The organism is Litoreibacter meonggei, from assembly GCF_003663885.1.
GTDB lineage: Bacteria > Pseudomonadota > Alphaproteobacteria > Rhodobacterales > Rhodobacteraceae > Litoreibacter > Litoreibacter meonggei.
In genome coordinates this window covers 1-57249 of the sequence record NZ_RCCE01000001.1, presented here as the reverse complement: position 1 = coordinate 57249, position 57249 = coordinate 1, and the positions used below count along the sequence as shown (strand labels likewise).

General features: G+C 57.7%; 51 protein-coding genes and 1 tRNA gene (1 of these 52 only partly in view). 27 read left to right on the top strand and 25 right to left on the bottom strand.

Going from position 1 to position 57249, the window contains the following annotated elements:
• The 3 genes in view from cysS to BCF46_RS00250 are tightly spaced (each overlapping or abutting the next) and all read left to right on the top strand, a layout consistent with a single transcriptional unit that may run on beyond the window.
• A protein-coding gene (cysS, locus tag BCF46_RS00260; RefSeq protein ID WP_121022197.1) for a cysteine--tRNA ligase crosses the window boundary here: on the top strand, positions 1-207 show its final stretch. The gene continues 1206 nt to the left of window position 1, outside the view; the window shows 207 of its 1413 coding nt (coding positions 1207-1413); the start codon falls outside the window, past its left edge; it ends in the stop codon at positions 205-207.
• Positions 204-1823, top strand: coding sequence for a citramalate synthase (cimA, locus tag BCF46_RS00255; protein ID WP_121020576.1), 1620 nt, complete (start codon positions 204-206; stop codon positions 1821-1823). Before cysS ends, cimA begins: the two co-directional genes overlap by 4 nt.
• Positions 1813-2565 (top strand): squalene/phytoene synthase family protein, encoded by a 753-nt coding sequence (locus tag BCF46_RS00250; RefSeq protein ID WP_121020574.1) that lies wholly within the window; start codon positions 1813-1815, stop codon positions 2563-2565. The genes cimA and BCF46_RS00250 overlap by 11 nt, the downstream gene beginning before the upstream one ends.
• On the opposite strand, the gene BCF46_RS00245 is transcribed toward BCF46_RS00250, so the two are convergent.
• From BCF46_RS00245 to cobA, 3 genes are read right to left on the bottom strand one after another with little or no spacing between them, the layout of a single operon-like run.
• Positions 2558-3799, bottom strand: a complete 1242-nt coding sequence (locus BCF46_RS00245; protein WP_121020572.1) for an MFS transporter — start codon at positions 3797-3799, stop codon at positions 2558-2560. The two genes, BCF46_RS00250 and BCF46_RS00245, sit on opposite strands and share 8 nt — an antisense overlap.
• Before the next feature lie 15 nt (positions 3800-3814).
• Entirely contained in the window at positions 3815-5098 is a 1284-nt protein-coding gene (locus BCF46_RS00240; protein WP_121020570.1) for a cobyrinic acid a,c-diamide synthase CobB, read from the bottom strand.
• The gene (cobA, locus tag BCF46_RS00235) at positions 5095-5946 is read right to left on the bottom strand and encodes a uroporphyrinogen-III C-methyltransferase (protein WP_121020568.1); all 852 of its coding nucleotides are present in this window, start codon (positions 5944-5946) and stop codon (positions 5095-5097) included. Before cobA ends, BCF46_RS00240 begins: the two co-directional genes overlap by 4 nt.
• Before the next feature lie 97 nt (positions 5947-6043).
• Between cobA and BCF46_RS00230 the strand changes: the two genes are divergently transcribed.
• The 4 genes from BCF46_RS00230 to BCF46_RS00215 are packed head-to-tail and all read left to right on the top strand — an operon-like array spanning position 6044 to position 9093.
• Positions 6044-7087 (top strand): cobalt-precorrin-5B (C(1))-methyltransferase, encoded by a 1044-nt coding sequence (locus BCF46_RS00230; protein WP_121020566.1) that lies wholly within the window; start codon positions 6044-6046, stop codon positions 7085-7087.
• The gene (locus tag BCF46_RS00225) at positions 7084-7821 is read left to right on the top strand and encodes a cobalt-precorrin-6A reductase (protein WP_121020564.1); all 738 of its coding nucleotides are present in this window, start codon (positions 7084-7086) and stop codon (positions 7819-7821) included. The genes BCF46_RS00230 and BCF46_RS00225 overlap by 4 nt, the downstream gene beginning before the upstream one ends.
• Positions 7802-8425: a DNA-3-methyladenine glycosylase family protein gene (locus BCF46_RS00220; RefSeq protein WP_245989667.1), complete on the top strand. Its 624-nt coding sequence runs from the start codon at positions 7802-7804 to the stop codon at positions 8423-8425. The genes BCF46_RS00225 and BCF46_RS00220 overlap by 20 nt, the downstream gene beginning before the upstream one ends.
• Positions 8422-9093, top strand: coding sequence for an alpha/beta hydrolase (locus BCF46_RS00215; protein ID WP_121020560.1), 672 nt, complete (start codon positions 8422-8424; stop codon positions 9091-9093). Before BCF46_RS00220 ends, BCF46_RS00215 begins: the two co-directional genes overlap by 4 nt.
• Here BCF46_RS00215 and BCF46_RS00210 read toward each other — a convergent pair.
• Entirely contained in the window at positions 9059-9574 is a 516-nt protein-coding gene (locus BCF46_RS00210; protein ID WP_211332752.1) for a hypothetical protein, read from the bottom strand. The genes BCF46_RS00215 and BCF46_RS00210 overlap by 35 nt on opposite strands.
• Before the next feature lie 230 nt (positions 9575-9804).
• On the opposite strand from BCF46_RS00210, the gene BCF46_RS00205 reads away from it, so the two are divergent.
• Positions 9805-10389, top strand: coding sequence for an HNH endonuclease (locus tag BCF46_RS00205; RefSeq protein ID WP_121020558.1), 585 nt, complete (start codon positions 9805-9807; stop codon positions 10387-10389).
• Between the two features lie 25 nt (positions 10390-10414).
• On the opposite strand, the gene BCF46_RS00200 is transcribed toward BCF46_RS00205, so the two are convergent.
• On the bottom strand, positions 10415-11374 hold the full coding sequence (locus BCF46_RS00200; protein ID WP_121020556.1) for a radical SAM protein: 960 nt from the start codon (positions 11372-11374) through the stop codon (positions 10415-10417).
• A 190-nt stretch (positions 11375-11564) separates the two neighbouring features.
• On the opposite strand from BCF46_RS00200, the gene zwf reads away from it, so the two are divergent.
• Genes zwf through pgi form a run of 3 tightly spaced genes read left to right on the top strand, consistent with a single transcriptional unit; the run spans position 11565 to position 15264 of the window.
• Positions 11565-13016, top strand: a complete 1452-nt coding sequence (gene zwf, locus BCF46_RS00195; RefSeq protein WP_121020554.1) for a glucose-6-phosphate dehydrogenase — start codon at positions 11565-11567, stop codon at positions 13014-13016.
• Positions 13016-13663: a 6-phosphogluconolactonase gene (gene pgl, locus BCF46_RS00190; protein WP_121020552.1), complete on the top strand. Its 648-nt coding sequence runs from the start codon at positions 13016-13018 to the stop codon at positions 13661-13663. Before zwf ends, pgl begins: the two co-directional genes overlap by 1 nt.
• A complete protein-coding gene (gene pgi / locus BCF46_RS00185; RefSeq protein ID WP_121020550.1) occupies positions 13663-15264 on the top strand; it encodes a glucose-6-phosphate isomerase in 1602 nt (533 codons plus the stop codon). Before pgl ends, pgi begins: the two co-directional genes overlap by 1 nt.
• On the opposite strand, the gene BCF46_RS00180 is transcribed toward pgi, so the two are convergent.
• From BCF46_RS00180 to BCF46_RS00150, 7 genes are all read right to left on the bottom strand, one after another.
• Entirely contained in the window at positions 15261-15734 is a 474-nt protein-coding gene (locus BCF46_RS00180; RefSeq protein ID WP_121020548.1) for an acyl-CoA thioesterase, read from the bottom strand. The genes pgi and BCF46_RS00180 overlap by 4 nt on opposite strands.
• Before the next feature lie 6 nt (positions 15735-15740).
• A tRNA-Gly gene (locus BCF46_RS00175) sits at positions 15741-15814 on the bottom strand.
• Between the two features lie 34 nt (positions 15815-15848).
• Positions 15849-17882, bottom strand: coding sequence for an ASKHA domain-containing protein (locus BCF46_RS00170; RefSeq protein ID WP_121020546.1), 2034 nt, complete (start codon positions 17880-17882; stop codon positions 15849-15851).
• Between the two features lie 126 nt (positions 17883-18008).
• Positions 18009-19151, bottom strand: coding sequence for a sterol desaturase family protein (locus BCF46_RS00165; RefSeq protein ID WP_245989666.1), 1143 nt, complete (start codon positions 19149-19151; stop codon positions 18009-18011).
• Positions 19152-19247: 96 nt separating this feature from the next.
• Positions 19248-20330 carry a methyltetrahydrofolate cobalamin methyltransferase gene (locus BCF46_RS00160; RefSeq protein WP_121020542.1) on the bottom strand — a complete coding sequence of 361 codons (1083 nt, stop codon included), beginning with the start codon at positions 20328-20330 and terminating at the stop codon, positions 19248-19250.
• A 13-nt stretch (positions 20331-20343) separates the two neighbouring features.
• A complete protein-coding gene (locus tag BCF46_RS00155; RefSeq protein ID WP_121020540.1) occupies positions 20344-21267 on the bottom strand; it encodes a methylenetetrahydrofolate reductase in 924 nt (307 codons plus the stop codon).
• Between the two features lie 31 nt (positions 21268-21298).
• Positions 21299-21598 carry a virulence factor gene (locus BCF46_RS00150; RefSeq protein WP_073138617.1) on the bottom strand — a complete coding sequence of 100 codons (300 nt, stop codon included), beginning with the start codon at positions 21596-21598 and terminating at the stop codon, positions 21299-21301.
• Positions 21599-21862: 264 nt separating this feature from the next.
• Here BCF46_RS00150 and BCF46_RS00145 point away from each other — a divergent pair, with 264 nt between their 5' ends.
• Together BCF46_RS00145 and BCF46_RS00140 are read left to right on the top strand one after the other, a co-directional pair.
• A complete protein-coding gene (locus tag BCF46_RS00145) occupies positions 21863-23005 on the top strand; it encodes a Ppx/GppA phosphatase family protein (RefSeq protein WP_121020538.1) in 1143 nt (380 codons plus the stop codon).
• A 73-nt stretch (positions 23006-23078) separates the two neighbouring features.
• Entirely contained in the window at positions 23079-23819 is a 741-nt protein-coding gene (locus BCF46_RS00140; RefSeq protein WP_121020536.1) for an RlmE family RNA methyltransferase, read from the top strand.
• On the opposite strand, the gene BCF46_RS00135 is transcribed toward BCF46_RS00140, so the two are convergent.
• Positions 23816-24271, bottom strand: a complete 456-nt coding sequence (locus tag BCF46_RS00135; protein WP_121022193.1) for a YaiI/YqxD family protein — start codon at positions 24269-24271, stop codon at positions 23816-23818. The genes BCF46_RS00140 and BCF46_RS00135 overlap by 4 nt on opposite strands.
• A 113-nt stretch (positions 24272-24384) precedes the next feature.
• Here BCF46_RS00135 and guaB point away from each other — a divergent pair, with 113 nt between their 5' ends.
• From guaB to BCF46_RS00120, 3 genes are all read left to right on the top strand, one after another.
• Entirely contained in the window at positions 24385-25833 is a 1449-nt protein-coding gene (gene guaB / locus BCF46_RS00130) for an IMP dehydrogenase (RefSeq protein WP_121020534.1), read from the top strand.
• Positions 25834-27006 carry an RsmB/NOP family class I SAM-dependent RNA methyltransferase gene (locus BCF46_RS00125; protein WP_121020532.1) on the top strand — a complete coding sequence of 391 codons (1173 nt, stop codon included), beginning with the start codon at positions 25834-25836 and terminating at the stop codon, positions 27004-27006. It begins immediately after the preceding gene.
• Between the two features lie 183 nt (positions 27007-27189).
• A complete protein-coding gene (locus tag BCF46_RS00120) occupies positions 27190-29397 on the top strand; it encodes a hybrid sensor histidine kinase/response regulator (RefSeq protein ID WP_245989665.1) in 2208 nt (735 codons plus the stop codon).
• Between the two features lie 14 nt (positions 29398-29411).
• On the opposite strand, the gene BCF46_RS00115 is transcribed toward BCF46_RS00120, so the two are convergent.
• Positions 29412-30026: a sulfotransferase family 2 domain-containing protein gene (locus BCF46_RS00115; RefSeq protein WP_121020528.1), complete on the bottom strand. Its 615-nt coding sequence runs from the start codon at positions 30024-30026 to the stop codon at positions 29412-29414.
• Between the two features lie 179 nt (positions 30027-30205).
• Between BCF46_RS00115 and recA the strand changes: the two genes are divergently transcribed.
• The 3 genes from recA (at position 30206) to BCF46_RS00100 (ending at position 34415) form a co-directional block, all read left to right on the top strand.
• Positions 30206-31318, top strand: coding sequence for a recombinase RecA (gene recA / locus BCF46_RS00110; RefSeq protein WP_121020526.1), 1113 nt, complete (start codon positions 30206-30208; stop codon positions 31316-31318).
• Between the two features lie 156 nt (positions 31319-31474).
• Positions 31475-34123 carry an alanine--tRNA ligase gene (gene alaS, locus BCF46_RS00105; RefSeq protein ID WP_121020524.1) on the top strand — a complete coding sequence of 883 codons (2649 nt, stop codon included), beginning with the start codon at positions 31475-31477 and terminating at the stop codon, positions 34121-34123.
• A 1-nt stretch (position 34124) separates the two neighbouring features.
• The gene (locus tag BCF46_RS00100; protein ID WP_073138574.1) at positions 34125-34415 is read left to right on the top strand and encodes a DUF1330 domain-containing protein; all 291 of its coding nucleotides are present in this window, start codon (positions 34125-34127) and stop codon (positions 34413-34415) included.
• Positions 34416-34487: 72 nt separating this feature from the next.
• Here BCF46_RS00100 and BCF46_RS00095 read toward each other — a convergent pair whose 3' ends face one another.
• On the bottom strand, positions 34488-36896 hold the full coding sequence (locus BCF46_RS00095) for a GcvT family protein (RefSeq protein ID WP_121020522.1): 2409 nt from the start codon (positions 36894-36896) through the stop codon (positions 34488-34490).
• 100 nt (positions 36897-36996) lie between these two features.
• Between BCF46_RS00095 and BCF46_RS00090 the strand changes: the two genes are divergently transcribed.
• Together BCF46_RS00090 and BCF46_RS00085 are read left to right on the top strand one after the other, a co-directional pair.
• Positions 36997-38328, top strand: coding sequence for a DUF2254 domain-containing protein (locus BCF46_RS00090; RefSeq protein ID WP_121020520.1), 1332 nt, complete (start codon positions 36997-36999; stop codon positions 38326-38328).
• 112 nt (positions 38329-38440) lie between these two features.
• Positions 38441-40852, top strand: coding sequence for a GcvT family protein (locus BCF46_RS00085; RefSeq protein ID WP_121020518.1), 2412 nt, complete (start codon positions 38441-38443; stop codon positions 40850-40852).
• Between the two features lie 105 nt (positions 40853-40957).
• Here BCF46_RS00085 and BCF46_RS00080 read toward each other — a convergent pair whose 3' ends face one another.
• The 6 genes from BCF46_RS00080 to BCF46_RS00055 form a co-directional block, all read right to left on the bottom strand.
• Complete coding sequence (locus BCF46_RS00080) at positions 40958-42262, bottom strand: branched-chain amino acid ABC transporter permease (protein ID WP_121020515.1); 1305 nt, start codon at positions 42260-42262, stop codon at positions 40958-40960.
• Positions 42259-43269, bottom strand: a complete 1011-nt coding sequence (locus BCF46_RS00075; RefSeq protein ID WP_121020514.1) for a branched-chain amino acid ABC transporter permease — start codon at positions 43267-43269, stop codon at positions 42259-42261. Before BCF46_RS00075 ends, BCF46_RS00080 begins: the two co-directional genes overlap by 4 nt.
• Positions 43269-43631 (bottom strand): hypothetical protein, encoded by a 363-nt coding sequence (locus BCF46_RS00070; protein ID WP_121020511.1) that lies wholly within the window; start codon positions 43629-43631, stop codon positions 43269-43271. The genes BCF46_RS00075 and BCF46_RS00070 overlap by 1 nt, the downstream gene beginning before the upstream one ends.
• Position 43632: 1 nt before the next feature.
• Positions 43633-44469, bottom strand: coding sequence for an ABC transporter ATP-binding protein (locus BCF46_RS00065; RefSeq protein ID WP_121020509.1), 837 nt, complete (start codon positions 44467-44469; stop codon positions 43633-43635).
• On the bottom strand, positions 44466-45245 hold the full coding sequence (locus BCF46_RS00060; protein WP_121020507.1) for an ABC transporter ATP-binding protein: 780 nt from the start codon (positions 45243-45245) through the stop codon (positions 44466-44468). Before BCF46_RS00060 ends, BCF46_RS00065 begins: the two co-directional genes overlap by 4 nt.
• Positions 45246-45314: 69 nt before the next feature.
• On the bottom strand, positions 45315-46508 hold the full coding sequence (locus tag BCF46_RS00055; RefSeq protein WP_121020505.1) for an ABC transporter substrate-binding protein: 1194 nt from the start codon (positions 46506-46508) through the stop codon (positions 45315-45317).
• Between the two features lie 196 nt (positions 46509-46704).
• Here BCF46_RS00055 and BCF46_RS00050 point away from each other — a divergent pair, with 196 nt between their 5' ends.
• On the top strand, positions 46705-47793 hold the full coding sequence (locus tag BCF46_RS00050; protein ID WP_211332751.1) for a PQQ-dependent sugar dehydrogenase: 1089 nt from the start codon (positions 46705-46707) through the stop codon (positions 47791-47793).
• Positions 47794-47875: 82 nt separating this feature from the next.
• Here the strand turns inward: BCF46_RS00050 and BCF46_RS00045 are convergent, their stop codons facing one another.
• The 3 genes from BCF46_RS00045 to BCF46_RS00035 are packed head-to-tail and all read right to left on the bottom strand — an operon-like array spanning position 47876 to position 50973.
• Positions 47876-49276: a TRAP transporter large permease gene (locus tag BCF46_RS00045; protein ID WP_121020504.1), complete on the bottom strand. Its 1401-nt coding sequence runs from the start codon at positions 49274-49276 to the stop codon at positions 47876-47878.
• Complete coding sequence (locus BCF46_RS00040; RefSeq protein ID WP_121020502.1) at positions 49276-49905, bottom strand: TRAP transporter small permease subunit; 630 nt, start codon at positions 49903-49905, stop codon at positions 49276-49278. Before BCF46_RS00040 ends, BCF46_RS00045 begins: the two co-directional genes overlap by 1 nt.
• Positions 49906-49959: 54 nt before the next feature.
• Positions 49960-50973, bottom strand: coding sequence for a C4-dicarboxylate TRAP transporter substrate-binding protein (locus BCF46_RS00035; protein WP_121020500.1), 1014 nt, complete (start codon positions 50971-50973; stop codon positions 49960-49962).
• Positions 50974-51075: 102 nt separating this feature from the next.
• On the opposite strand from BCF46_RS00035, the gene BCF46_RS00030 reads away from it, so the two are divergent.
• Both BCF46_RS00030 and gloB read left to right on the top strand, forming a co-directional pair.
• Entirely contained in the window at positions 51076-51840 is a 765-nt protein-coding gene (locus BCF46_RS00030) for an HpcH/HpaI aldolase family protein (RefSeq protein WP_121020498.1), read from the top strand.
• An 18-nt stretch (positions 51841-51858) separates the two neighbouring features.
• On the top strand, positions 51859-52614 hold the full coding sequence (gloB, locus tag BCF46_RS00025; RefSeq protein WP_121020496.1) for a hydroxyacylglutathione hydrolase: 756 nt from the start codon (positions 51859-51861) through the stop codon (positions 52612-52614).
• A gap of 212 nt (positions 52615-52826) precedes the next feature.
• Here gloB and BCF46_RS00020 read toward each other — a convergent pair whose 3' ends face one another.
• Complete coding sequence (locus tag BCF46_RS00020) at positions 52827-54062, bottom strand: urate hydroxylase PuuD (RefSeq protein ID WP_121020494.1); 1236 nt, start codon at positions 54060-54062, stop codon at positions 52827-52829.
• Positions 54063-54161: 99 nt separating this feature from the next.
• On the opposite strand from BCF46_RS00020, the gene BCF46_RS00015 reads away from it, so the two are divergent.
• The 3 genes from BCF46_RS00015 (at position 54162) to BCF46_RS00005 (ending at position 57115) form a co-directional block, all read left to right on the top strand.
• On the top strand, positions 54162-55094 hold the full coding sequence (locus tag BCF46_RS00015; protein ID WP_121022189.1) for a LysR family transcriptional regulator: 933 nt from the start codon (positions 54162-54164) through the stop codon (positions 55092-55094).
• A 126-nt stretch (positions 55095-55220) separates the two neighbouring features.
• Positions 55221-56633: an allantoinase PuuE gene (puuE, locus tag BCF46_RS00010; protein WP_121020492.1), complete on the top strand. Its 1413-nt coding sequence runs from the start codon at positions 55221-55223 to the stop codon at positions 56631-56633.
• Complete coding sequence (locus BCF46_RS00005; RefSeq protein ID WP_121020490.1) at positions 56630-57115, top strand: ureidoglycolate lyase; 486 nt, start codon at positions 56630-56632, stop codon at positions 57113-57115. Before puuE ends, BCF46_RS00005 begins: the two co-directional genes overlap by 4 nt.
• Positions 57116-57249: the final 134 nt, after the last annotated feature.

The window sequence follows — 57249 nt, the reverse complement described above, 5'->3', positions numbered from 1 at the left end:
AGGGAGACAATTGAAGCGATTTTCACTCATTGGAATGGTTTGAAAAAAGAGAAAAACTTTGAAGCCGCTGATTTGATACGCAAGCAGGCGACAGAAATGGGCCTCGATCTTCAAAAGTGGCTAGTTAGTATCAACGGAGAGGATGCGGTGAATCCATTGATACTTTCCACGGATAAGTTGCGTGATTTGCGGGAATCCCTCAAATGAGCTCTCGCGAGCGCCTCACCCTGTTCGACACCACCTTGCGTGACGGACAGCAGACGCAAGGGGTGCAGTTCTCGACCCCTGAAAAGATCGAGATCGCCAAGATGCTCGACCAGCTTGGCGTCGACTATATCGAAGGCGGCTGGCCCGGTGCTAACCCGACCGACAGTGAGTTTTTCTCGAACGCGCCGAAGACGAAGGCCACCATGACCGCGTTCGGCATGACCAAACGCGCGGGCCGCTCGGCGGAGAATGACGACGTTCTGGCCGCCGTTCTGAACGCCAATACCCCCGCCGTGTGCCTTGTCGGCAAGACCCATGACTTCCACGTCAAAACGGCGCTTGGCATCACCCTCGACGAAAACCTTGAAAACATTGAGAAAAGTTTTCAGCATATCATCAGCCAATCCCGCGAAGCGCTGTTCGACGCCGAGCATTTCTTCGACGGCTACAAGTCCAATCCCGATTACGCCCTGTCCTGCATCCACGCCGCTTTTAATGCGGGTGCGCTGGTTGTTCTGTGCGACACCAACGGCGGCACACTTCCTGCGGAAATTACTGAAATCGTTGGGAAAGTCATCGCCAGCGGTATCCCCGGCGACCGTCTTGGTATCCACACCCACAACGACACAGACAACGCCGTCGCAGGCTCCTTGGCCGCCGTCGATGCAGGCGCGCGGCACATCCAAGGCACCCTGAACGGGTTGGGGGAGCGGTGTGGCAATGCCAACCTGACCTCCCTGATCCCGACCTTGCTGCTGAAAGAGCCTTACAAGTCCCGCTATGCAATTGGTGTCAAAGCAGAAAACTTGAACCTGTTGACCTTGGCGTCCCGCAAGTTGGACGACATCCTGAACCGCGTTCCCAACAAACACGCGCCCTATGTGGGCGCCTCGGCGTTTGCGCATAAAGCAGGTCTTCACGCCTCGGCAATCCTAAAGGATCCAGCGACTTACGAGCATATCGACCCAGATTTGGTCGGTAATTCCCGCATCATCCCGATGAGCAATCAGGCGGGGCAGTCCAACTTGCGCAAACGTCTGGCGGAGATGGGATTGAAAGACATTGATACCAGTGCTTTGCCGCGCATTCTTGATGTAATTAAGCAGCGCGAGGATGACGGCTATTCCTACGACACCGCCCAAGCCTCGTTCGAGCTTCTGGCCCGCCGTGAGCTTGGCCTTCTGCCAAAGTTCTTCGAGGTGAAGCGTTACAAGGTCACCGTGGAGCGTCGGAAGAACAAATATGACAAGATGATCAGCCTGTCCGAGGCCGTTGTCGTGGTAAAAGTGGGCAAAGACAAGATGTTGTCGGTGTCGGAGAGCATGGACGAGACCGGCTCCGACCGCGGTCCTGTGAACGCCTTGTCCAAGGCGCTGGCCAAGGATTTGGGGCCGTATAGCGCCATGATCGATGACATGCGCTTGGTCGATTTCAAGGTCCGCATCACCCAAGGCGGCACAGAGGCCGTGACCCGCGTCATTATCGACAGCGCCGACAGCAAGGGCCGCCGCTGGTCGACAGTTGGCGTGTCGCCCAACATCGTGGACGCCTCGTTCGAGGCGCTTTTGGACGCGATCAACTGGAAGCTGGTGCAAGAGGGCGCGCATGTCTCTTGAGGCGTGCCGCGCCTTGGTGGAGCGCGCGGACCCCGACAGGTTTGCAGCCGCCCAACTGGGTACTGAGGCGGCGCAAAAGGTGCTCTGGCCGCTCTATGCGATGAATGTCGAGGTCAGCCGCGCGCCATGGGTGACCCAGGAGCCGATGATCGCCGAAATGCGCCTGCAATGGTGGCGCGACGCGTTGGAAGAGATCGCCGAGGGCAAGCCGGTACGCGGGCATGAGGTCACCACTGCGCTGGCTGCATCTTTAGGGGCCGCCGAGGCAGCGCAGCTTGATCGATTGGTCCAGGCGCGCCGTTGGGACATCTACAAAGAAGCTTTTGAAGATGAGGTTGATTTGCTGACCTATCTGGACGACACCGCTGGTGGTCTGATGTGGGCAGCTGCCTGCACCCTTGGCGGGCCCGTCGATGCCAAAGATGATGTTATCGCGTATGGGCGTGCTGTAGGCTTGGCCCGTTTTCTGCAGGCCGCGCCGGAGCTGGAAGCCCGAGGGCGACGTCCTTTAGTTGACGGCCGGCCGCAGGCCATCGCTGACCTGTGTATGCGCGTGCTGGCGGCTATGCCGTCACACGCTGCATTGAAGCGAAAATTGGGGCCTTACGCCGCATCGGCGCTTACCGAAGGCTGGCAGACGCGCGCGTTGTTGAAGCAAGTCATCGCTAACCCCACGCGTGTGGCGGACGGGGCTTTGGGCCTAAGCGAGTTTGGAAAGCGTTGGCGTTTGTTGCTCAGCTAGAGGCCTGTTTGGGCCGTAGGGCCAGCCAGATCAGCGCCCCACCCGCGAGGGTCAGGAACGGCACCATCGCAATATTCACAGCATTCCAGCCCTCGATGGGCGATCCACCGGAGCAGTTCATCAATCCGCCAGAGGCCAGAGAGGCCAGCGTGACACAACCGAAAACGATGGAGTCATTGAGGCCTTGAACCACGCCGCGTTCGGCAACTGTGTGCGAGGAAGCCAGCATTGTGGTGGCCCCGATGAACCCGAAATTCCAGCCGATGCCCAGCAAGATCAGGGCCGCGAAGAAGTTGCCTAGCGTCACACCAGTCAACGCAACGACGCCAGCAAGCCCCAGAATGGCGAGGCCGGTTGCCATGATACGTTCGACGCCGAAGCGGTTGATCAGGTGGCCGGTGAAGAAGGACGGGATAAACATCGCCAAAACATGTGCGGACACGATATCGTTGGCATTGGCGGAGGTGTATCCACAGCCCATAACGGCCAAGGGGGTCGAGGTCATTACGAGGTTCATCAACGCGTAGGAGACCATACCGCAGATGACTGCAACAGCAACGCGCGGTGTTTTTAGCAACTCCATCTTGGTGCGAACGGCTTCAGTGGTTTTTGCCTTGGCCGCGGCCATGGCTGCGGCATTTGGCAGGTCCAGCAGAAAGAACAGAAACAAGCCTGCCAAGTTTAGCACTACGATTGCGACATAGCTCCCAAGGAAGGGAATAACGCTGAAATCAAACATCAGCTTGTTGAGTTGTGGCCCGACGATTGCAGACAAGAGTCCACCTGCCATGACATAGGAAATCGCTTTGGCACGGAACTGCTCGGAGGCGCCGTCGGCAGCTGCGAAGCGGTAAAACCCCTGCGCGGACATGTAGATGCCGCTAATGTAGCTGCCCAATAGCAGCAACAGGAAGGAGCCGAAATAGAGGCCGAACCCTGCCACTGCCGCACCCAGAGCCCCTGCGAGCGCACCGATGACAAACCCCGTGCGCCGCCCGCGACGTTGCATCAGCGGGCTGATCCAAGGGGCGGTGGTCATGGAGCCGAACACGATCATCGAAATCGGTAGCGTGGCAAGGCAGGGGTTCGGGGTCAGCGTGTTCCCGACCAATCCGCCCACCACGAACAGCATCGGCATCTGGCTGCCAAGAATGGCTTGTGCTGCGACCAGCACCGCCACGTTGCGGCGGGTGCGAGGATCGGATCGGGCGGGGGCTGTAGCTGCGTCGTTCATGCGCTATCGCTACGCCTAGTTAACGGGGGTGTCCAGATGGTCAATGATGTGCGCGAAGGAACCGCAGACCTGCCCCTTGCGCAGGCCCATCGGGGGCAGCGCGGTGCCTTCAGCATCAGTGGCCTTGAACAACGGCTCGCCCTCGGCTTTTAGCGTGGTGGCATAGTGAAATTCATGGCCTTTGAACGTGCCTTCGAACGGGTGTGCTTTGGCGGACAGGTTTCGATAGCCTAGATGCAGTTTCCGTTCCGCAAAACTGGTCTGCAGGTCGAGCAATCCGGCCATCTCATGAGGGGTGCCGTCGGCGTCGATCAGGGTTTCGCCAAGAACCATGTATCCACCACATTCTCCATATATATCAATCGTTTCCGCGGCACTTCTCAAGCTATCCATAAAAATGGAATTACCCGCGATACGGGCTGCGTGCAGTTCGGGATAACCACCGGGTAAGAACACAAGATCGCACGGGGGGACAGGCTCGTTTTTCAATGGAGAGAAGGTGCTGATCGGTGAGCCGCCCGCTTTCCAGTCGTCAAGTAAATGGGGGTAGGCGAAGGCAAATGCCTCGTCTTGCGCAACAGAGATGCGCGCGTAAGGGAGTGTTACTCCTGATTGCCTTTGGGTGCGCGCGACGACGCTTGAGGGCAGAGCATCCAGATCGACATGCGCCTCGACCAGATCGGCCACCTGATCCAGCCATGTGTCCAGATCGGGCCGCTCGGACGCCTGAACCAACCCCAGATGCCGCGAGGGGTGGGCCAGATCGGCGCGCCGTGGCAGGGCCCCCAGAACCGGTAGATGGTCAGGAAAGTGACGTCGCAACATTGCCTCGTGGCGTGGGCTGGCCACTTTGTTCAAAATGACACCCGCCACATGCACGCCCTTGCGGTGGCGCGTAAACCCTTCGGCAATTGCAGCCGCGCTTTGCCCCATGCCGGAGCCATCAATCACCAGTACAACCGGAATCCCCAGAATTTCGGCGACATCCGCAGCGGAGCCTTTGCCGTCCGGCAGTGCGCCATCGAACAGACCCATGGCGCCTTCGACCACCAGAAACCCGTCACCAGCCCCTTGCGCCAACCCGCGGATGCGTGGCGCACTCATCGCCCAGGCATCAAGGTTGGGGCAAGGCTGTCCACAGGCGGCCTCGTGAAAGCGGGGGTCGATGTAGTCAGGGCCGGACTTCGCGCCACGCACCACGCCACGGCGCGACAAAGCGCGCAGAAGTCCCAGTGTCACGGTGGTTTTTCCAGAGCCGGACGAAGGCGCGGCGATGAGCAGCCCGTGACCGGGGATCATGCGCTTTCGGCCGGGCGGCCTCGGCCAAGTGGGTCCAGATTGCGGGGGGCAACACCGGCGATTTGCCCCTGCCAGTCCAGTACCTGCCGCATGGCAACGGCGCGCCCGACGCAGATAATTGCTGGCGGCTCGGCACCGGAGGCTTCGATGTCTGCGACGCAGGTGCCAAGCGTTGTTTCCAACACTTGCTGATGCACGGTCGTGGCGGTGATGACAATCGCGACAGGCTCGGTTGCGGGGCGGCCTGCGTCCAACAGTTGCGCGGTGATATGGGCGATGTGCTTCATGCCCATGTAGATCACGATGACCTGCGAGCCTTTGGAAATCGCCTGCCAATCAAGGCTGCCCGTGGCGTTGCCCGATTGATCGTGACCGGTCACGAAGGTAACAGACTGGTTAACATCGCGGTGGGTGACGGGGATGCCGGCATAGGCCAGCCCGCCGATGCCCGCACTGATGCCGGGTATGATGCGGATAGGGACGCCGTGTTGCACTAACGTCTGGGCTTCTTCGCCGCCGCGCCCGAACACGAACGGATCGCCGCCTTTGAGGCGCAAAACGCGTTTGCCTTCTCGCGCCAGATCGACCAGCCGCAAGGAAATGTCGCGCTGCTTGGCGGAGGGTTTGCCACCGCGTTTGCCCGCATAAATATGCTCGGCCTGCGGGGCCCAGTCCAGAATGGCCTCTTGCACTAGCGCGTCGTATATCACCACATCCGACTGCCGGAGTGCGTTCAGCGCGTGCAGGGTTAGCAGGCCGGGATCACCGGGGCCTGCGCCGCATAGCCAGACCCAGCCTTTTTCAAGCACGGGCCATTGGCCTTGGGGAAGGGGCATCGAGTCGCTCATGGTCCCTTTATGACCTGTAAGCTGCCCGTGCAAAAGCGAAAGAGCGACGCCGCAATCGCCATTGGCGGCGCGGTGGCGTGACGTTAAGGTCGCGCTTATGAGTGAGGACACCCTTCCCAAATTGCGCCGCGGCTGGACGACCGGCGCTTGTGCCACGGCTGCCACAAAAGCAGGCCTGCAGATATTGTGGGGTGGGGACGTGCCGTCAGCGGTGACCATTACTTTGCCAAAGGGGGAAACACCGGTGTTTGCACTGGCCTCGGTGGCACAGGGCGATGGCTGGGCCGAAGTGGGCATCGAGAAGGATGCAGGCGACGATCCTGACGTGACGCATGGGGCGATTATCAAGGCGCGGGTTGCCGTGTCAGACGGTGGCGTCGTGTTCCGTGCCGGTGAAGGCGTGGGGACAGTCACCAAACCTGGGCTGCCCATCGGCGTTGGGGAACCTGCGATCAACCCTGTTCCACGCGCGATGATGGACGAAATTGTTGCCGAGATGGCCAGCGAATATGGAAAAAGTCCTGATATTGAGATCACCGTTTCGGTTGAGAACGGGGCGGAGATCGCCAAGAAAACCTGGAACCCGCGTTTGGGTATTGAAGGTGGGTTGTCGATTTTGGGGACGACTGGCGTGGTGCGCCCGTTTTCGTGTTCTGCGTGGATCGCCTCGATACATCGCGGGATAGACGTTGCACGGGCGGTAGGGATAACCCATGTGGCGGGCTGCACTGGGTCAACCTCGGAGCGCGTGGTGCAGCAGATGCTGGGCTTGCCGGATCACGCGATGCTCGACATGGGGGATTTCGCTGGCGGGGTGCTTAAATACTTGTCCCGACATCCTGTAGACCGGATCACAATTGGCGGTGGAATTGGAAAAATAACCAAGCTGGCGCAAGGTGCGCGGGACTTACATTCCAAGCGGTCTCAAGTCGACTTTATCGCTTTGAACGAATGGGTTGAACTGGATATCGCATCCTGCAACACCGCACTGGAAGCCGTCACCATCGCACCAGAATTGGCGGCGCGTGTCGCTGTGGAAGCGTTACAACAAGTGAAGCTCATCTTGAAGGACGCACCGGTAGAGCCGAGCATCGTGATCATTGATCGTGCGGGCACCGTGTTGGCGACGGCGGGGCTATGAATATACTTTTGCTGGCCGGCACAAGCGAGGCACGGGATTTGGCGCAGGCTTTGGTTGCGCGTGGCCACGCCGTTACCGCCTCATTGGCTGGTGCGACCCGCGCGCCGCGCAATCTTGGCTGCGACACGCGCATAGGCGGGTTTGGCGGAGAGCAGGGCTTTCGTGACTGGCTGGCGAGCCATCCCGTCGATTTGGTGATCGACGCGACCCATCCGTTTGCAACTAGAATTTCCGAACGCACGGCGCGGATTTGCGATGATGAACAGATTGTAAACCTGCAAGTTCTGCGTGAGCCTTGGAGTCCAAGCGGCGAAGATAATTGGGTTTTTATTGACCACCCAAATCAGGCGCCTGACATTATCGCCGCGGGATCAACTGTATTCCTCGCGACAGGACGTCAGACTTTGGAGCAGTTCGAGGGTTTGTCGTCGTGCTATCTGATTTGCCGTCAGATTGATCCGCCGGATGGTCCTTTTCCGTTCGAGAACGGCAAGTTTTTGGTCGGACGGCCCCCTTTTTCCATAGAAGACGAGGTTCAGCTGTTTACCGAACTGGGTGTCGACTGGCTTGTGGTGAAAAACGCAGGCGGGCAGATGTCACGCTCCAAGCTGGATGCGGCGCGGCAGATGCGAATGCCGGTTCTGATGATTAACCGAATGCCCCCACCGGATGGGCCAATGGTCACGACGGTTGAAGCAGCACTGGAGTGGCTTGATGCGCATTATCAAGGGTGACCCTTGCGTGTCCGAGGGGGCCGCATGGCTGGCCGCGCGCGAGCCGCGCTTTGCGCTGGCATTGACGCAAGTCGGACCCTTGCCGCTACGATTGAAGCCGGAGGGGTTTTCGGAGTTGTTGTCTGCAATCATGGGGCAGCAGGTCTCTATCGCCTCGGCTGCGGCGATTAACGGTCGATTGCGCGATGCCGGGCTGGTGGATGAAGCCTCGGTTTTGGCCGCTACGGAAGATGATCTGCGGGCTTGCGGTCTTTCGCGGCAAAAAATCCGCTATGCTCACGCATTGGCGAGCTCTGGCATCGACTTCGATGCGCTGCGGGCAAAAAACACGCCAGAAGTCATCAAGACATTGACTGCTGTGCCGGGCGTCGGATCGTGGACCGCGGAGATATATGCGATGTTTTCCCTTGGCCATGCGGACGTGTTCGCATCCGGTGATTTGGCGTTGCAAGAAGCGGCTCGCATTTTGTTTGAATTACCAGACAGGCCGAAGGAAAAAGAGATGCGCCAGATGGCGTTGGACTGGTCCCCGTGGCAAAGCGTTGCCGCCCGCATCTTGTGGGCCTATTACCGGGTGGCAAAAGATCGAGAAGGGATCACATGACACGTGTTTTGGAAAGCAGCCGCAAGGCATCGAAATCGGGCGAAGACAGCTCGTTGGTGATCTTCTTGCACGGTTATGGTGCGGATGGTGCGGATTTGCTGGGGTTGGCTGACCCTTTGGCGGAGCATTTACCGGATACGGTTTTCGTTGCGCCAAACGCGCCCGAGCAATGTACAGGCAACCCTATGGGGTTTCAGTGGTTTCCCATTCCATGGATTGATGGCTCATCCGAGGAAGAATCGGAGCGTGGGATGATTCAGGCGGTTGATGATTTGAACGCCTATATCGACGCCACGATGGAAGAAGAGGGCGTGTCCGAGGCGGAAACTATTCTGGTCGGATTTTCGCAAGGGACCATGATGGCCTTGCACATTGCTCCGCGCCGTGCGGATCAGTTCGCGGGTGTCGTTGCGTTTTCGGGGCGATTGTTACGACCTGAATTGCTGGCCGATGAGGCCAAGTCGAAGCCGCCCGTGGTGTTGATCCATGGGGATCAGGACGATGTTGTGCCGCCAATTTCAATGCCGGAAGCAGGAGATGCGCTGCAAGAAGCTGGCTTCCCTGTATATGGTCACGTCATGAAGGGCACCGGTCACGGGATCGCGCCGGATGGCCTTGGGGTTGCGTTGTCGTTTATCGGGCAACAGCTTGGGCTGGACCTTGGCTAACGCGCCTAACTGCGCCTTTGAGTAGCGCGTAGGAATACAATTGGTGTATTGGTAACAAGGCGTTGAACAGGAAACCTAATTTGCCAGTTTTTTGATCGGCAGTGACGGCGGAGCCGAAATACAACCGAGTGCCACCGCTCGCTTCGCGCGTCATGAACCACGACCTTGTCCTTGATGCCATGTCGCTCATCAGTAGCTGGTTTTCGCTACGATCTTCTACATCCCACCCGGCGAAGCGCGTTGTTTTGCCATTCGCAATGTCAGCAGCATCGGTATCGCTTGAGGGACGTCTGGCGGCCAGTTTCAGCACAACACGCTCGCAACGAAACAAAGGCGCGGTGTAGAAGGCTTCGACGAACTCGGGCAGACTGACCTGTTGAGGCATAGTCACAGCGAAGCAATCCGTATAGTGGCCCGAGCCATCAGCATAGAGGCGCAAAAGCGCGTCGTCAGGCAGCGGCGGAGTAGAGACTTTCAGCATAGCTTGATCCCTTTCACGTATTTCAACGAACCTAGCAACCTGACTGCGGTGATGCCCCTGCGGATAATCGTCACATGCCCGTTACTCAGACAGGCCATGTTTGTTGCAAGAGCCGCCATATAGCGGGGCTTGTCAGGTGAGAATAACGATATATAGTTTTTTTAGAACTGGGGCGGGGCTCCCCGCTCTGGTGTTCGCAACGGCACTACAGAGCAGGAGACTTCTTCTCTATGGACGGCGACTTCAGGAACGATTTTGTACGTGAACCGGGGTGTTTGAAACACAATCCGGCATTGGTTCTAAACGCAGATTACCGGCCGTTATCCTACCTTCCGCTGTCATTGTGGACGTGGCAGGAGGCCGTGAAAGCGGCCTTTCTGGACCGTGTCACGATACTGAGCGAGTACGACGATGTCGTCCGTTCGCCATCTATGGAAATTCGCATCCCTAGCGTTGTGGTGCTGAAAGACTACGTGAGGCCCCAAAAACAAGTGGCATTTACGCGATTCAACCTGTTCCTGCGCGACGAGTTTTGTTGTCAGTACTGCGGCGCGCGGGGGGATTTGACCTTTGACCACGTTGTGCCGCGCGCGCATGGCGGGATCACATCATGGGAAAATGTCGTGGCTGCGTGTTCCAAATGCAATCTGCGCAAAGGGTCGCAGTGGTTGCATCGTTCGGGCATGTCCTTGCGCAAGGCGCCCGTGCGCCCCGGTGCGGGCCAGTTGCTGAACATCGGGCGCAAGTTCCCGCCGAACCATCTGCATGAAAGCTGGATCGATTTCCTATATTGGGACGCTGAGCTGGAGCGCTAATCATCATGCGTAAACCGGAATAGGCCTATGCCGAGCAGCTGGCCCCGCCTAGGACGCAGAATTTTGCGCAATGCGGGTGGTTTAGCTGCACGTCCTTTTCGGCCTCTTCCAGCGTCTCGCCCAGCTCGAACTCGGGGGTGTATGCCAGTAGCGTGCAGGCGAGCACTGCGGGCTTGTCCGCCCCTTTGCGTTTGACGACCATCCGCGACGACGAACACATAACCGCATCTGGCGATTTGTCCAAAATGCTCCAGCAGTCAGTGGTGATTTCGGGAACCTCTACGTTTTCGTCCATTTCAGGGAAAAGAACTGTCATGGCAGGGTCTTGTGCATCGATATTAAAGTTGAAATTGGCGAATATACGGGCGTAACCTTCACGTGCGGAGGCGTCGCTTTCGGCCCAAACCGACCTGCCTGCAACGGCCATTCTTGCGCCTTGATCGCTCAGCCATTGCATGCCGTCGATTGTCTTGGAAAACGCGTCTTTGCCGCGTTCTTTGTCATGTACGTCCGGTGACCAATGATCGAGCGATATGCGCAAAGTGAGTTGGTCACCATATTCACTTATCAGCGCGGATAGGTCTGCACGCACAGATTTGCGCATCATTGGGCGCATGGCGTTGGTCAGGATCAGAACGTCGTAGCCGCGATCCAACGCCGCGCGCGCCATACTGCACATATCAGGGTTCATGAAAGGCTCACCGCCGGTAAAGGCAATTTCGCGTACGCCCCATTTGCGGGTTTCGAGCTGGTCGAGATAGTCCTCGACCTCCGCAGTCGTCAGATAGACCAAGGCGTCATTGGAGGGCGATGACAAAATATAGCAGTTTTCGCATTCGATGTTGCACAGGGTTCCAGTGTTGAACCAAAGCGTTTGTGGATTTGACAGGGCAACTGATGCACGGGTTTCACCCTTCGCAGTCACGTAAGGATCCGAGAATTTACCCGCATTTGCCTGCAATACGGTGTCGAGTTGGTCTTTCATCGGTCTTCTCCGTTGCCTGTTGATCTTGGCTATCGTGTTGCGGTGCGAAGAGAAAGTCTCCTGTGTATCTTCTGACACGCTTGTGACCGACGTAGGGAGTGTTAGGGTTCATAGAGAAATTTGCACTGGAAGTGCAGCGTCGTTAGCGCTAACAATGCGGCAATGTCACGCCAGAAAAAAGGGTAGCCCCATGGTCTCACGCGTCATTCCTGTAGAGAGCTTTGATCTTGTAATCTTTGGCGGCACCGGTGATTTGGCCCGTCGCAAGATTTTGCCGGGGCTGTATCGGCGCTTTTTGGCGGGACAGATGCCCGAGGATGCCCGGATCATTGGTGCAGCGCGAAGCGATTTGGACGACGACGGGTATCGGGCGCTCGTGCGCGAGTCCATTGGCGAGTTCGTTTCCGAGAAAAAGCGCAAGCCTAAGGTCGTGGACGCGTTTTTGGCTCAATTGCATTACACGTCAATTGACGCCAAAGGTTCGGGCGGCTGGGATACCCTTGCCAAACTGGTGCGCAAGGACGTAGTTCAGGCGTTTTACTTCTCGGTTGGGCCAAGTTTGTTTGGCGATCTGGCCACGCGATTGCATAAACACAAGATCGCCAATCCCGAGAGTCGTATTGTCGTTGAAAAGCCGTTTGGTCGTGATCTGGAAAGCGCCAAGGCCTTAAATGCCGTGCTTGCAGCCAGCTTTGACGAGCACCAGATTTACCGCATTGACCACTATTTGGGCAAGGAAACCGTGCAGAACCTCATGGCCGTACGCTTCGCCAACATGCTGTTCGAGCCGCTTTGGAACGCCCAATATATCGACCATGTACAGATCACGGTGGCTGAAACGGTGAGCGTCGGTGGACGCGGGGGCTACTACGACAAATCCGGCGCGATGCGGGATATGATCCAGAACCATCTGATGCAGTTGCTTTGTTTGACGGCTATGGAACCCCCGTCGCGGTTTGATCCCGACGCGGTGCGCGACGAGAAGCTGAAAGTGATCCGCGCGCTGGACCCCGTGCCGTCCGAGAATATCGTACGTGGTCAATATGCGGCAGATGAGGGTCAGGCGTCCTATATCGAGCATTCCGAGAACCCTTCGAGCAAGACCGAGAGCTTTATCGCGATGAAGGTCGACATCTCTAACTGGCGTTGGAAAGGCACACCGTTCTATCTGCGTACCGGCAAGCGCATGAAAGGGCGGATGTCAGAGATCGTGATCCAGTTCAAAGACGTGCCGCACTCGATCTTTGAAGAAGATGCCGGAAGCAAGGCAAATGTGCTGGCGATCCGGCTGCAACCGGACGAGGGCATGGACCTTCGTGTGACCATCAAGGAACCGGGCCCAGGCGGTATGCGCTTGATCGACGTACCGCTGGACATGACATTTGCCGAAGCACTTGGGCCGGAAGGCGCGGATGTGCCGGACGCCTACGAGCGGCTGATTATGGATGTGATCCGTGGTAATCAGACGTTGTTCATGCGCGGCGACGAGGTCGAAGCGGCTTGGGCGTGGACCGATCCGATTATCGAGGGCTGGCAGAACCGTGGCGATAAACCGGTTCAATACGAGCCGGGAACAACGGGCCCTGAAGATGCGTTGATGCTGTTGCACCGCGACGGGCGGCGCTGGCGGGAGATTAAATAATGGAACTTATCGAATATCCGGACCGCGATCTGATGATGATCGACCTCGCCAACGAACTGGCAGGGGAGCTGAACGAGGCGTTGATGACCCATGATCAGGTCAGCTTTGCTGTGCCGGGTGGCTCGACACCCGGTCCGGTGTTTGATGCCCTGTGCGCGGCCGATCTTGATTGGAGTCGCGTGACCGTTTTGGTCGGGGACGAGCGGCGGGTGCCGGCGGACCATGAGCGGTCCAACGAGCGTATGATCCGCGCGCGTCTTCTGACGTCGCGGGCTGCGGCGGCGAACTATGTGTCGATCAGGCCGGATGGCGATGCGTTGCCCGATATATCCGCACATCTGCCACTGTCGGTGCTGGTTGTGGGGATGGGGGCGGATATGCATACCGCATCGCTGTTTCCGGGCTCCCCCGATTTGGAGGCCGCGTTGGCCTCTGATGCGCCGGATCTGATGATGGTAGAAGCTTCCGACGGGTTGGAGCCGCGCGTTACCCTAAGCGGTCGCGTGTTGGAGGAAGCCATGAGCAGCCATGTTCTGATCGCGGGCAAAGAAAAGCGCGAAGCACTGGATCGTGCTACCCACGCAACCCGCATGGAAGCCCCAATCCGGACCGTCCTTGCGAATGCAACCGTACATTGGGCGCCGTGATGAATTGGACCGACCTGAAAACCAGTGCCGAACAGCGCGCAACGCTCGCAGCTCTTTTCGGGGAAAATCCCAACCGTGCGCACGAATATTCCGTGCAGCATGGCGACATGCTGTTCGACTACTCCAAAACCCAGATTGGCGCGGACGACCGTGCGTTGCTTTTATCAATGGCTGCGAACGCTGGTGTTGAGGCGCGGCGCGAGGCCATGTTTTCAGGCGAGAAAATCAACGAGACCGAGGACCGCGCGGTGCTCCACACGGCGTTGCGCGAAATGGGTGACCGCTCGGTGTTGGTCGATGGTGTAGACGTCATGCCGGGCGTGCGCGAGACCCGCGCGCGGATGGCTGATTTTTCCGAAGCTGTGCGATCTGGCGCTGTCAAAGGGCAGGGCGGTGCGATCACGGATGTGGTTAATATTGGCATTGGCGGCTCTGATCTTGGCCCTGCAATGGCTGTGTTGGCACTGGCGCCGTATCATGATGGGCCACGGGTTCATTTTGTTTCCAACGTAGACGGCGCGGATGTTGCTGACACGCTACGCGGGCTGGACCCTACGACGACGCTGGTGATTGTGGCGTCCAAGACGTTTACCACGATTGAGACCATGACCAACGCGCGCACCGCGCAAGAGTGGATGGCCGAACGTGTAACGGACACGGGCGCGCAGTTTGCAGCGTTGTCTACCGCTGAAGACAAGACCGCCGAGTTGGGCATCGCGCCGGAGCGTGTGTTCGGGTTCGAGGATTGGGTCGGCGGACGCTATTCCTTGTGGGGGCCGATTGGTTTGTCTCTGATGATTGCCATCGGCGCGGATGACTTTGATGCCTTCCTGCGCGGTGCCTATGACATGGATTGCCATTTCCGCGATGCACCGCTGGATCAGAACCTGCCAGTGATGCTTGCTTTGGTTGGAGTTTGGAACAACCAAGGCTGCGGCCATGCGACCCGCGCGGTGCTGCCCTATGATCAACGCCTGACACGGCTTCCGGCGTATTTTCAGCAGCTGGAAATGGAAAGCAACGGCAAATCCGTGGCGATGGACGGTTCTGCATTGGACGTGAATTCAGGCCCTGTGGTCTGGGGTGAGCCCGGCACGAATGGACAACATGCGTTCTATCAATTGATCCACCAAGGCACGCGAGTTGTTCCGTGCGAATTTATGGTGGCGCGGGAAGGTCACGAGCCGGAGCTTGCGCATCAGCACGAGTTGTTGGTGGCCAACTGTCTGGCGCAGTCCGAGGCATTGATGGTGGGTCGCGGCCTTGAACAAGCAACTGCGATTATGGCGAAGCGTGGGCTAACGGGTGCTGAGTTGGACCGCCAAGCGCGCCATCGGGTGTTCCCCGGCGACCGGCCTTCGACGACGCTGGTTTACCCCAAGTTGACCCCGTTCGTGTTAGGCCAGATCATCGCCCTGTACGAGCACCGCGTGTTTGTTGAAGGCGTGATGCTTGGGATTAATTCCTACGACCAATGGGGCGTTGAGCTTGGCAAAGAGCTGGCCAATGCGCTGACGCCGGTGCTTCGTGGCGAGACGTCTGACAAAGGCAAGGATAGCTCGACCCGTCTGCTGTTGGATTATTTGCGTCAGCGCGACTAGGCGTCCACCGCCCCGTCGCGTGACTTCAGTAGATCGCGCAATTCGGGGCTCATCGGACGTTTTGTGCCATCTGCATTCAGCTGCACGATCACGGCATGTGACGTGGTGCGCAGCTTCCCGCCGGACCATACGGCGTAGTCCATCTTGAAACTCGACTTACGGAGCACACTTGAACGACCCGTGACGATATAGTCCTCGGCCAACTTCATCTCGGCGAGGTAATCCACCTGGACCTGACGCAGCACCAATTGTGGTGCGTCTTCGCCAATGTAGCCAATGCCGTAAGCCTGCATGTATTGAATGCGAAAGCTCTCGAACCAGCCAAGATAGGCCGCATTGTTGATGTGTCCCAGCGGGTCAAGCTCGCCGAAGCGCGTGCGGTCAGCGACGCCAAACCTCCAGGGCTCGGGGATGCCAAATGCGCGAAGCGTGTCGGCGTCTAGGGGCGTATGATAGGGGAGTGTTTTCATAATATTTGGAGCGGGTAACGAGAATCGAACTCGTAACTAAAGCTTGGGAAGCTGCCGTGATACCTTTTCACCATACCCGCCTTGGCTTTGAATTAAGTGAGCCGCGCGGTGACGTCAAGAGCGCCTGCGTCGCCTGCGACCGCCGTCTTTGTCTCCGCCACCTGTGTTAAAGTTTACATCTGGCAAGGTGAGAATGGCGAACAGGTTCGGGAATGATTCAACCGCGTTGGGGATGTTGGAGGCGTTGACAAAATGTTCCTGAAAGCGTGGCTCGATGGCGGTTTCAATCTTGTGGATGTCATGCACGGTCTGCTCGATCTCGGCGCGGGCCTTGGTGTTCAACAATGCGATCCGCGCGCCAGTTCCTGCGGCGTTGCCGGCGGATGTAACCTTATCAAGCGGTGCGTCAGGGATCATGCCCAAGACCATGGCGTGTTTGGGCGAGATATGCGCACCGAACGCACCGGCCAACACGACGCGGTCAACGGTGTCGACACCGAATTTGTCCATCAGCAGGCGCGCGCCAGAGTAGAGCGCGGCCTTTGCCATCTGGATTTCGCGGATGTCGCGGTTGGTAACAGTGATCGGGCGCTCTGGGTCGTCATAGACCATATAGCTATAAGTTCTTCCATCCTGAAAACAACGGCTTGTACCAGTTTGTTCAGGTGATCCGATCAGGCCGGGACCGTCGACGATGCCTGCCATGCGCATTTCGGCCACCATCTCGATGATGCCAGATCCACAGATGCCTGTTATGCCCGTACTCGCGATAACTTCGTCAAAGCCATCTTCGTCGGACCAAACGTCAGAGCCGATCACGCGGAAGCGTGGCTCTTTGGTCACGGGGTCGATTTCCACGCGCTCGATCGCGCCGGGGGCCGCGCGTTGACCGGAGCTGATTTGCGCACCCTCGAAGGCGGGACCGGTGGGCGAAGAGCAGGCAAGGACTTTGTCTTTGTTGCCAAGCAGGATTTCGGCGTTGGTGCCGACGTCCACAACCAACACAAGGTCCTCGGATTTATCAGGGGCCTCCGACAGTGCAACTGCGGCGGCGTCTGCGCCCACGTGACCCGCAATGCAAGGCAGGATATAGACGCGGGCGGCGGGGTGTAGGTTTAACTCCAACTCAATGGCGCGCAGGGACAGCGCTTCGGATGTGGCAAGCGCGAAGGGGGCTTGGCCCAGCTCGAACGGGTCAATACCAAGGAACAGGTGGTGCATGACTGGGTTGCACACGAAGACCGCATCCACGATCAGGTCGCGATCAATCTCGGCTTCGGAGGCGATCTGCACAAAGAGCGAGTTCATGCCTTCGCGGACCGCACGGGTCATTTCCTCGGCCCCGCCGGGGTTCATCATCGAATAACTGACGCGGCTCATCAGGTCTTCACCAAAGCGGATTTGCGGGTTCATGATGCCGGATGATGCCACGACTTCGCCCGTCGCCAAATCGCATAGATGCCCCGCGATTGTCGTGGAGCCGAGATCGACAGCAAGGCCATAAACCGTCCCATCATAGAATCCGGGCCAGATATGCATGATACGTGGGCCGAACATGTTGTCGCCAAGGTGGACGGCGCAAGTCACCTTCCATTCCCCCTTACGCAAGGTCGGTTGAAGCGTTTTGAGCAGGCCCAGATCAACCTCCAGCGCGGGCAGGTCCCAGTCGTGGCGCAGGGCTTTAATCAACCGCTCCAGATCACCGGAGGGTTCATGCATGTCGGGCTGCTCTACTTCGACATAGTACAGCTTGGTGGATGGGTTCAGGGTAATATCACGCGCTTCGACACGCTTGCGAACGACTTGTTTGTGAACTTGGCTGCTTTCGGGGACGTCGATGACGATGTCGCCTTGCACTTGAGCCTGACACCCAAGGCGACGACCTTTGGTCAGCCCGCGCTTGTCGTCATAGCGCTGCTCGACGCTGTTCCAGTCGGAAAGCGCACCATCGCGAACCGTGACGCCGTGCTTGGGGAATTCGCCGTATGACGGGGTAATCTGGCATTTGGAGCATATGCCGCGCCCACCACAGACGCTATCAAGATCAACACCAAGTTGACGCGCAGCTGTCAGGACAGGCGTGCCCTTGGGGAAATGGCCGCGTTTGCCAGAGGGCGTGAAGATAACGAGCGGGTCATGGTCGGACATAGGGGCACCGAAGCAGTTGTTTCTTCCTGAAGTTGTAGGACTTTCACCCCCATGCGCAATGGCCGTCTGCGACCTGATCTTGCAAGAATACGCATGGTTTTCATGAATGAGATCAAGTTCCCCCCGTTACTTCGGCTCAGGCAACTTCTTCTTGGTGAACGGGTGCAGAAACTGCTTCACGAAGCCACGTGGAACCTGCTCGCCCGCCACGCCGTAGCGCTTGGGCCAGCGGCCTTCGGGCATATGGTAGGTGCCGAACAAGCGGTCCAAAATCGGGAAGTGGATGGCGTAGTTGACGTCGATCGCCTCGCGCTCCGCGCCGTGGTGCCAATGGTGGAAGCGGGGCGTGGCGAAGGTGCTCTCGATTGCTTTCAGGTTCCAGCCGATATTGGAATGGATGAAGTGCGAGTAGAAATACACGATCAGCACATAGGCCTGAATAGCAGCCGGATCGAAGCCAAGGGTAAACATCGGGATCGCGGTGAAGCCGCGCAGTATCGCGATTTCAATAAAGTGCATACGAGAGCCTGCCAGCCAGTCCAGATGTTTGGCGGAGTGGTGAACGGCATGGAAACGCCACAGCGCCGGTATCGTGTGGAACGTGCGGTGGACCCAATATTGCACGAAATCCGAGAACACCAAAATGGCGAATAGCTGAACAAGGAAGGGCAGGGCGAAAACCCACTCCTGTATCGGCCCCATGTTGATGTAGCCGGTGATTAGGTTCGATGGCATCAATGTCAGGAATGTCAGGATTTGCACCATGAGGGAGGACACAAGGTAGTAAAACATGTCTTCCTGCCACTCGGGGCGGAAAACGGTTTGGTCGTTGTCTTGTGGGAAGTATCGCTCGAGCGGGACAAAGAGGAAGCCCAGGAAAACCACGTTCAGAATGAAGAAATCGAGACCAAAATACAGTGGCGCCGTTAGAGTAGATCCGTCATCCGGTGTCCCGATGAGGGAGACGATGACGATCATGAACAGCGCCGTCCAGCCCAGAATTTTGTCACGCGATAGCAGCAACGATACGAGTGCAAAGGCGTAGCCAAGCAGGAGCACCACTTGGAGCAGGAGTTGGAGATGCGCTGGCGTGATGACCGTCGCCAGATCGGGCGTTGAGAACAGGCCGGGGAAATACATTACTGCAAGAATTGCCGCCGCGGTGAGGCCCGCCAAAAGCGCGCCGCCACCGGATAACCAGCCGCTACCAAAAGGACGGTCTTCGCGCGGGCGTTCGAGTTGGGCCTTTAAGCGGCGGATAAAAGACACTGGGCAAATCTCCTGACTGAAATATATCAGCGTTTTGCCGCATCTTCCTGATCAGGCAAAGCGAAATATACCGCTTTGCCTTTTGTTTAGCGTGTATTAGCCCCGACGGCGACGCCCGCCCGCGCGTCCACCACGGGCGGCAGCGGCAGAGCCGTCTGCGTTCTTTGGCTTGTTGAAGTTGATCCAAGCACCACCGGACGGGTCTTGGTTCATCAGGAAGTTGGCGGCGCGGATAGCCTCCATCTCCTTGCCGGGTTGCGGCTTGGTGGAGCCGAGGCCGGTCAGTTGCGCCAGCAGTTCTGGATCAATATCGTCTGGAACGACGATGCCCGCAGCAGCAAGAGCATCGAGCTTTTCTTGCATCTTGATAGGCCCGACGGGCAAGGCGACAGGGTTCATAATAGCGGACGTCATGCCAGCAGCCATCGCCATGGGCAGAAAGGCGTTGTTGACGCCGTGGCGGTTGGGCAGGCCGAACGAGATGTTGGATGCGCCGCAGGTGGTGTTCACGCCCAATTCTTCGCGCAGGCGGCGTACAAGGGTGAACACCTGCAAGCCCGCGGTGCCCATCGCGCCGATGGGCATGACCAGTGGGTCAACGACGATGTCATGTGCGGGGATGCCGAAGTCGGCGGCACGCTCCACGATCTTCTTAGCGACGGCAAATCGCACGTCGGGGTCTTCGGAAATGCCGGTGTCATCGTTCGAAATCGCAACCACAGGAACGTTGTATTTCTTGACCAATGGCAGAACCAGCTCAAGGCGCTCTTCTTCACCCGTGACGGAGTTCAACAATGGGCGGCCTTCGGCAGCCGCAAGACCGTTTTCCAACGCGCCCGGGACCGAGCTGTCGATGCACAAAGGAATGTCGGTAACCTTCTGAACACGCTCAACAAGTTCTTTCATCAAGGTCGGCTCGACGAAGTTGTTGTCGGCATAACGCGGGTCTTCGGCCATTTTGTTGGAGAAGACCGCACCCGAGTTGATATCGAGAATGTTCGCGCCCGCCAGCGTTTGGGCAATCGCATCGGCTTCAACGCGGGAGAAGTCGCCTTTTTCCAGCTCCTCGTTGAGGATCTTACGCCCTGTCGGGTTGATCCGCTCTCCGATCACGCAGAACGGTTGGTCAAAGCCGATAATGGCGGTTTTGGTTTTGGATTCGACGATCGTGCGGGTCATTAACTGATCTCTCTTATGCTTGGTCTGCCGGAACGCCGGAGGCGCCGCCATTGGCGATGGCCCAGTTGGCGTTGGTCTTGATGCCGCCAAGCGGGAAGAAGTGAACGGATTCGATGTTGAAGTCAGGGTTCGCTGCCTTGTGCGCGGCAAGGGTGTTGATCACCTCGGTAGGCTCGTAGGGCAGCAGCAGTTTGGTGACGTCCATGGCGCGCTTTTGCAGCACTTTCAGCGACGGGCCGACGCCGCAGGCGATGGCGAACTTGATCAGCGTTTGCAGCTTGGCAGGGCCGGCGATGCCGATATGAACGGGCAGGTCGATGCCTGCCGCCTTGATGGAGTTGGCCCATTCGATGATCGGACCAGCCTCGAAAGCAAACTGCGTGGCCAGCGCCATCTTGGCGTCAGTTGTTTCGGAGAATTTCTGTTTCCATGCAAGTGCATCCGAGACGTTCTTCATGCTGCCATCAGTGTCGATGTCGCGGTTGCCTTCGGGGTGGCCTGCGACGTGCAGGCGGTCGAAGTCACCGAACAGGCCGGTTTCCAGCAGCTGCATGGAACTGTCGAACTCACCATGCGGCTGGGCGACGCCGCCAGCCAGCAGCAACGCTTGCTTAACGTCTGCTTCACCTTGGTAGCGGGCAATCCAGTCGGATAGCGTGGCTTTGTCTTTGATAATGCGCGCGGGGAAGTGGGGCATCACTTTGTAGCCGTCGCGGTTCAAGCGCGCGGCGGTGGCGACCATCTCGTCAATTGGTGTGCCTTCGATGTGGGCGATGTAGACGCGGGTGCCTTCGGGCAGCAACTCGCGGAAGTCTTCGACCTTCTCGGCGGTGCGGGGCATCACCTCGATGGAGTAATCCTTCAGGAAGGTCTCTACCTGCGGGTTCACCGTGACCTCTTGAGCCGGTGCGGTGCGTTTGAAGTTTAGCAAGGCCATGAGCCCCTCCCTAATGCGCGTCGTGATCGTGTCAGGCGGCATTGCCGTCATTCGCGATCAGCTGCTTGATCCTGTCGGTGTCGTATTCGGCCTCTAGCCGCGCCGCTTCGGCTTTTGCGACCTCTTGAGGGTCGCCATCGACTTCGTAAGGCGCGGCCTTGCGCCAATCGGCCAGATAGGCATCGGCATCCTTGGCCCCAACCTTCATCGCCGCGCGGTCAATGGCCTGCTCGAAGCGTTCTTCTAGCTGGACTTTATGGCCACGGCGGCCCTTGCCCACGATGACCTGAGCGGGGATGTCGCGCCAGTAAACTATTGTCACATCGGGCATGGGGTCGAATCCTTCGTATTGCGCGCCGTTTTATCGACTCTATGCGTCTGTTGACGGTAGCCGAGGTGCGTTTTCGACATTTGAACAAGGCGGAGCGACCCTGACCTGTCGCACCCATAGCTAAGGGGCTTTGCGCGTAGGAGCCAGCTATCACCCGTCTCATATTTCTCATGGTTTTTATGAGGTTGGGACAAGGTCTTGCTTGCTTCAAAGCGTTTGCGCTCCTACGTTGAGGGTAACCCTGAGTTTAGGAGGCCCTGCGCCATGGCGAAACGTCCGCCGCACAGTGCGGGCCCGTTCGTCAAACCGGCCCTTGTGCCGACCGCGCGGCCCGCGACCCAGCCTGCACCCGCAGGCAAACCAGACCCGGCTGACCTCTATGCGGCGCTGGATCTTGGCACCAATTCATGCCGCATGTTAATCGCTCAGCCCAAGGGCAGCCAGTTCCACGTCGTCGACAGCTTTTCCAAATCCGTGCAGCTTGGGGCGGGGCTTGAGAGCACCGGCAAGCTGTCGCGCAATTCTATGGCACGCACGGTTGGGGCATTGAAGATTTGCCAGAAGAAACTGCGCCACCATGAGGTAAAGCGGATGCGGCTGGTGGCCACCGAAGCCTGTCGGCGCGCGACCAATTCTGAAGAGTTCCTGAAGCTCGTGACCCGTGAGACGGGGCTGGATCTGGAGATTATCAAGCCGGAGGAAGAAGCCCGCTTTGCTGTGATTTCTTGCGCGCCTTTGGTGTCGGTGAACACGGAGCAATTGTTGGTGGTCGACATCGGTGGCGGTTCGACGGAACTGGTGTGGATCGACCTGAGCCGTGTTCCCAAAGTGGACCGCCCCCGTGCGATCATGCGGCTGCACACAGGGTTTGACAGCAAGAACAGCGAGTTTCCGGCGGCCAAGGTTGTGGACTGGATTTCGGTGCCGTTGGGCGTTGCCACGTTGCGCGACCAGTTCAACGATGTGGATGACGACGGGGCGCGTTTCGCGTTGATGTCGTGGTTTTTCGAGGAAAATCTGGCCGAATTTACACCCTATATCGACGCGGATCAGGTCAGGGCAGGATTCCAGATCGTCGGCACGTCGGGGACTGTGACGACTGTGGCTGCGTCCCATCTGGGATTGAAGCGTTATGACCGCAACAAGGTGGACGGTCTTCGGATGACGTCGGACCAGATTGACCACGTGATCCAGAGCTACCTGCATATGGGGCCTGAGGGCCGCCGCACCGATCCGCGCATTGGCAAGGACCGTCACGCGCTGATCATGTCTGGGGCTGCCATTTTGCAGGCTTTGCTGCGGGTCTGGCCCACCGACCGCTTGTCTGTGGCGGATCGGGGCTTACGTGAAGGGCTCCTCTATGCGCAGATGTCGAGTGACGGGGTGTTGGAGGAAGGGCCTTACTAAGCTGGCCTTTGCGCGTCAGTAGGGGTAGGGAAGCCTCCGGCGGGAATATTTTTACCAAGATGAAGTTGAGAGCATGGCCAAATCACCAACCGGACCAAACGGCAGTAAGGCTGGAAATACCTCGGGGCGCGGGCAGCGCGATCTGAAGGTGAAGGTGAAGTCCGCGCGCGGGCGCACCATGTCTTCGACGTTGTGGCTGCAGCGCCAGTTGAACGACCCTTACGTCAAACGCGCCAAGGCCGAAGGGCTGCGCGGGCGGGCGGCGTTCAAGATTTCCGAAATTGACGACAAGTACCGCTTCCTGACGCCGGGCAAGCGGGTGGTCGACCTTGGCTGTGCGCCGGGGGGGTGGTGTCAAATCGCCGCCAAACGTGTGAACGCGTTGGGCGACCGCGCAGGCAAGGCGCAAGGTTATGTGCTTGGGGTCGACATCCAAGAAGTCGAGCCGATCCTAGGTTGCGAGCTGCATGTTCTGGACTTTCTGGACGAAGGCGCTGATGACAAAGTGAAAGAATGGCTTGGCGGCCCTGCTGATGTCGTGATGAGCGATATGGCGGCGGCGTCCTGCGGACATAAGCAAACCGACCACATGCGCATCATCGCGCTGTGCGAGGCGGCGGCCTATTTCGCCTTTGACGTGCTGGAAGAGGGCGGCGTTTTCGTCGCCAAAGTTCTGGCCGGTGGCGCGGAGGGCGAGTTGCAGCACATCCTGAAGCAGCGCTTTAAAAAGGTGGCGAATTTCAAACCCGGTGCGAGCCGGTCCGACAGTTCGGAGAAGTTTGTCGTGGCCCAAGGGTTCAAGGGGCGAGATTAAAGCCCTTCACGCTTGAGCCGTTGCAACTCGCGGTCCAGCGCGTTGAGAAATTGCGAGCGGTCCTTGTTGGAGAACGGCGCGGGGCCGGAGGTTTGCTCCAGCCCCGCGCGCAGGTCCGCCATGATCGCGCGGGTCGCAATAGCCCCGCCGATATTGGACGAGTTGAACGGCTTGCCCGTTGGCCCCAGCACCGTAGCGCCGACCTCGATGCAGCGACCCGCCAGCAAGATGTCGGCGGTGATCACCACGCAGGACGGCGTGGCGTTCTCGGCGATCCAGTCGTCGGCCGCATCGAACCCGTCGGAGACCACCTGCATGGAGATCAGCGGATGGTTCGGTGTGCGTAGGTAACTGTTGGCGACCAAGGTCACGGGCGTGTTCAGGCGATAGGCGACCTTGAAGATCTCCTCTTTCACGGGGCAGGCGTCTGCATCGACGAGGATAGAGGGCATATTTGGTGCTCCGAGGGTGTTTGCGTCCCTTTGCCACAAAATCTGCCCTTTCGCATCCGAGAAATCCATGAAATAGGAAACTGCCAAACGAACCCTCCCCAAGGAGTACCCCCATGGAGATTCGCGAGGCCCTCACCTTTGACGATGTGCTGCTTGTTCCAGGCGCATCCAACGTGCTGCCATCGACGGCGGATACGCGCACTTTTGTGACCAAATCAATAGCGATGAATATCCCGTTGCTATCGTCGGCAATGGACACCGTGACCGAAGCCCGCATGGCGATTGCCATGGCGCAGGCTGGCGGGATCGGGGTGATCCACCGCAATCTGGATTTGGAAGAGCAGGCCCGTCAGGTGCGGCGTGTGAAACGGTTCGAGAGCGGGATCGTTTATTCCCCGATTACGTTGACCTCGAATCAGACGCTTGCGGACGCGAAAGCTTTGCAGGAGCGCTACAAAGTAACCGGCTTCCCTGTTGTTGACGGCAAAGGCCATGTGCTTGGCATCGTGACCAACCGTGACATGCGGTTTGCCAGCGATGACAACACCCCCGTCTCGGCGATGATGTCCACCGACAATCTGGCAATGCTGCGCGAGCCTGCCGATCTGGATGAGGCCAAGTCTTTGATGGAATCGCGCCGCATCGAAAAGCTGCTGGTTGTGGATGGTAACGGCAAGCTGACTGGCTTGCTGACGCTCAAAGATATCGAGCAGGCCGTATTGAACCCACAAGCCTGTAAGGACGAATTGGGCCGTTTGCGCGTGGCTGCGGCGACGACCGTGGGCGATGCAGGGTTTGAACGCTCCGAGGCGCTGATCGACGCGGGCGTTGATCTGGTGGTGATCGACACGGCACATGGGCACTCTGAGGGCGTTGCCATCGCGGTTGAGCGGGTCAAGAAGCTGTCCAACAAAGTGCAGGTTGTAGCGGGCAATGTCGCAACGGCGGAGGCGACGCGGGCGCTGATTGGCGCAGGTGCGGACGCCGTGAAGGTTGGTATCGGCCCGGGCTCGATCTGTACGACACGCATGGTCGCGGGTGTCGGCGTGCCTCAACTGACGGCCATTATGGATTGCGCATCCGGCGCGGGTGACGTGCCGGTGATTGCGGATGGTGGTATCAAATTCTCGGGCGATTTTGCCAAAGCGATTGCGGCGGGTGCCAGCTGTGCGATGGTCGGCTCGATGATCGCAGGGACGGACGAATCCCCCGGAGAAGTTATTTTGTATCAAGGCCGTAGCTTTAAAAGCTACCGTGGTATGGGGTCGCTTGGCGCAATGGCCAATGGCTCGGCGGACCGGTATTTCCAGAAGGACGCGGCGTCTGACAAGCTGGTTCCGGAAGGGATTGAGGGGCAGGTGCCTTATAAGGGGTCGGCCAGTGCGGTCGTGCACCAGATGGTTGGCGGCTTGCGCGCGGCCATGGGGTACACTGGGGCTGCGACGATCAAGGATATGCATGAGCGCGCAAGTTTTGTGCGCATCACTGGCGCGGGGCTGAAGGAAAGCCACGTGCATGATGTCCAGATCACCCGCGAGTCCCCGAACTACCGGATCGGCTAGATGACCCCTGCGGCGCGCCTGTCGGCGGCAATTGAGGTTCTTGACCAATATCTGTCAGGCACCGCCGCCGAGAAGGCATTGACCAACTGGGCGCGGCGTTCGCGGTTTGCAGGATCGAAGGATCGGGCCGCGGTACGCGACATCGTGTTTGATTGCTTGCGGAAGCGTGAAAGCTACAGCCGTTCAGCAGGCGGTTTAACTGGCCGCGGGCTTGTCGTGGCACATGCTGCGAATGTTACACACGGCCTGGACGACCTGCGGGCGATGTTTACCGGCGAAGGGCATGCGCCGGATGTGTTGGGTGCCGATGAACAGACGCGGCTTAGCTTGCCTCAGCAAAACGTATACAACCTGCCAGCTTGGCTTGCGTCTGAATTGGAAGTATCGGTCGGCGAGGATGCTTTGGCGATAGCCACCGTTTTGACAGAGCGTGCAGTTGTTTACCTGCGGGTTAACCTGTCACGCGGTTCTCTGGACACTGCGATCTCCTCGTTGGCCACCGACGGTATAGTCGCCGTTCCGCATAATTTAGCGAAGACAGCATTGGAAGTTATAGAAAATCCAAGGAAAGTCGCGTCCAGCGTGGCCTATACGTCTGGATTGGTCGAACTGCAGGATGCGGCGTCCCAAGCCTTGTGTGCGGGGCTTCCCGTTGCGGAGCGTATGCTGGATTATTGCGCCGGCGGCGGCGGCAAGGTGCTGGCCTATGGCGATCAGAGCGGCGCGAAACTGTTTGCCCATGATGCTAACCCACAACGTCTACGCGACCTACAGCCGCGCGCGAAACGGGCAGGGTTGAAGGTACAGGTTCTGACCACGGATGCCTGCCAGAAGGCCGAGCCGTTTGATTTGGTACTGTGCGACGTTCCATGTTCTGGGAGCGGGGCATGGCGTCGATCACCCGAAGGCAAGTGGTCATTGACCCGTGAGTCATTCGAGAAATTGCTTGCAGTTCAGCAGGAAATTTTGCGCGAAGCGGCTCCGCTGGTTGCTATGAACGGCGTGCTGGCTTTCGCCACGTGCTCGTTGTTTCAGAGTGAGAATGAGGATCAGATTGCGCAGTTTTGCGCGGAAAACAACGGCTGGCACTGCTCGTTTGACCGCCGCTTTTCCCCGCTTGAGGGCGGGGACGGGTTCTATATCGCTTACTTGACGAGAGATACGCCGACTTAATAGGTCGCTTCACGCCATCCGTTAAGAGCCAGTTAATAGTTCTCGGGGATGGTTTTGAGGAGTGATTCTATTGGGAGCGCGGGTTTGAACCAACTGGTGGAGGCAGGCAGTGCCATAAGTCGTGCAAGTGAGGGGCTGGCATCGCGCATTGGGATTCCTGCAGCTCTTGTAGTTATTCTTGTCATGTCTTTTCTGACTATCTCGGATCTTCGGATATTCCTGATCGTGGCCGCAATATGTGGGGTGGTTGGCCTTGGGGCGGTCACCATGCGGCGTTTTTCGGCGGGTAAAGGGGCACCCGCGGTATCGATTGATGACGTGATCGCCCATGACGAAAGAGCGGTCTTCGTCACTGACGCCAGTGGCCTTGTCCTATCGAAAAACGCAGCCGCAAAAAAGCTACTCTCAGTGCCGGAGGGCGAGGCGCTGGAGCAGGCGCTTGGACAAATGATGAGCAACGCCAGCGCAATCGTGTTTCGCCTGCAGACCAAGGCGCAGAAGGCCGATTTCGCGCATGAAGATGTTGTGACGCGGCGCGGGAACTTCCGCATCTCAGCGCATAGGATTGCCAATTCGGAAGACCTGATTTGGCGGATACAATGTCAAACCGAGCAATCCGGCGGAGGCCATGCCGCTGATCGGTTGTCGCTGCCAATGTTCACAATCGGTGGTTCGGGGTCTGTACTTTTCATGAATGAAGCGATGCGAAAGCTTGTCGGCGGGCGGGCCAAGACGCTGAGTTCGATATTTGTCGACGTTCCAGAAACCTCCGGTCAGCACTCAGTCGTGAACGGTCCAGATGGCCCTGTTGACGTGATGGTCGTGATTTTGGATGGGTCTTTGGGGCGATGTGAGTATTTCCTGGCACCGGTTGTTGACGCTATTGCCGCCAAAACGACAATGGCACAGCTTGAAGATTTCCCGATTGCATTGCTTGAACTCGATCGCGACGGTCGGGTGACGGATTCCAACCGCATCGCCAAATCGCTTCTGGCGCTTGAGGATGAACCAGCAGAAACCATGAGTGATCTTATAGAAGGTCTGGGACGGCCGGTGAATGACTGGCTGGCCGAGGCGGTTGAGGGCAAGGGCCTTCATCGACCGGAAGTGCTGAAATGTCGGCGTGGCTCTGACGAGATGTACGTTCAGGTTACCTTGGGCCGCGTGATCAATAACGGTGAGGTCTCTTTGATTGTTTTGATCAATGATGCCACTGAATTGAAATCTCTTGAGAAGCAGTTTGTACAAAGCCAGAAAATGCAAGCCATTGGCCAGTTGGCGGGGGGGGTCGCGCATGATTTCAACAACCTGCTGACAGCAATTTCCGGGCATTGTGATTTGCTTATGATCCGACATGATTCCGGAGACGCAGACTATGCGGACTTGGAGCAGATTAACCAGAATGCCAATCGTGCGGCTTCGCTTGTTGGCCAGCTTCTTGCATTTTCGCGCAAGCAAAACTTGCAGCTTGAAGTGTTGGATATGCGGGACACAATTTCTGATTTGACGCATCTGCTAAACCGGCTGGTGGGTGCTCAGATATCGCTCAAGCTAACCCATGACCCGAATTTGATGTCTGTTCGCGCCGATCGCCGACAGTTGGAGCAAGTGTTGATGAACCTCGTCGTGAACGCGCGCGATGCGTTGGACGGGCAAGGACAGATTGGAATCGAAACTCGCAATGTCAAATTGACGTCCGAGTTGCGCCGCGACCGCGCTGTTGTTCCTGCGGGGGACTACGTTCTCGTCAAAGTCAGTGATGACGGGAGCGGCATACCTGTCGAGAAACTGCCCAAAATCTTCGAGCCGTTTTACACAACCAAAAAGACCGGTGAAGGGACTGGACTAGGGCTGTCCACGGCATATGGGATTATCAAGCAGTCGGGCGGGTTCATTTTTGCGGATAGTGAATTGGGTCAAGGGACTGTGTTTACGATATATTTTCCAACTCATGACAAACCCGTCGTAGCTGAAAATGCGTCCGAACCCGCGCCGATTGCGGTCGAAACTGGTCCGATGGATGGCGTTGTGCTTCTGGTTGAAGATGAGGCGCCGGTGCGTGCGTTCGCAAGCCGTGCGCTTCAATATCGGGGTTTTCAGGTTGTCGAAGCAGATTGCGGAGAAACCGCGTTGGACCTACTCGAAGACGCGTCGTTAGATATCGACATCGTTTTGACAGATGTCATTATGCCCGGCATGGACGGGCCTACCTGGGTTAACGAAGCACGAAAATCGCGGCCACGTTTAAGGGTGGTCTTCATGTCGGGATATGCCGATGGCAGCACTGTGGAGGAGCAGCTTACCATTCCTGAATCTGCCTTTTTGCCAAAACCGTTCTCGCTGGACGAGCTGACATCTACGGTTCGCAGACATCTGAGTTCTGCAGCGTAGGTGAAGTTGCCGGCTCAGGAGACGGACAATGGTCCGTCTTGCAACGCATGGTAGATTTCAAAATCAAGCGCACATGCTTTATGTAGCTCGGTCGATAGCTCTGGTGATAGCGCCAGCTCTTTCGTTGGGGACCGATTGACTGATTTCAGGATGATCTCGCGCTCCAGCCTTTGCTCGAGAAACCGGATAGCCGCGGCAAGGTCGTGATAGGAAAAAAGGTGATTGATCAGAAGGTCGCCGCTCTGATCTGTAACAAATCTGGCTTGACGACCTACATTGGCATAGGGCGGTTGATCGTCTAGCAGATAAGCTGCCACAAATTCGTTGAAGGTGACGTCAGCCGTGCTGTTTGGGTGCCTGTCTAATGCGGGGCGCTGACGGTAGCGAAACCAGCTGCCTAGCCAATCAACCGGCTCGCGTATAACAGCCATGGTTTCTAGCGGCGGTAGGTTTCCGCGTTCGAACAGGTTGCGGTATTTGGCTTCAAAGTTACGCGCATTCGTGTGCTTGATTCCCGGCGGATCGCGAAAAATAGCGGAGGCCTTGGGCCCCAAAGCATTCTCAATCGCCGATGTTCCCGTTTTAGGAACAGCAAGAAACGCCAGCCGTTCTCGAAAGAAAATCATCATCTTAGGGCTGCCTGCCTGTTTTTATTGTGTTTTAAACTAGTCCTTAACCTTGCTGCTGAAAAGATGATCAAAGTTTTTACTTGAAGTGTTCTCTTTTTGTGCTCATACGTATGGGAACAAGAGGCGAACATAAGCAGTCATTGCCGCAGTTTAAGCGGTGTGAAATAAGGGACGAAACCATGGCAACAGCAGAACTCATGAAAATGAACCCTAAAGATCAGAGCAACAAACAAAAAGCGTTGGATTCGGCGCTGGCGCAGATTGAACGTCAGTTCGGTAAGGGCTCCATCATGAAGTTGGGTGGTGAGAACTCCATTCAACAAATCGAATCTATTTCAACCGGATCGCTGGGGCTGGATATTGCGCTTGGCATTGGTGGCTTGCCCAAGGGGCGAGTTATTGAAATCTATGGGCCGGAATCGTCTGGGAAGACAACGCTGACGCTTCATTGCGTGGCTGAGGCGCAGAAAAAGGGTGGCGTTTGTGCATTTGTAGACGCGGAACATGCTTTGGACCCGCAATATGCCCGCAAGCTTGGCGTTGATCTTGACGAGTTGTTGATCTCGCAGCCCGACACAGGTGAGCAAGCGCTGGAAATTGTAGATACGCTGGTACGCTCAGGTGCTGTGAGCATGGTCGTTGTCGACTCGGTGGCGGCACTGACTCCGAAATCGGAATTGGAAGGCGATATGGGCGACAGCTCGGTTGGGGTGCATGCGCGCCTTATGAGCCAAGCTATGCGGAAGTTGACCAGTTCGATCTCACGCTCGAATTGTATGGTGATTTTCATTAACCAAATCCGGATGAAAATCGGCGTGATGTTTGGCAGCCCGGAGACCACAACCGGTGGCAATGCGTTGAAGTTCTACTCTTCGGTCCGTCTCGACATCCGCCGCATAGGCGCGCTGAAAGACCGTGACGAAGTTGTTGGCAACCAGACCCGTGTGAAAGTGGTGAAGAACAAAGTTGCGCCGCCGTTCAAGCAGGTGGAATTTGATATCATGTATGGCGAAGGTATCTCCAAGATGGGCGAATTGCTTGACCTTGGTGTAAAAGCTGGCGTGGTTGAGAAGTCGGGTTCCTGGTTCAGCTACGGTGACGATCGCATTGGGCAAGGTCGCGAAAACGCGAAAACCTTCCTGAAGGAAAACACCCGTATTGCGCTAGAAATCGAAGACAAGATCCGCGCGGCGCATGGGTTAGATTTCGACATGCCGGAAGTTGAGAAGGAAGCCGCAGCCGCGAAGGACGCCGTGTCCGAAGATGACAAGGACGGCTTGATCGAAGGCTAACAAGGCGTTCGGGCGGCGTTCCGCGTTAATATATTTTTCAAAAGGACGGCTTTCGAGCCGTCCTTTTTCGTTTCCCTTCGCCAATTGTCAGGGGATGGCTTTACCTGCACGGCGTGGAGGGATATTTGCTGATGCAAACAACGCAAAGTGATCCTCATGCCCAGCCTGAACGACATCCGCTCTACCTTCCTGCGATATTTCGAAAAGCAGGGCCATTCCGTGCAACCATCCAGCCCATTGGTGCCACGCAACGATCCTACATTGATGTTTGTGAACTCCGGGATGGTTCAGTTCAAGAACCTGTTCACCGGCGCTGAAACTCGTGATTACAAACGCGCCACGACGGCGCAGAAATGCGTGCGTGCAGGTGGTAAGCACAATGATCTGGACAATGTCGGCTATACCGCGCGGCACCACACATTTTTTGAAATGCTGGGGAACTTCAGCTTCGGTGATTACTTCAAAGATGAGGCGATTGCATTTGCTTGGGAGTTGATCACCAAGGATTTTGGCATCGACAAGGATCGGTTGTCGGTCACCGTTTATCATACCGATGATGAGGCCTACGACATTTGGAAGAAACTTGGAGTGCCGGAAGAGCGGATCATCCGGATCGCGACGTCGGATAACTTCTGGCAAATGGGGCCGACTGGACCCTGCGGTCCTTGCACCGAAATTTTCTACGATCACGGCGCGCATATCTGGGGAGGCCCTCCCGGCAGCCCCGAGGAAGATGGCGACCGGTTTATTGAAATCTGGAACATCGTGTTCATGCAGAACGAGCAGTTCGAGGACGGCTCCATGCGCGCGCTGGACATGCAAAGCATCGACACCGGTATGGGGCTGGAGCGGATTGCCGCGTTGCTTCAAGGCAGCCACGACAACTATGATACTGACCTGTTCAAGGCACTGATCGAAGCCTCGGCCAATGCGACATCGACGGACCCGTTCGGGGATCAAAATGTGCATCACCGTGTGATCGCAGATCACCTGCGCTCGACCTCTTTTTTGATCGCAGACGGTGTTATGCCGTCCAATGATGGGCGCGGCTATGTGCTACGCCGGATCATGCGCCGCGCGATGCGTCACGCGCATTTGCTTGGTGCGAAAGACCCTGTGATGTATCAGTTGGTTCCGTCTTTGGTTGGTAAAATGGGCGCGGCATATCCGGAATTGGGACAGGCCCAGTCACTGATTGAAGAAACACTCCGTGCCGAGGAAACCCGCTTTAAGCAGACGCTTGAGCGTGGCCTTCGTTTGTTGGACGATGAACTGGACGGACTGGCCGAAGGCGCTGAGTTGCCGGGTAAGGCCGCGTTTAAGCTCTATGACACATTCGGCTTCCCGCTTGATTTGACGCAGGATGCGCTGCGCGAAAAAGGTCGCACTCTCGATGTGGACGGGTTTGATGCTGCGATGGCTGAGCAAAAAGCCAAGGCGCGCGCCTCTTGGGCTGGCACGGGTGAAGCCGCGGATAGCAGGGTTTGGTTTGACATTGCCGACCAGCACGGGACCACCGATTTTCTCGGCTATGATACCGAGAAGGCCGAGGGCCAATTGCTGGCGATATTGAAAGATGGCCAACGGGTGGACGTTGCGAAAACGGGCGAGTCTGTTCAACTTGTCTTTAATCAGTCGCCTTTTTACGCTGAAAGCGGCGGGCAGGTTGGCGACCGTGGGACGGTGAGAACCGATTCAGGTGCAGGCGTTGTGACCGAGACGCGGAAATCTGCGGGTGTGTTTATCCACTTTGCGGATATCTCAGAGGGTGAATTGCGTACGGGCGCGGGCACGGAACTGGTTGTCGATCATGACCGTCGCAGTGCAATCCGTGCAAACCACTCTGCAACGCACCTGTTGCACGAAGCTTTGCGGGTTGCATTGGGTGATCATGTTGCCCAACGCGGCTCGTTGAATGCAGATGACCGCTTGCGGTTTGACTTTAGCCACAACAACGCGCTGACTTTAGAGCAATTGCGGCAGATCGAGGCAGATGTGAACCGCTTCATCCGTCAAAACAGCAAGGTCGAGACACGGATCATGACGCCGGACGATGCGCGTGCGATCGGTGCCCAAGCGCTGTTCGGCGAGAAATATGGTGACGAGGTCCGCGTGGTCTCTATGGGGAAAGACCCGACCGGCAAAGGCGCCGATGGGCAGACCTATTCGTTGGAGCTTTGCGGCGGGACACATGTGAAGCAAACCGGTGATATCGGGATGTTTGTGACGCTGGGCGATAGCGCATCCAGTGCAGGTGTGCGCCGGATTGAGGCGCTGACCGGCCAAGCGGCGTTCGACTATCTAAGCGCGCAGGATACCCGTTTGGCGGAGACTGCGCTGATGTTGAAAGCGTCCGCGGAGGATGTTCCCACACGTGTTAAAGCGCTGCTTGATGAGCGCAAATCCCTTAGTAACGAAGTTGCCCAACTACGTCGTGAATTGGCGATGAGCGGTGGGGCTACGCAGGTCGCGGACGAGGACGTGAACGGCACACCATTTTTTGCGCAGGTTTTGTCAGGTGTTTCGGGTAAGGATCTGCCTTCGTTGATTGATGAGCATAAAGCTCGCATTGGTTCCGGTGCTGTCTTGTTGATCGCAGATGCCGAGGGAAAAGCTGCGGTTGCCGCAGGGGTTACCGATGACTTGACTGACCGTATTTCAGCTGTTGATCTGGTCCGTGCTGCGGTTGCCGAGCTGGGTGGCAAAGGTGGCGGTGGCCGTCCGGCCATGGCACAAGGCGGCGGTGCGAGTGCCGAGAACTCAGACGCAGCAATCAGCGCGGCCAAGGCCGTCATTGGAGGATAGAATGCCAACAGCTTTATGGATCGCCCATGTGAAGGTCACTGACGCGGAGCGCTATGCCAAATATGCGGCGGGTGCCACGGCGGCGATTGCGGATCATCAGGGCGTGTTTTTGGCGCGCAACGGGGCGTATGAGCAGCTTGAAGGAAACGACCGTGCGCGCAATGTCGTCGCGCGGTTTCCGTCATTGCAGCGGGCACATGAATGTTATTATTCAGAGGCTTATCAGGCGGCCTTGAAGTTCGCTGAAGGTGCCGCGGAGCGGGATTTGATGATCGTTGAAGAGTTGGACTAGCGCCAGAAAGAATTGTTCTTCGGGGCCCGCCGGGGATGCCTCCGGCGGGAATATTTTTGCCAAGATGAAACCCTAGCCGCGCATCCGAGAGCCGTCCGCGTCGAATGGCGGCGTTGAGATAAGCGTTGCAGGGCGCAGGGATCCTAAGATCTCGATCTCTACTTTTAATCCGTCTTTTGCCTTATCGCGTGGAATGAGCGCGAGCGCGATGGATTTGGCCGAATGGTGCGCGTATCCGCCTGAGGTGCAGAAGCCTTGCACCGTGCCGTCAATAAAGACCGGCTCGTAGGCCACGACATCGGCATCATCCGCGTCAACTTCGAAGGCGCAGAGCTGGCGGTGTGGCGGTGTTGCGCGCTCGGCTTCGGCCGCTTTGCGACCGATGAAATTCGTGTTTTTCTTGAAGCTGATAAACCGGTCCATGCCGGTTTCGGCGGCGGTGTAGTCGGGGGAAAATTCCGACAACCATGAGCCAAAGAACTTGTCGAGACGGAGCGACATCATTGCGCGCATGCCGAACGGGGTCAGGCCTTTGGGTTGGCCCTCAGACCAGAGCGTTTGCCAAAGCTGGCGCTGATCCATCGGGTTGCAGTAAATCTCGAAGCCCAGATCACCGGTATAGCTGACGCGTTGCACGCGGCAGGCAACTTGCCCCACGGTCATCTCGCGCACATCCATGAAGCGCATGGAAGCGACATCATCGCGGGTGCAGGCCTGAAGAATGTCGCGCGACAGGGGCCCTGCGATCTGGAAGCCGGTGAGTGTGTCGGAGATGTTTTCGACCCGCACATCATCCAGCGCATTCTGTTCGAACCATCGCATATGGTAGGATTGCGAGCCGTATGACGCCGTGAGGTAGAACTCGGTTTCCGACGCGCAGGAGACAGTGAAATCCCCGATCAGGCGGCCCTTGTGGGACAGCATAGGGGTGAGCGACAAGCGACCTTGGGTCGGGATGCGACCTGCCATGATGCGGTCGAGCCATGGCCGCGCACCTTCGCCGGTGACACGGAATTTGCCGAAGTTTTGCAGCTCGTTGATGCCCGCCTTGCTGCGCACGGCTTTGACCTCGCGCGCGGTGGCGTCGAAGGCGTCGGAGCGGCGGAAGCTGGGGGTTTCGAATGTTGGCTCGTCGCCTTGGGCGAAGTAATTGGCGACCTCGAGCCCGAATTGTTGGCCCCAGACGGCGCCCATTTCCGTAAAGATGTCGTACATCGGGGTGGTGCGATGGGGGCGTGCGGCATGCAATTCTTCGTTCGGGTAGCTGACCGAGAAGCGGCGTTGGTAGTTTTCGATCACCTTGGGGCGCGTGTAGCCCGGTGTGATCCAGTTACCGAAGCGCGAGACGTCCATGGCGAAGGTGTCGCGTTCGGTCTCGCCCTCGATCATCCATTGCGCCAGCATCAGGCCGACACCGCCGCCTTGCGAGAAGCCTGCCATGACACCGCAGGCGGACCAATAGTTGCGCAGGCCGGGTACGGGACCGACCAGTGGATTACCGTCGGGGGCGAAGGTGAAAGGGCCGTGAACGACGGTTTTGACACCGGCGCGTTCCAGAACCGGAAAGCGTTTGAAGGCGAAGGTAATGCTGTCTTCAATCTTGTCGAAATCGTCAGGCAGCAGCTCGTGGCCGAAATCCCATGGCGTGCCGTCCACCGCCCACGGGCGGCAGGGCTGCTCGTAGAACCCTATGCACAGCCCGCGGCCTTCCTGGCGCAAGTAGCTTTCGCCTGCGGGGTCCATCACATGCGGATGTTCGGTGTCGCGCTCGTAGATTTCAGGGGTTTCTTCGGTCACCAGATACTGGTGCTCCATCGGATGAAGCGGCAGGTAGACACCCGCCATGGCCCCAACCTCGCGCGCCCAAAGGCCGCCTGCATTCACCACATGCTCGGCGTGGATCGTGCCTTTGTTGGTCACCACATCCCATGTGCCGTCAGGGCGCTGCGTTGTGGCCTCTACCTTCACATGTGTTTCGATGGTCGCGCCGCCCATGCGGGCCGCTTTGGCGTAGGCGTGCGTTGTGCCGGACGGGTCAAGGTGGCCATCAAGCGGGTCATACAACCCGCCGACAATGCCATCCAGATTGGTGATCGGTGCGATCTTGGCGATCTGCTCGGGCGACACAATCTCGGTCTCCAGCCCCATGTAGCGGTGCTTGGCGCGCTCGGCCACGAGCATGTCGAAGCGGTCTTTGTTGTCGGCCAGTGTCACGCCGCCGACGTGGTGCAGCCCGCAGGACATGCCGGTGATCTCTTCCAACTCGCGGTAGAGCTTGATGGTATAGCCTTGCAGCGCCGCCATGTTGGTGTCGCCGTTCAGCGTGTGGAACCCGCCCGCCGCGTGCCATGTGGAACCGGAAGTCAGCTCGGAGCGTTCTACAAGCATGACATCGGACCAGCCAAGCTTCGTGAGGTGATACAAGACGGAACATCCGACGACACCGCCGCCAATGATACAGACACGGGTGGTAGTTTGCATGGAAGTTCCTCACTATTCGTTTTGAACTACTGTAAGAATTAACGACCCGTTGAATTGCATGAAAGCGACGCTCAATGTCGATTAAGGCCGAGGCTCCGATATGGACCAATTAAAGTCAATTATCAGCAATTTCACGGCGTGGCCGAAGACGTTGCTGCGGTTTGCAGGGGAGTTGTGGCGCGAGCTTTGGGTGCGCGTCGTGGTAATGGGCTGCTTTGCGATTGTGGCTTTGGGGTTGGCGCAGGCAATCGGTCATTTCCTGCCAAGTGAACTTAACGGATATGTTTCGGGCAAAGCTGCGGACCGGTTATTGAGCATCATCGCCAACGCGATGCTGGCGGTGACCACGTTCTCGCTCACCGTGATGGTGACGGTCTACCGCAGCTCGTCGACGCAGTTTACCCCGCGCTTGCACCGGCTGATCATTCAGGACCCGACCACCCAAAACACGCTGGCGGCCTTCATCGGGGCCTATGTTTACGCGTTGATCGCGATAATTTTGCGTGAGCTTGGCGTTTTCGCCGATGAACGGGCGGCTGTGTTGTTTGCCACAACGGTTATCGTGCTGGCCTATGTGGTGGTGTCTATGATCCGTTGGGTGCTGCATCTGCAAACCTTTGGCAGCTTGATGGATACAACCCGTCAGGTCGAAGGCATTACGCGCCAGCAGTTCGAGGCGCGCCTGTCCAAGCCGTGCCTTGGGGCGAACCCGTGGACGGCGGAGGATCAGGTGCCGGAGACTGCCGATACGGTTCGCGCGTCCGAGACTGGCTATATACAGCAATATTACGAGGAATCGCTGGATCAGGCGGCGCGGGCGTGTGGGGTGGATGTCTACATTTGCGCCGCCGTTGGCAGCTTTGTCATGAAGGGCGATGCGATTGCGTATTGCGTTCCCAAGGGGGACGCAGACAGCTCCGAAGACGGTGATCTGCTCGACATCGTCCGCTCGCATATCCAGATCGGGGATGTTCGAACGTACGACCAAGACCCCCGGTTTGGCTTGATGGTTTTGGGGGAAATCGCGTCCAAGGCCTTATCAACGGGGATTAACGATCCGGGAACGGCGATTGACGTCATCACCCGCGTCGCGCGGGTGTTATCGCTGTATCAGGACGAGACGAAATCGGAAGACCCGCCCGAACATGACCGCCTGTGGGTGCGCCCCTTGGATCCCACGGATTTGGTCGAGGACGGGTTTGGCGCGCTTGCGCGCGATGGTGCGAAGCTCATTGAGGTGCAGCAACGGCTGCAATCTGCCCTGTCGCGTTTGATGGAACATGATTGCCCCGAAATGGCCAAAGCCGCGCGGATTGCGGCCTGTCTCGAGTTTCGGCGTGCGGCAGCATCACTGGAGTTCGAGCCGGATGTTGAGCGTCTGCGCCGCTCCACCGCGCGTGTGGTTCTGCAAGAGGTTGAGGGCGACGAATAGCGCTGCACTTATGTGTGATTTGTCGCAGTGAGAAAAGTTTTGTCGTCTTGGAGGGATGACCAACCCGACCCGAACCGCCACTCTTGCAGGAACCGGATAAGGATTTGGACCCATGAAGACCCACGCACAAGCCGTTGTTATCGGGGGCGGCGTCATTGGCTGCTCGATCCTGTACCACCTGACGAAGCTGGGTTGGACCGATGTGGTGCTTTTGGAACGGGACGAATTGACCTCCGGCTCCACATGGCATGCGGCGGCCAATATTCACGGGCTGCATGACAACAACAACATCACCCGCATCCAGAACTACACGATGGATCTGTATAACGCGTTGGAGGCCGAGACAGGGCAGTCCTGCGGCGTGTTCCAGCCCGGATCGCTGTATCTGGCGCAGACCGAAGCGCGCGAACACCAACTGCGCTTGCAGGCGGCGAAGGCGAAATATTACGGGCTGAACTTCTATGAGGTGGACCGCGCCGAGGCGGAGCGACTGCATCCGTTGGTTAACTACGACGGCATCCGTTGCATTATGTATGAGCCGTCCGGCGGTAATGTGGACCCGTCGGGCGTGACCAACGCCTATGCCTCCGGCGCTCGGCAAAACGGAGCGGAGATATACCGCTTCACGCCTGTGACGGCGACCGACCAGCAGTCTGATGGCACATGGGTCGTGAAAACGCCGAAGGGTAATATCGTGACGCCCGTTGTGGTTAACGCGGCAGGCCTTTGGGGGCGCGAAGTTGCCGCGATGGCGGGCATCGCGTTGCCGTTGCAGCCGACGGAGCATCAGTATTTCGTGACCGAAACCATTCCGGAGGTCGCCGCACTGGACCGTCGCTTGCCCTCGGTCGCGGATCGAGACGGGGAATACTATCTGCGCCAAGAGGGGCAGGGACTATTGGTAGGGGCTTATGAAAAAGACGTGCGGTTTTGGGCTGAGGACGGCACACCACAAGGGTTCGGGCACGAGTTGTTCGCTGACGATCTGGAGCGGATCGAGGACAACATGATGCGCGCCATCGACCGCGTGCCGGTCGTCGGCACCGCAGGGATCAAACGGGTGATCAACGGCCCGATGATCTGGTCGCCGGATGCGAATGCGCTGTTCGGTCCGGCGCCGGAGTTGAAAGGCTATTTTTGTTGCAACGGGATCATTCCGGGGTTCTCGCAATCGGGCGGGCTCGGGTCTTTGACGGCGGAATGGATTGTCACAGGCGAGCCGCATCTGGACATGTTCCCGTGGGACATGGCGCGTTTCGGGGCTTGGGCGGACAAGAAATTCACCAAGGCGAAAGTCGGAGATCAATATGCCAACCGCTTTTCGATCCACTTCCCGAACGAGGAGCGATCGGCCGGACGTCCCGCACGGGTGCGCCCGATCTACGAGACGCAGAAAGCCATGGGCGCGGTGTTCGGACTGAACTACGGCTGGGAACATCCTTTGTGGTTTGCCAACACGCCCGGCACCAAGGATACCAACGGGTTCACCCGTCAGAACTGGTTCGAACCCGTCGGCGCAGAGTGTCGGATGCTGCGGGAACGGGCGGGGATCATCGACATCTCCAACTTCGCGAAATACAGCGTCAAAGGGCAGGGGGCGTCGGACTGGTTGAACGCGATTTTTGCCAACAATATGCCCAAAGCCGTGGGCCGCTCCTGCCTGACACCATTGATTGGGGTGCGGGGCGGGATCGCGGGGGATTTCACCGTGACCAAGCTGGGCGACGAGGACTTCCTGATCATCGGCTCCGGCATGGCAGAGCGGTATCACCTGCGCTTCTTCAACATGGTGGAGCGCCCCGACACGGTCAGTTTCGAGAGCCTGACCGAGGCAATGTGCGGCTTCAACGTCGCGGGACCGGAAAGCCGTGCGATGTTGGAACGCCTGACCAACGCGTCACTGGCGACAGAAGATTTTCCGTTCATGCGGTCCCAGAAGATCTCCCTTGCAGGGGTAGATGTGATTGCGTTGCGGGTGTCATTCACCGGTGATTTGGGATGGGAGTTGCATTGCAAGAGCGAAGACCAGCAGCGGTTGTATGACGCGTTGATCGAGACGGGCCGCGCCTTCGGGGCCGGACCTGTCGGGTCGCGCGCGCTGATGTCTCTGCGTGTCGAAAAGGGCTATGGCAGCTGGTCGCGGGAATACAGCCCGGAATACTGGCCGCAGGAAGTGGGGCTGGACGGGTTGATCAAGATGGACAAAGACTTCCTGAACAAAGAGGCCTACGCCGCCCTGAACGACAACGCACCGCGAGAGATGTTGAGCATCATCGAAGTTTTGGAAGTGGAGGAGGCTGACGCGACAGGCGGGGAGCCGGTTTTTCTGCCGGATGGAACGCCTGTTGGGCGCGTCAGCTCGGGGACCTATGGCTACACGGTTGGCAAATCTCTGGCGCTCGGGTTTTTAAAGGGCGTGCCGGCCGGTGCGGAGGTAGATGTTATGATCCTTGGACGCCCGCATCGCGGTGTGGTTCTGGCCGAGCCTCCGTTTGATCCGGAAGGGAAAAAACTGCGGGCTTAACATATGTTTGCCGGTCGGATTTTTGAGTATTTTTAACCAAATGGAAACACGCGCCCCTGATTGAGTCGGGGGCGCGTTAACCTTAATGGCGAGTGAAGACCGGTGTCATCTTTCAGGGATCAGGCCGCGTGGGCTGAACCGGAGCACCAGCAACAGCACGACGCCCATTGTCAGCAGGCGCATATGTGCGGCGCTGTCGATGAGGTGTTGCTTCAGCCAGAAGCCGTCGGACATGCCCGCCGTGATCAGCTGCATCAGGGCAAGGCCCATAGGCTCCACCTGAACCCATAAGAACCAGATCAGGAAGCCACCCAGCACCGAGCCGAAATTGTTGCCGGAGCCGCCGACGATCACCATGACCCAGATCAGGAATGTATAGCGTAACGGCTGGTAGCTGGTTGGGGTGAGCTGGCCGTCCAGCGTGGTCATCATCGCCCCCGCGATACCGCATATGGCAGAGCCGAGGATGAATACCTGCAAGTGGCGCGCGGTGACGTCTTTGCCCATGGCTTCCGCGGCGACCTCGTTGTCCCGGATTGCGCGCATCATGCGGCCCCAAGGCGAGTTGAGAGCCTTTTGAGAAAGCCATAGCAAGATGAGCAGCACGATGGTGAACAGAACAGCATAGCCAAGTTTAACGTAGATCGTCGACGCGGTGGCAGGGTCAAAGCCGAGCCCCGCCGCTTTTTCGACGAAGCTTGCACTGTTTTGCAAATCGATCTCGTAGGGTACTCCCGTTGGACGCTTCAGGCCAACGACGTTTTTGACGCCACGCGACAACCAATCCTCGTTCTTCATGACTGCGATGATGATCTCGGCGATGCCAAGAGTTGCAATCGCCAGATAATCGGAGCGTAGTCCAAGGGCAGTTTTGCCAATGATCCACGCGGCACCGGCGGCCAGCAATCCACCTACGGGCCATGCAACGAGGATCGGCAGGCCAAGCCCCCCCAGATAGCCGGTTGCCGCCGGGTTGACAGCTTCGATAGCCTCCACGCCGCCATCAAACACGTAGCGGAACAGGAAGAAACCACCGATCAGAACTGCCAGCATAGCGAGGACACGGTTGCGCCCTGCGGGTAGCCGTTGGTGGACCATAATAGCCGCAATGATCGTGCCTGCGCCAAGCAACAAACCGAAGATCACACGGACACCGCCAACGCTCCATTCTTCCGTGTTGGCGGGCATGGAGGTGATAACCGTAGCAAGGCCGCCAAGGGCGACGAAGCCCATCACCCCGACGTTGAATAGACCCGCAAGGCCCCATTGCAAGTTGACCCCCAAAGCCATGATCGCCGAGATCAGCCCCATGTTCAGGATCAGCAGGGCTGAATTCCAAGATTGCGCGAAGCCAGTGCCAAGGATCAGGAAACCGACGAATACGAAGAGAAGAGAGTCGCGGCGGGTCATACGGATTGTCCTTTAAACAGGCCGGTCGGTTTGAACAGCAGCACAATGATCAGGATCGAAAACGAGACGGCGAACTTGTAATCCGTGCTCATCAACTGGGCGAGGCCGTCCGGTGCCAATGCCTCTGGCAACGCGTAATTGGCCACTTTCTTGAAGGCGTAGGTTACCGTCACTTCGGAGAATGCGATGACAAAGCCGCCCGCGATGGCCCCCAGCGGATTGCCGAGCCCACCGACGATAGCCGCCGCGAAGATGGGTAAGAGAAGTTGGAAATAGGTGAATGGCTTGAAGGACTTGTCGAGACCATAGAGCGTACCCGCAACGGTCGCCAATGCGGCCACGATTAACCAAGTGTAAAGGACGACGCGCTCCGGGTTAATGCCAGAGAGCAGTGCCAGATCCTCGTTGTCGGAATAGGCCCGCATGGATTTTCCGGTGCGGGTTTTGTTGAGAAACCAGAACAGGAATGCCACGACGATCACCGCAGTGACCAAGGTAATGCCTTGGGTGGTTTTGATTGCCAGACCTTCATCCAGCCCTGTCATGGTTTTGAAGTCACGGGCGGAAATGATAAAGCGCTCGCCGTCGGAAAAACGTTGGTCGTCGGGGCCGATGATGAAGCGGGTCAGGCCGTTCATAATGAACATGACGCCAAGTGATACCATCACCAACACCACGGGTTTTACCTTTCGCTGTCGGTAGAATTGATAGACGAGCTTGTCTGTACCAACCAGTGTCAAGCCGGTCAGAACGATGCCGAATGGCAACGCGAGCAGGGCCGTGGGGAGAGGGCCGAAACCGATACCAAGGCTCTGGAAGCCCCAAGTGATCAGGATGACATACATCGTGCCAAACGCCATGGTATCGCCATGGGCGAAATTGGAGAAGCGCAGGATGCCGTAAATCAGCGTCACCCCTAGCGCGCCGAGCGCAAGCTGGGCGCCATAGGCGGTGCCGGGAACCAGCACGAAGTTGGCGAAGGCCACAATGGCGTTCAGAAAATCCATTACTCTGCCCCTTCGCAGTTGCCGAGATAGTTCACCATGATCGGTCCGTCGTAGATATGAGTGGAGTAGCGTGCGACACCGTTGGCGGCGCGGCTCATCAGATGAAAGGCGCTTTCGGTGACGCCGACATAGATGCGCACGGTGTCATTGCCGCCGACGCTGACAGGGATGGTTTCAGCGTCGCCAACAAGCACGGTTTGACCGTCCCGTTCTTCGATGGAGATGTTGAAGGCGCTTTCGCCGCAGCTTTCTGACTCGAAGCATTCCGTTGTGAAGGTGCACTCGATTGCATGAGCGCTCATCGGCGACAGGATCAATGCGAGTGCAGCGATTTTGGTCGTGTGTGAGAGTGTAAGTGCCATCTTAACCTCCCAAGAAGCTTTTGCGAACTTCGGGGTCGTTCAGCAACGCTTGTCCTGTATCGGTGAAGCGGTTTCGACCTTGCACCAAAACATATCCTTTATCTGCAATTTCAAGTGCTTGTCGTGCGTTTTGTTCCACCATGAGGATCGAGATACCAGTGCGAGCGACCTCGATAATCCGGTCAAACAGTTCGTCCATCACGATAGGTGATACGCCGGCAGTCGGCTCATCCAGCATTAAGACTTGCGGCTGGGTCATCAGCGCGCGGCCTACGGCCACTTGCTGGCGCTGCCCGCCGGACAGCTCACCCGCCGCCTGGTTGCGCTTCTCGCGCAGGATCGGGAATAGCTCGTAGACTTGCTCAATCGTGGCCTGAATATCGTCGCGGCGTAGGAACGCGCCCATTTCAAGGTTTTCTTCGACGGTCATCGAGGTGAAGATGTTAGAGGTTTGCGGCACGAACGCCATCCCCTTGGCCACGCGGGCTTGCGGGGTCAGGGCCGTGATGTCCTCGCCATTCAAACGCACCGCCCCTTGGCGGACGTTCAACATGCCAAATACGGCTTTCATCGCAGTCGATTTCCCCGCGCCATTGGGGCCAACAATCACTGCGATCTCGCCTTTGTTTACTGCGATTGTACAGTCATGCAGAATGTCGGGGCCTTGACCGTAGCCGCCGAACATGGCGTCGCCGATCAGATAGGGCTCGTCGGCGGTGCCTTTGGTCGGGGCATGTTTGGTCTTTTGGGTCTCGATTGTGCCGCCAACTGCTTTTGTTGGATTCTTGCCCAAGGACGCATCCTTGTTGCCGCGGCCATCATAGCTGTCGTTACTCATGCGCTGGCCACCTTGTTCTTTAGTCCGGTGCCTAGATAGGCCTCGATCACTTGCTCGTTGGCTTTGATCTCGTCCAGCGTGCCTTCGGCCAATACGCGGCCTTCGGCCATGCAGATCACGGGGTCGCAGAGGCGGCCAATGAAATCCATGTCGTGCTCGATCACCACGAAGGTGTAGCCGCGTTCTTTGTTCAGCCGGATAATCGCGTCGCCAATCGTGTTGAGCAGGGTGCGGTTCACGCCTGCTCCGACCTCGTCCAGAAACACGATTTTTGCGTCGACCATCATGGTGCGACCCAGTTCCAACAGCTTCTTCTGTCCGCCCGAGATGTTTCCAGCCCGCTCGTCGCGGATATGGTCGATCGTCAGAAACTCCAGAACCTCATCGGCCTTTGCGGCCAGCGCGCGTTCTTCATCGGCGATACGCTTGCGACCAAACCATGTGTTCCATAGACGTTCGCCCGTCTGGTCGCCGGGAACCATCATCAGGTTCTCGCGTAATGTCATCGACGAGAATTCATGCGCGATTTGGAACGTGCGCAGCAGCCCTTTGGAAAACAAGGTGTGCGGCGGCAGGCCGGTGATGTCTTCACCACCCATGGTAACTTTGCCGGATGTTGGTTTAAGAACGCCAGCTATTACATTGAAAAGAGTTGTCTTTCCAGCCCCGTTCGGCCCGATCAATCCAGTGATGGAGCCTTCCTGGATGGTCAGGCTTGCGCCATCAACCGCATGAAATCCACCGAAATGTTTATGTAAGTCGTCTACGACGATCATTGTTGTCTCCCCCTAGCAAAACAGCCCGGAATTTGATCCGGGCTGTTTTCAGTTTTTCGTCATCGCAACTTAGCGGTACTTGACCACGTCCAATTTGCCGTCGGTGAAGGTGACTTGGCGGTAGTTGCCAGCAGACTCGCCGCCGCCGATCAATTCAACGGCAGAGGCGCCGACATAGTCGACATCAGTGCCGGCTTTGATCATCTCCAGCGCTTTGCCCAACTCACCTGGGTAGATTTTCTCACCGGGTGCGTTGGCAACGTCCATGACCTTGTCTTTGAAGTCGGAGGAGTCAGCAGAGCCGGCAGCTTGCATCGCCAGCATGATCAACGCAGCAGCATCGTAGCTTTCAGCCGAGAAAGGCGAGGTCGCGTTGAACGCATCGCCGATCAGGTCCTGATATGCTTTTGCGCCGGGGCTGTCGGTGCCCGGGTTCTGGCCGGTGGAGCCGTCGATTTCCGCGCCAAAGTTCTCGACCAGTTTGTCCGAGATCATGCCGTCAGGGAAGTGGAACGTATCAAACGCGCCTGAATCCAGCGATGCACGCACGATGCCAGAGCCGCCTTGATCCACGTAACCTGCGACGACCAGACGGTCCCCACCAGCGGAAGCCAGCGCACCAACTTCGGCAGAGTAGTCGGCTTTGCCGTCTTCATGTGCCGCAGAAATTGTGACGGTCCCGCCAGCAGCCTCGTAGGCGGTCTGGAACGCATCTGCCAAACCCTTACCGTAATCGTTGTTAGTATAGGTTAGTGCGACGGATTTGATGCCCTCTTCCATCAGCACTTCGGTCATCACTACGCCTTGACGCGCGTCGGATGGGGCCGTGCGGAAGAACAGGCCGTTATCCTCGGCGGTGGACAGGCCGGGGGAAGTTGCGGATGGCGAAATCATCACCGTGCCGTTGGCCAATGCCACGTTGGACAGGATTGCGCCGGTCACGCCGGAGCAGTCTGCGCCCATGATGGCATTAACTTTGTCGGATGTGACCAGACGTTCCGCTGCGGAGGTTGCAGCCGCTGCGTCGATGCAGGTACTATCCGCGCGGATGCCTGTTACGGTCGCGCCGTCCAGCAGCATGCCGGAGTCTGTAACTTCCTTGATAGCCGCCTCAGCACCACCAGCCATTTGTTGGGCGAGTGATTCAAGTGGGCCGGTGAAGCCTAGAATGATGCCGATTTTCACGTCTTTCGCGTGGCCGTCGGCGAAAGCCGCCCCTGCCATCAATGCGGTGGCAGTCGTAGCTAAAAGTAGTTTTTTCATGAGTGATCTCCCTGATCTTAACTTTTTATTGCTGAACTTTACGCAGCGATTCCCCAAAAGAAAAGGGGGCTTGCAGGGCCTTCCTCTACGGCACTCCAATCTCACGGATGTCGTTATGCGCTTCACGATCCGGTTAGCGGCGTAGAAGCTTCGCAGCCTTGTGCTATCTTCCTTCCAAACCAGTTTGGAGTGAGCAATGATCCTGAAAACAATCGCAGTTTCGGCCATTTTAACTTTTGGCCCACCGGTCCACGCTTTAGAAAGTAGCGTCGGCACGCTTCAGGTGTCCAAGATTGCCGACGGGTTCGACGAACCTTGGGCCGTGGAATCCCTACCGGATGGCGGAATATTGGTGAGTGAGCGGGGTGGAACGCTCACAAATCTGCGCCCGGACGGACGTCGCATCAACGTAAAAGGCGTGCCGAAGGTCGTTGACCGTGGGCAGGGCGGGCTGTTGGATATTATGATCCCGCGTGACTTCGCGCGAAGCCGTGAGGTATTTCTCAGCTACGCAAATCGCAGGGGTAACAGTTACGGCACGGCCATTGGCCGTGGCAAGCTTAGCTCTGACGGGACAAGCCTGACTGGCTTCAAGCGCATCTTTCAACAGGCGCGCGGCAGCGATCAGGCCAAGCATTTCGGCTCCCGCATCGTGGAGGCCCGCGATGGCACTATCTTTCTGACGATTGGGGAACGCGGTGATCGGGCCAAGGCGCAAGACCTGCGAAATCACAACGGCACTGTAGTGCGTTTGCGCCGGTCCGGCGTGGTGCCTCCCGATAATCCCTTCATCGGCATGCCGGGCGCGGAGCCGGAGATTTATTCCTACGGGCACCGAAACCCTCAAGGGGCCGCGCTGGATTTGAATGGCAACCTCTATGTGGTTGAACATGGCGCGCGCGGAGGCGACGAGGTGAATGCGGTTAAAGCGGGCAAAAACTACGGGTGGCCGGTGATCAGTTATGGGCGCCATTACTCAGGGTTCAAAATTGGCGAGGGGACGTCTAAGCCCGGTATGGAACAGCCAGTGCACTATTGGGACCCGTCCATAGCGCCCTCAGGCATGATGATTTACTCGGGCAAGCTTTGGTCGGACTGGACGGGCGATATCTTCGTCGGTTCGCTAAAGTTCGACATGATCTCGCGGCTTGATGGCAAAACCCTTAAAGAAGAACGCCTGCAATCGTCACAAACAGGCCGCGTGCGCGACGTGATCGAAGGCCCAAACGGAGAGATATGGTTCCTGTCGGTGATAAATGGCGCGCTCTACGAAATCACTCCGTAACCCGACCTTAAGGTTAGTGGTTGCGCCGATGTTAGTGCGCACCCCATGTCTCCATTTGGTTCCAAATACTCAAAAACTGCCGTCACCCCGCAAGGGACGGCAGCCAGAGTACGATCCCCGGAAAGGCCACCAAAGCGGCGATGGTCAACCCGTCGGCGATGAAAAACGGCGTCACGCCTTTGAACACGTCCTGCACGGTCAGATCGTCCCGCACACCGGCGACGACGAAGCAGTTCAGACCGATGGGTGGCGTTATCAGGCAAAACTCGGCCATCTTCACCACCAAAATCCCGAACCAGATCGCGCACATAGTGCCGGACATCCCGAAGGTGCTCTCTGCCGCCGTCACCGCCTCGCCACCATTCAAAGCCATGACCGCCGGATAGACCACCGGCAGGGTCAACAGGAGCATTCCGATCGCGTCCATAAACATCCCAAGCACGGCATAGGCCAGCAGGATGCAGACAAGGATCAACATTGGCGATGTCTCAAGCGAGGTGATCCAGTCCGAAAATGCGCCCGGCAGATCGGCAAATCCAAGGAAGCGCACATAAATCAGCACCCCCCAGATGATGGTGAAGATCATCACCGTCAGCTTGGCCGTCTCGATCAAAGCCTCCTTCAACTGCGCCATCCGCATCCCGCGGTAGAGCGCCATCAGGAACACGATGAACGCGCCGACGGCACCGCCCTCGGTCGGGGTACCCCACGCGTCACCGAACGGGTTGTAGACGAAGAAGATGATAATCACGACCACCGCGACGATGGGCAGGGCAGGTGGCAGGGACTCGAACCGTTCGCGCCATGTAAAACCGGACACGGGCGGGCCTACGTTTTTGAACACCACGGCAATTCCGATAATCAGCAGCGCATAAATCACCGCCGAAAACGCCCCGGGAATGAAGCCGGCCAGCAGCAGCTTGCCCACGTCCTGCTCCACAATGATCGCGTAGATCACAAGGATGGCCGAGGGCGGGATCAGGGACGCCAACGTCCCGCCCGCCGCGACGACACCCGCTGCAAACTGTTTGTTGTACCCGATCTTCAACATCTCTGGGATTGCGATGCGGGCGAAGACCGCAGCGGTCGCAACCGAGGCGCCGGATACGGCGGCGAAGCCTGCCGTGGCGAATACGGTCGACACGGCCAGCCCGCCCGGAACCCATGCGATCCAGCGTTTCGCGGCCTCGAACAGGGCCGAGGTCAGCTTGGCATAATAGGCCAGATAGCCGATCAGGATGAAGGTCGGGATCAGGCTCAACGCTTGGGAAGATACCTTGGAATGGGGCACTTGCCCCGCGATTTTCACGCTGATCTCGATGGATTTCCAAAGCCGGTCGGGGGCGTAATCGAATCCGTTCCAGCGCAGCCAAATTAACCCGAACAGTCCGGCCATCGCGGCGGCGAACGCAACCCGCATGCCCAGAACGACCATTGCCAGCATGAAGCCCGAAACCCACAGGCCGATGGTGATCTCATCCATCAGTCTGCCCCCTCAAGCTGCTCGGCTTCCAAACGGGCCTGTTCGGCGACCGTCAGGATCAGCGGCACAGCGACGGGGTTTTCGACGTTCAGGACAAGCGCACGGGCGTAGCCCCATGCCTGCAAGAATAGTCGCAGGGCCAATACCGAAAACGCCACGGGAATTAGCAGTTTTGATGGCCAAATCGGTATGCCGATGTCGATGGAGCTGTCCCGGCTCCAGAGCGGTTTGCTCATGTCGAAGCTGCGGTCGAAATGGGACCAGCTGCCCCAAATGAGTGCGAGAATAAGAACAAGGATCAGCAGCACGGAAATCAGCTCGAACAACCACATCGCGCGGCCTTTCAGGGCCGAAATCACGATGTCCATGCGGATATGCCCGCCGACCCGCTGCACGTAGGAAACGCCCATGAAGGCGATCAGCGGCATGGCGGCTTCGATGTAGTCGACATAGCCCGACAGCGGCGCGTTGAAGAACTTGCGCCCAGTGACCGAATAGGCCGCCAGAAACATCAGGGAAAAGACCGCGAGCCCCGACAGCAACGCGAACAGGCGTTCCAGTGGCACCAATGCGCGGTCGAGCCTGCTTAGAATGCTGGAATCTTCCAGCACTGCGGCTGATCCGGCCATATAAACTTCCCCCGAATAAAGTCGCGGCGCCCGTGATAGGACGCCGCTTTGTCTTTAGCTGCCGCGCGTGTCGGCGAGCGTTTTGACCACGAGGTCATACAGCTCCTGGCCCGGAATGCCTTGGGCTTCCATGTCGGCGATCCACGCATCACGCGCCGGATCGGCGGCCTTGGCGCGGAACTCGTCGATCACGGATTGGTCGATCTCGACTTTCTGCACGCCTTTTTCTTCCAGAACCGAGTCCCACTTCTTCAACAACTCGCCATAGTTGGCGAGGTAGTGGTCCAGCGCCTCGGGGATCGAGCTGTCGAGCGCCTCGCGCTCGGCATCAGACAGCGCCTCGTAGGCGTCGATATTGACGACCACGGGGCAGTTCACCGTGCCGGGGTTCAGGTTGGCGGTCCACCAGTCGGCTTGGTTGATCGTGCCGAAGGACAGGTGGGCGTGTTGGGCGAAGGCCACGGTGTCGACGACGCCGGATTCCATCGCCTGATAGGCCTCTGTTGCGGTCACGGAGGTCGGGACAGCGCCCACAGCTTCAAAGGCTTTGCCCAAACCGCCGGTTGCACGCACGCGCATGCCGTTCATCTTCTCCAGCGTGTCGCGTGGCTCGCCGGTGCCAACGATGTTGTATTGCGGCATTGGCGAGGTCATCAGCAGTTTAGCGTTCCACTGCGCCATTTCTTCCGTGGCGGCAGGGTGGGCGTAGACAGCTTTGGACACCGCAACCTCTTCTTCGAGGTTCGCAACCCCAAGGAATGGCAGTTCCAACACCGTCACAACACGGTTCTTGTCGCGGTGATAACCCGCACAGAATTGCGCCATCTCGAACGCGCCGATGGAGATACCGTCAAGGTTCTCGCGGTTCTTGGACAGCCCGCCATAGCTGACATTCATGGTGAATTCGCCGCCGGTCTTCTCGGAAACCAGTTCGGCCAGCTTCTCCACATGTTCGGTAAATGCGCGACGTTTGCCCCAGACAGAGACGTTCCATTCGGTTGCGGCGGCTTCGCCAACAAATGCAAAGGTAAGGGCCACCACCGAGGTGGTTTTCAAAAGTTTATTCATAGAGTCCTCCCAGACAGGATGTATTTCATCCATTTTTGTGAGACAGAGCATGTGATTAATTGCCCACGGGTTCAACCCGTTTTGTTGCGAAAGGTTTGTGTCATGGCGTCATTGAAATCGAGACTTCAAGCGGGCAGCGTTCAACACGGGGTTTGGCTTGGCCTTGGTAGCGCCGCAGTTGCAGAGATTGCTACCACTGCCGGGTTCGACTGGTGCTTGATAGATGGTGAACACGGACCCTATGACATCGCGGCAGTGGCCGATCAGGCGCGGGTACTTGGGCCGGAGGCTTGCGTGCGGGTTCCGAAAGCGGAAGACTGGATGATCAAGCAAGTGCTTGATCTTGGGTGTCATACAGTGGTCGTTCCTATGGTCGATACGCCCGAGCAAGCACATGAGATGGCTTGCGCCATGCGCTATCCATCAAAGGAATTCCCGCAAGGCACCCGCGGGATCGCGTCCTCGCTTGTGCGGGCGTCGGGCTACAACCATGACACCGACTACGTCACGCAGGCCAATGATCGCGTGTGTCTGTTTGTTCAGATCGAAAGCGTCACCGCATTGGAAAACCTCGATGCGATTTGCGCGGTGGAGGGTGTTGACGGCGCGTTTATCGGTCCCGCTGATTTGGCGGCCTCCATGGGGTATTTGCACGATCTGGATGCGCCGGAAGTTCAAGCAGCCATCGACAACGCACTGCGCCGGATCGTGGCGTCGGGCAAGATCGCGGGCGCGTTTAGCTTCAAGCCGGATCGCGCGGCGCATTATGTAGAGATGGGGGCGACAATGGTTGCCGTGGCGTCCGATGTGGCGCTGCTCAGCGGTGCCTTGCGCGACTGTACCAAGGGCTTTAGGCCTGACACCTGAACTTTCGGAGGTCGCGCCATGCTGCAAATTCACCAATTCCCTCATCCACCGCTCGAAAACTATGGCGTGCTGATCCACGATCCTGAGTCTGGTGAGACGGCTGCGATCGACGTCGGGGACGGACCTTCTTACTTTGCGGCGGTTGAAGCAACGGGATGGACGCCAACGCAGATTTGGGTGACCCACCACCACCACGATCATATCACCGGACTAGCGGCGCTGAAAAACGCCAGTGGTGCCAGTGTTTACGGGCCCGCCGGAATTGATGGGGTAGATACCGTCTTGTCTGATGGTGATAGGTTTTCCTTTGCGGGGCGGCAGGTAGATGTCATCCACACTCCCGGCCACACGATGGATATGCTTAACTTCTATATTGCTTCTGAAGGCATTGTTTTTACAGGGGATACGCTGTTTGTGATGGGCTGTGGACGGCTGTTTGAAGGCTCGCCATTGGACATGTGGACCAGTATGCAAAAGCTGATGGCATTACCTGAGCAAACGCAAGTCTATTGCTCCCATGAGTACACATTGTCGAACGCGAAGTTTGCGGTATCTGTAGACCCTGACAACATGGCGCTACGCAATCGGGCCATCGAGGTGGAGCAATTGCGCGAGCAAGGCGATCCAACTGTGCCGTCAACCATATCGGCAGAGCTTGCGACCAATCCTTTTTTGCGCTGTGACGATCCTTCGATCCGCGCGGGTCTCGGGATGGAAGGGGCAAGTGACGTCGAGGTGTTTGCAGAGCTACGCAAGCGTAAGGATAGTTTCTGAGGTAGGTTTTCCAACCAAATTCGGGGTTGGATGGACACAGAAACAGGTCCTTGGCGGTGCGCGTTTTGCTCAACCGGTTGCCATTTGGAAAGAATGCTGATCCGCATCCTCAGGCTTGGGGTCTTCTGGTCTCGGAGCAACTGCGCTCAGGAATTCGACATCCCAACAGCATGAGGGAGTGGTACCGCTGCTTTGTGCGCTTGTTGGTGTAGTTATCCGCCTGTGCGAACTTCGCGAACCCAAGCGATGATCGTTGCACGGGCGTCTAGGTCCATTTGGACCGCGTTGGGGGGCGGCATGGCGTGGCTGACCCCTGCGTGAAGGTAAATCTCGCTCGCGTGCCGCGCGACATCCCCTTTGGTTTCAAGATAAACGCCCTTAGGCGCCCAAAGCATCCCGTCCCAAACCGGCTCGCGTGCGTGACACATGGAGCAGTTGCCGACGACCGTGTCGTAAGCGTCCTCGAACGACGCTGCGGAGGCGAATTTCTCCTCGTAGGCGGTCAGCGGGCGGGCCTCGGCCTCTTCCCATGTCTCGCCTGTCCGCACTGTCGAGAGCCACGCGATCACGATCATCAAGATCACCGTCACGCCCCAAGTCCAGTTCGGGCCTTTGCCAGTGGAGTGCATGGTGTTGAAGTAGTGGCGTATGGTGACACCCGTCAGGAAGATAAGACTGGCGATGATCCACGCATACTGTGTGCCAAAGGACAGCGGGTAGTGGTTGGACAGCATTAAGAACACGACCGGCAAGGTCAGGTAGTTGTTATGGGTGGAGCGCACCTTGGCGATCTTGCCATACTTGGCATCCGGTGTGCGGCCTGCCTTAAGGTCGGCCACGACGATGCGCTGGTTCGGCATGATCTGGAAAAACACGTTCGCAGTCATGATCGTGGCGGTGAACGCGCCCAGATGCAGGAGGGCGGCGCGGCCCGTGAAAATCTGGTTGTAGCCCCATGACATGATCACGAGGATCACGAAGAGCAGCAGCATAAGCAGGGTAGGTTGCTCGCTCAGCTTGGATTTGCACATGAAGTCGTAGGCCAGCCAGCCGATGGTCAGGGAGCCGCCAGAGATCAGGATACCCTGCCACAAGCTCAATTCGGCTTTGGTCGGGTCAAGAAGGAACAACTCGCCGCCAACCCAATAGACGATCATCAACATTGCGGCGCCGGACACCCATGTGATGTAGCTTTGCCATTTGTGCCAGATCAGATGCTCCGGCATGTTCTCTGGGGCAACCAGATATTTCTGGATGTGGTAGAAACCGCCGCCGTGCACTTGCCATTCCTCGCCATGCGCACCTGCGGGCATGTTGGGGGCTTTGCGTAGGCCCAAGTCCAGCGCGATAAAGTAGAAGGACGCGCCGATCCATGCCATTGCGGTGATGAGATGTAGCCAGCGGACCGAAAAGGCGATCCAGTCCCACATGATAGCCAAGTCGTACATAACAAGCTCCCTAGATTCGTGTTCGAGATCACCCTAGGCGAAATTGATATATTCTTGTATTGTCACAAAATACCAAGCAGCATCAAAAAAAACAAAACAATGTCCTATCTAGATAATATACGCACTTTTGTCCGAGTCTATGAACTCGGTAGTATGTCCGCAGCGGGACGTGACATGCGTATTTCGCCCGCCGTGACGTCCTCGCGCATTTCGCAACTGGAGCAACATTTGGGCGTCCGGCTGTTTCAGCGCACGACGAGAAACCTTGCACCAACAGAGCAGGGTAAAGTTTTTTACGGCGGTGCATGCAGTGTTTTGGAATCGGTCGAAGCCGCCGAAGCTCAGGTGGTCGACATCACCGACCAGCCCAGAGGCTCGCTTTATGTTTCGGCCCCACTAGGTGTCGGGCGTAGATTGATCGCGCCAGAAATCCCCGCTTTTCTGGAGATGTATCCTGACGTCAGCGTGCGTTTGCGGCTGACGGATAGAACGGTCGACCTGACGACTGAAGGATTGGATCTTGGGTTTTTCCTTGGTCAACCAGAGGATAGCACTTTGCGAATTAGAAAAATCGCAGATGTGCAACGCGTGCTGTGTGCCGCTCCAAAATATATCGCCGCACGTGGGCATCCGCGAACTGGGGACGAGATCGTCAAAGAGAAACATGAATGCCTAAGCCTGCGCTTTCCAGGGGCCGCTGAGTTCAAGTGGCCATTGGTGACTAAAGAAGGCACAAAACGGTATAGTGCTGGGGGTCATTACGAATGTGATGATGGCGATACTTTGCTGGATTGGGCGTTGGCAGGGCATGGCATTACACTAAAGCCGGTCTTTGAGGTCGCCCATCACTTAAAATCTGGCGATCTTGTTATCGTGGCGGAGGAAACCCCGCCGGAACCAGTTCAAATGGCGTGTCTGTTTACGCATCGTCGACATCAAGACCCGAAGACCCGCTTGTTTATGGAGTTTGTCTTTGACCGCATAAGCGGCGTGGTCAAAGAGACAAAGCTGCCGGATCAGGCGCCAGGCTAAGGTGATCGGCGTCTGCGCGCATAAATAGAGCGCAATTACTGACCTTCCTGAGACTCCTTCGTGTTTTATTTGAAAAACAAATCCATTGTATTGAAATACAAGCCTCTCGACTGAGGAGACCCACAAGTGACTCGATATCCACGCGACATGACCGGTTATGGTAAAACACCGCCCGCGGCCAATTGGCCAAACGGGGCGAAGATTGCCGTGCAAATTGTGCTGAATTATGAAGAGGGTGGCGAGAATAACGTCTTGCACGGCGACGCCGCTTCCGAAGCATTCCTGTCCGAAATCACAGGCGCGCAGCCTTGGCCGGATCAGCGCCATTGGAACATGGAATCAATTTACGAATACGGGTCTCGCGCCGGGTTCTGGCGGGTGCATCGTATGTTGGGCGATCTTCCGGTGACGGTTTACGGCGTGGCCACAGCACTTGCGCGGGCACCGGAACAGGTCGCTGCGATGAAGGCATCTGGCTGGGAAATTGCCAGCCACGGCCTGAAGTGGATTGAACATAAAGATATGTCCGAGGACGAGGAGCGGGCGCAGATTGCCGACGCGATCCGCTTGCACACAGAAGCCGTCGGAGAGTCACCACGCGGCTGGTACACTGGCCGCTGCTCCAACAATACGATCCGCCTTGCCGCGGAAACCGGCCAGTTCGCCTATGTGGCGGACAGTTACGCGGATGATTTGCCGTATTGGATGAAATTTGATGGGCAGGACCAATTGATCGTGCCCTACACGATGGATTGCAACGATATGCGTTTCGCCATTCAGGCTGGCTTCACCAATGGCGAGCAGTTTGAATCCTACCTCAAAGACAGTTTCGATTTTCTGTATGCAGAAGGCTGCGCCGGTCAGCCGAAAATGCTGTCGATCGGGTTGCATTGCCGTCTGATTGGTCGCCCGGGAAGGGCTGCCGCACTGATGCGCGCGATCGAGCATTTCAAATCCCATGAAGGCGTTTGGTTTGCCAGCCGCCTCGACATTGCTGAACACTGGGCCAAGGAGAATCCCCCCATGTCACAGACCCGCCCGTCCGAGATGGACCGCGATACTTTTGTTACCGAATTTGGTGGCATCTTTGAGCATAGCCCTTGGATTGCCGACGGCGCATATGATCTGGAACTGGGGCCGACCCATGATACCGCGCAAGGTGTGCATCAGATGCTGGCACGGGTGTTCCGTGCGGCGTCAGAAGAGCAGCGTCTGGGCGTGCTGACCGCACACCCTGATTTGGCGGGTAAACTGGCTGAAGCCAAGCGGCTGACGGCTGAATCCACCGCTGAGCAGGCGTCGGTTGGCCTCGACTCGCTGACTGATGATGAACGCAGCAAGCTCACCGCGATGAATGACGCGTATACATCGAAATTCGGGTTCCCCTTCATCATTGCCGTGCGTGACAACACCAAAGCCTCGATCATGGAGGCCTTTCAACGCCGCATCGACAGCGACCGCGCAACCGAGTTTTCAGAGGCATGCAAGCAAGTCGAACGCATCGCAGAGCTGCGCCTCATCGAGAAGTTTTCCGCATGAACGTCCGGATCAAAGCAGAGCCGCTAACAGCCGAGACCTTTGCGCCATATGGCGACCTGTTGGACGCATCGGGCGCACCTGACAAGCTGATCAATCAGGGAAAATGTGGCCGGTTTCATGATCGGGCGCGACTGGATTTTGCGGATGGCAAGGCGGGTATCAGCATTTTCAAAGGGGAAATGGAAACGCTGCCTCTCGCCTTGGAGTTGGTAGAGCGCCACCCCGAAGGCAGTCAGGCTTTCGTGCCGATGTCGGCTGATCCGTTTTTGGTGGTGGTTGCCGCCGACGAGGGTGGGGTTCCCGCAGAACCGAAAGCGTTCCTGACGGCGCCGGGGCAGGCGATCAATTTTCATCGCGGCACATGGCACGGCGTTCTGGCGCCGCTGTCCGAACCGGGTCTGTTTGCCGTCATCGACCGCATCGGGGATGGCGCCAATCTTGAAGAGCATTGGTTCGACACAAGCTACATTATTGAGCGTTAAAATCGCGGTTGGCGACACGCCAGCACCACGCATATCTTAGGGGAGAAACGTCATGGCTGATACATCATTGGGGACCGCAGAGCAGCTGCGCGATCCGAACTATACACCGGCTCTCGCGAAAGCGATTCCACTTG

Coding starts and splice junctions, on each gene's coding strand:
- BCF46_RS00030 (WP_121020498.1), top strand. CDS start 51,076: ATGGCGTCATTGAAATCGAGACTTCAAGCGGGCAGCGTTCAACACGGG.
- BCF46_RS00210 (WP_211332752.1), bottom strand. CDS start 9,574: ATGCTGAAAGTCTCTACTCCGCCGCTGCCTGACGACGCGCTTTTGCGC.
- BCF46_RS00020 (WP_121020494.1), bottom strand. CDS start 54,062: ATGTACGACTTGGCTATCATGTGGGACTGGATCGCCTTTTCGGTCCGC.
- BCF46_RS00120 (WP_245989665.1), top strand. CDS start 27,190: ATGTCTTTTCTGACTATCTCGGATCTTCGGATATTCCTGATCGTGGCC.
- BCF46_RS00070 (WP_121020511.1), bottom strand. CDS start 43,631: ATGGCACTTACACTCTCACACACGACCAAAATCGCTGCACTCGCATTG.
- BCF46_RS00250 (WP_121020574.1), top strand. CDS start 1,813: ATGTCTCTTGAGGCGTGCCGCGCCTTGGTGGAGCGCGCGGACCCCGAC.
- BCF46_RS00160 (WP_121020542.1), bottom strand. CDS start 20,330: ATGACCCGCACGATCGTCGAATCCAAAACCAAAACCGCCATTATCGGC.
- alaS (WP_121020524.1), top strand. CDS start 31,475: ATGCCCAGCCTGAACGACATCCGCTCTACCTTCCTGCGATATTTCGAA.
- BCF46_RS00180 (WP_121020548.1), bottom strand. CDS start 15,734: ATGAAAACACTCCCCTATCATACGCCCCTAGACGCCGACACGCTTCGC.
- gloB (WP_121020496.1), top strand. CDS start 51,859: ATGCTGCAAATTCACCAATTCCCTCATCCACCGCTCGAAAACTATGGC.
- BCF46_RS00240 (WP_121020570.1), bottom strand. CDS start 5,098: ATGATCCCCGGTCACGGGCTGCTCATCGCCGCGCCTTCGTCCGGCTCT.
- BCF46_RS00205 (WP_121020558.1), top strand. CDS start 9,805: ATGGACGGCGACTTCAGGAACGATTTTGTACGTGAACCGGGGTGTTTG.
- BCF46_RS00125 (WP_121020532.1), top strand. CDS start 25,834: ATGACCCCTGCGGCGCGCCTGTCGGCGGCAATTGAGGTTCTTGACCAA.
- recA (WP_121020526.1), top strand. CDS start 30,206: ATGGCAACAGCAGAACTCATGAAAATGAACCCTAAAGATCAGAGCAAC.
- BCF46_RS00095 (WP_121020522.1), bottom strand. CDS start 36,896: ATGCAAACTACCACCCGTGTCTGTATCATTGGCGGCGGTGTCGTCGGA.
- BCF46_RS00045 (WP_121020504.1), bottom strand. CDS start 49,276: ATGGATGAGATCACCATCGGCCTGTGGGTTTCGGGCTTCATGCTGGCA.
- BCF46_RS00075 (WP_121020514.1), bottom strand. CDS start 43,269: ATGGATTTTCTGAACGCCATTGTGGCCTTCGCCAACTTCGTGCTGGTT.
- BCF46_RS00050 (WP_211332751.1), top strand. CDS start 46,705: ATGATCCTGAAAACAATCGCAGTTTCGGCCATTTTAACTTTTGGCCCA.
- zwf (WP_121020554.1), top strand. CDS start 11,565: ATGGTCTCACGCGTCATTCCTGTAGAGAGCTTTGATCTTGTAATCTTT.
- BCF46_RS00085 (WP_121020518.1), top strand. CDS start 38,441: ATGAAGACCCACGCACAAGCCGTTGTTATCGGGGGCGGCGTCATTGGC.
- cobA (WP_121020568.1), bottom strand. CDS start 5,946: ATGAGCGACTCGATGCCCCTTCCCCAAGGCCAATGGCCCGTGCTTGAA.
- pgl (WP_121020552.1), top strand. CDS start 13,016: ATGGAACTTATCGAATATCCGGACCGCGATCTGATGATGATCGACCTC.
- cimA (WP_121020576.1), top strand. CDS start 204: ATGAGCTCTCGCGAGCGCCTCACCCTGTTCGACACCACCTTGCGTGAC.
- pgi (WP_121020550.1), top strand. CDS start 13,663: ATGAATTGGACCGACCTGAAAACCAGTGCCGAACAGCGCGCAACGCTC.
- BCF46_RS00225 (WP_121020564.1), top strand. CDS start 7,084: ATGAATATACTTTTGCTGGCCGGCACAAGCGAGGCACGGGATTTGGCG.
- BCF46_RS00135 (WP_121022193.1), bottom strand. CDS start 24,271: ATGCCCTCTATCCTCGTCGATGCAGACGCCTGCCCCGTGAAAGAGGAG.
- BCF46_RS00090 (WP_121020520.1), top strand. CDS start 36,997: ATGGACCAATTAAAGTCAATTATCAGCAATTTCACGGCGTGGCCGAAG.
- BCF46_RS00015 (WP_121022189.1), top strand. CDS start 54,162: ATGTCCTATCTAGATAATATACGCACTTTTGTCCGAGTCTATGAACTC.
- BCF46_RS00040 (WP_121020502.1), bottom strand. CDS start 49,905: ATGGCCGGATCAGCCGCAGTGCTGGAAGATTCCAGCATTCTAAGCAGG.
- BCF46_RS00080 (WP_121020515.1), bottom strand. CDS start 42,262: ATGACCCGCCGCGACTCTCTTCTCTTCGTATTCGTCGGTTTCCTGATC.
- BCF46_RS00150 (WP_073138617.1), bottom strand. CDS start 21,598: ATGCCCGATGTGACAATAGTTTACTGGCGCGACATCCCCGCTCAGGTC.
- BCF46_RS00055 (WP_121020505.1), bottom strand. CDS start 46,508: ATGAAAAAACTACTTTTAGCTACGACTGCCACCGCATTGATGGCAGGG.
- BCF46_RS00100 (WP_073138574.1), top strand. CDS start 34,125: ATGCCAACAGCTTTATGGATCGCCCATGTGAAGGTCACTGACGCGGAG.
- BCF46_RS00170 (WP_121020546.1), bottom strand. CDS start 17,882: ATGTCCGACCATGACCCGCTCGTTATCTTCACGCCCTCTGGCAAACGC.
- BCF46_RS00155 (WP_121020540.1), bottom strand. CDS start 21,267: ATGGCCTTGCTAAACTTCAAACGCACCGCACCGGCTCAAGAGGTCACG.
- BCF46_RS00115 (WP_121020528.1), bottom strand. CDS start 30,026: ATGATGATTTTCTTTCGAGAACGGCTGGCGTTTCTTGCTGTTCCTAAA.
- BCF46_RS00215 (WP_121020560.1), top strand. CDS start 8,422: ATGACACGTGTTTTGGAAAGCAGCCGCAAGGCATCGAAATCGGGCGAA.
- BCF46_RS00230 (WP_121020566.1), top strand. CDS start 6,044: ATGAGTGAGGACACCCTTCCCAAATTGCGCCGCGGCTGGACGACCGGC.
- BCF46_RS00220 (WP_245989667.1), top strand. CDS start 7,802: ATGCGCATTATCAAGGGTGACCCTTGCGTGTCCGAGGGGGCCGCATGG.
- BCF46_RS00065 (WP_121020509.1), bottom strand. CDS start 44,469: ATGAGTAACGACAGCTATGATGGCCGCGGCAACAAGGATGCGTCCTTG.
- BCF46_RS00200 (WP_121020556.1), bottom strand. CDS start 11,374: ATGAAAGACCAACTCGACACCGTATTGCAGGCAAATGCGGGTAAATTC.
- BCF46_RS00245 (WP_121020572.1), bottom strand. CDS start 3,799: ATGAACGACGCAGCTACAGCCCCCGCCCGATCCGATCCTCGCACCCGC.
- BCF46_RS00060 (WP_121020507.1), bottom strand. CDS start 45,245: ATGATCGTCGTAGACGACTTACATAAACATTTCGGTGGATTTCATGCG.
- BCF46_RS00140 (WP_121020536.1), top strand. CDS start 23,079: ATGGCCAAATCACCAACCGGACCAAACGGCAGTAAGGCTGGAAATACC.
- BCF46_RS00145 (WP_121020538.1), top strand. CDS start 21,863: ATGGCGAAACGTCCGCCGCACAGTGCGGGCCCGTTCGTCAAACCGGCC.
- BCF46_RS00035 (WP_121020500.1), bottom strand. CDS start 50,973: ATGAATAAACTTTTGAAAACCACCTCGGTGGTGGCCCTTACCTTTGCA.
- BCF46_RS00005 (WP_121020490.1), top strand. CDS start 56,630: ATGAACGTCCGGATCAAAGCAGAGCCGCTAACAGCCGAGACCTTTGCG.
- guaB (WP_121020534.1), top strand. CDS start 24,385: ATGGAGATTCGCGAGGCCCTCACCTTTGACGATGTGCTGCTTGTTCCA.